The 44,085-nt window shown below is 65.9% G+C and carries 47 protein-coding genes and 3 pseudogenes; 30 read left to right on the plus strand and 20 right to left on the minus strand.

All coding sequences use genetic code 11. The features are described 5' to 3' along the window. Positions 1 to 434: 434 nt before the first annotated feature. Positions 435 to 668, plus strand: coding sequence for a hypothetical protein (locus tag ACFUEJ_RS21010; RefSeq protein ID WP_055477307.1), 234 nt, complete (start codon positions 435 to 437; stop codon positions 666 to 668). A gap of 667 nt (positions 669 to 1,335) precedes the next feature. Continuing rightward, positions 1,336 to 1,542 (plus strand): hypothetical protein, encoded by a 207-nt coding sequence (locus ACFUEJ_RS21015; RefSeq protein ID WP_055477311.1) that lies wholly within the window; start codon positions 1,336 to 1,338, stop codon positions 1,540 to 1,542. Between the two features lie 18 nt (positions 1,543 to 1,560). Here the strand turns inward: ACFUEJ_RS21015 and ACFUEJ_RS21020 are convergent, their stop codons facing one another. The 5 genes from ACFUEJ_RS21020 to ACFUEJ_RS21040 form a co-directional block, all read right to left on the minus strand. Further along, complete coding sequence (locus ACFUEJ_RS21020; protein ID WP_055477308.1) at positions 1,561 to 1,851, minus strand: type II toxin-antitoxin system RelE/ParE family toxin; 291 nt, start codon at positions 1,849 to 1,851, stop codon at positions 1,561 to 1,563. Continuing rightward, the gene (locus tag ACFUEJ_RS21025) at positions 1,848 to 2,123 is read right to left on the minus strand and encodes a type II toxin-antitoxin system Phd/YefM family antitoxin (RefSeq protein WP_055477309.1); all 276 of its coding nucleotides are present in this window, start codon (positions 2,121 to 2,123) and stop codon (positions 1,848 to 1,850) included. The genes ACFUEJ_RS21020 and ACFUEJ_RS21025 overlap by 4 nt, the downstream gene beginning before the upstream one ends. Before the next feature lie 119 nt (positions 2,124 to 2,242). Beyond that, entirely contained in the window at positions 2,243 to 2,863 is a 621-nt protein-coding gene (locus tag ACFUEJ_RS21030) for a TetR/AcrR family transcriptional regulator (protein WP_223258858.1), read from the minus strand. Then, the gene (locus tag ACFUEJ_RS21035; protein WP_065631669.1) at positions 2,860 to 3,387 is read right to left on the minus strand and encodes a GNAT family N-acetyltransferase; all 528 of its coding nucleotides are present in this window, start codon (positions 3,385 to 3,387) and stop codon (positions 2,860 to 2,862) included. The genes ACFUEJ_RS21030 and ACFUEJ_RS21035 overlap by 4 nt, the downstream gene beginning before the upstream one ends. A gap of 596 nt (positions 3,388 to 3,983) precedes the next feature. After that, on the minus strand, positions 3,984 to 4,328 hold the full coding sequence (locus ACFUEJ_RS21040) for a hypothetical protein (protein ID WP_388031624.1): 345 nt from the start codon (positions 4,326 to 4,328) through the stop codon (positions 3,984 to 3,986). Between the two features lie 282 nt (positions 4,329 to 4,610). Here ACFUEJ_RS21040 and ACFUEJ_RS21045 point away from each other — a divergent pair, with 282 nt between their 5' ends. Beyond that, the gene (locus tag ACFUEJ_RS21045; RefSeq protein WP_068970442.1) at positions 4,611 to 4,916 is read left to right on the plus strand and encodes a hypothetical protein; all 306 of its coding nucleotides are present in this window, start codon (positions 4,611 to 4,613) and stop codon (positions 4,914 to 4,916) included. 51 nt (positions 4,917 to 4,967) lie between these two features. Here the strand turns inward: ACFUEJ_RS21045 and ACFUEJ_RS21050 are convergent, their stop codons facing one another. From ACFUEJ_RS21050 to ACFUEJ_RS21060, 3 genes are all read right to left on the minus strand, one after another. Further along, a complete protein-coding gene (locus ACFUEJ_RS21050) occupies positions 4,968 to 5,348 on the minus strand; it encodes an SRPBCC family protein (protein WP_065631666.1) in 381 nt (126 codons plus the stop codon). Positions 5,349 to 5,496: 148 nt separating this feature from the next. After that, entirely contained in the window at positions 5,497 to 6,402 is a 906-nt protein-coding gene (locus tag ACFUEJ_RS21055; protein ID WP_065631665.1) for an RNA polymerase sigma-70 factor, read from the minus strand. 29 nt (positions 6,403 to 6,431) lie between these two features. Further along, entirely contained in the window at positions 6,432 to 7,646 is a 1,215-nt protein-coding gene (locus tag ACFUEJ_RS21060) for an NAD(P)/FAD-dependent oxidoreductase (protein WP_065631664.1), read from the minus strand. 94 nt (positions 7,647 to 7,740) lie between these two features. On the opposite strand from ACFUEJ_RS21060, the pseudogene ACFUEJ_RS21065 reads away from it, so the two are divergent. From ACFUEJ_RS21065 to ACFUEJ_RS21080, 4 genes and pseudogenes are all read left to right on the plus strand, one after another. Next, positions 7,741 to 7,920: pseudogene (locus ACFUEJ_RS21065) on the plus strand (hypothetical protein); the annotation flags it as partial. Between the two features lie 187 nt (positions 7,921 to 8,107). After that, on the plus strand, positions 8,108 to 8,548 hold the full coding sequence (locus ACFUEJ_RS21070) for an SRPBCC domain-containing protein (protein WP_068970444.1): 441 nt from the start codon (positions 8,108 to 8,110) through the stop codon (positions 8,546 to 8,548). Between the two features lie 189 nt (positions 8,549 to 8,737). After that, on the plus strand, positions 8,738 to 9,328 hold the full coding sequence (locus tag ACFUEJ_RS21075) for a dihydrofolate reductase family protein (RefSeq protein ID WP_065631663.1): 591 nt from the start codon (positions 8,738 to 8,740) through the stop codon (positions 9,326 to 9,328). Positions 9,329 to 10,314: 986 nt separating this feature from the next. Beyond that, entirely contained in the window at positions 10,315 to 10,617 is a 303-nt protein-coding gene (locus tag ACFUEJ_RS21080) for a hypothetical protein (RefSeq protein WP_068970445.1), read from the plus strand. 25 nt (positions 10,618 to 10,642) lie between these two features. On the opposite strand, the gene ACFUEJ_RS21085 is transcribed toward ACFUEJ_RS21080, so the two are convergent. Continuing rightward, a complete protein-coding gene (locus tag ACFUEJ_RS21085) occupies positions 10,643 to 11,047 on the minus strand; it encodes a DUF1801 domain-containing protein (protein WP_068970457.1) in 405 nt (134 codons plus the stop codon). 276 nt (positions 11,048 to 11,323) lie between these two features. Between ACFUEJ_RS21085 and ACFUEJ_RS21090 the strand changes: the two genes are divergently transcribed. Further along, positions 11,324 to 11,764, plus strand: a complete 441-nt coding sequence (locus tag ACFUEJ_RS21090; protein ID WP_065631660.1) for an SRPBCC domain-containing protein — start codon at positions 11,324 to 11,326, stop codon at positions 11,762 to 11,764. Positions 11,765 to 11,877: 113 nt separating this feature from the next. On the opposite strand, the gene ACFUEJ_RS21095 is transcribed toward ACFUEJ_RS21090, so the two are convergent. Continuing rightward, positions 11,878 to 12,765: a DUF5996 family protein gene (locus ACFUEJ_RS21095; protein WP_065631659.1), complete on the minus strand. Its 888-nt coding sequence runs from the start codon at positions 12,763 to 12,765 to the stop codon at positions 11,878 to 11,880. A 526-nt stretch (positions 12,766 to 13,291) separates the two neighbouring features. Here ACFUEJ_RS21095 and ACFUEJ_RS21100 point away from each other — a divergent pair. The 4 genes and pseudogenes from ACFUEJ_RS21100 (at position 13,292) to ACFUEJ_RS21115 (ending at position 15,995) form a co-directional block, all read left to right on the plus strand. Further along, positions 13,292 to 13,705 (plus strand): hypothetical protein, encoded by a 414-nt coding sequence (locus ACFUEJ_RS21100; RefSeq protein WP_388031631.1) that lies wholly within the window; start codon positions 13,292 to 13,294, stop codon positions 13,703 to 13,705. A gap of 278 nt (positions 13,706 to 13,983) precedes the next feature. Beyond that, positions 13,984 to 14,682, plus strand: a complete 699-nt coding sequence (locus ACFUEJ_RS21105; RefSeq protein WP_388031677.1) for a PE-PPE domain-containing protein — start codon at positions 13,984 to 13,986, stop codon at positions 14,680 to 14,682. A gap of 101 nt (positions 14,683 to 14,783) precedes the next feature. Continuing rightward, positions 14,784 to 15,315, plus strand: a pseudogene (locus ACFUEJ_RS21110) (hypothetical protein). Positions 15,316 to 15,383: 68 nt separating this feature from the next. Beyond that, positions 15,384 to 15,995 carry an AAA family ATPase gene (locus tag ACFUEJ_RS21115; RefSeq protein WP_388031634.1) on the plus strand — a complete coding sequence of 204 codons (612 nt, stop codon included), beginning with the start codon at positions 15,384 to 15,386 and terminating at the stop codon, positions 15,993 to 15,995. Between the two features lie 105 nt (positions 15,996 to 16,100). Here ACFUEJ_RS21115 and ACFUEJ_RS21120 read toward each other — a convergent pair whose 3' ends face one another. After that, complete coding sequence (locus tag ACFUEJ_RS21120) at positions 16,101 to 16,499, minus strand: GNAT family N-acetyltransferase (protein WP_388031636.1); 399 nt, start codon at positions 16,497 to 16,499, stop codon at positions 16,101 to 16,103. Between the two features lie 219 nt (positions 16,500 to 16,718). On the opposite strand from ACFUEJ_RS21120, the gene ACFUEJ_RS21125 reads away from it, so the two are divergent. Then, on the plus strand, positions 16,719 to 17,012 hold the full coding sequence (locus tag ACFUEJ_RS21125) for a hypothetical protein (protein WP_388031638.1): 294 nt from the start codon (positions 16,719 to 16,721) through the stop codon (positions 17,010 to 17,012). A gap of 15 nt (positions 17,013 to 17,027) precedes the next feature. Here ACFUEJ_RS21125 and ACFUEJ_RS21130 read toward each other — a convergent pair whose 3' ends face one another. Further along, on the minus strand, positions 17,028 to 17,543 hold the full coding sequence (locus tag ACFUEJ_RS21130; protein WP_226514240.1) for a MarR family winged helix-turn-helix transcriptional regulator: 516 nt from the start codon (positions 17,541 to 17,543) through the stop codon (positions 17,028 to 17,030). Between the two features lie 41 nt (positions 17,544 to 17,584). On the opposite strand from ACFUEJ_RS21130, the gene ACFUEJ_RS21135 reads away from it, so the two are divergent. Together ACFUEJ_RS21135 and ACFUEJ_RS21140 are read left to right on the plus strand one after the other, a co-directional pair. Further along, positions 17,585 to 19,798: an MMPL family transporter gene (locus ACFUEJ_RS21135; RefSeq protein WP_388031641.1), complete on the plus strand. Its 2,214-nt coding sequence runs from the start codon at positions 17,585 to 17,587 to the stop codon at positions 19,796 to 19,798. Between the two features lie 57 nt (positions 19,799 to 19,855). Continuing rightward, positions 19,856 to 21,556 carry a plasmid pRiA4b ORF-3 family protein gene (locus ACFUEJ_RS21140; protein ID WP_388031643.1) on the plus strand — a complete coding sequence of 567 codons (1,701 nt, stop codon included), beginning with the start codon at positions 19,856 to 19,858 and terminating at the stop codon, positions 21,554 to 21,556. A 12-nt stretch (positions 21,557 to 21,568) separates the two neighbouring features. On the opposite strand, the gene ACFUEJ_RS21145 is transcribed toward ACFUEJ_RS21140, so the two are convergent. Continuing rightward, complete coding sequence (locus ACFUEJ_RS21145) at positions 21,569 to 22,117, minus strand: ester cyclase (protein WP_388031646.1); 549 nt, start codon at positions 22,115 to 22,117, stop codon at positions 21,569 to 21,571. 130 nt (positions 22,118 to 22,247) lie between these two features. Further along, a complete protein-coding gene (locus ACFUEJ_RS21150; RefSeq protein WP_388031648.1) occupies positions 22,248 to 23,420 on the minus strand; it encodes an acetyl-CoA C-acyltransferase in 1,173 nt (390 codons plus the stop codon). 124 nt (positions 23,421 to 23,544) lie between these two features. Between ACFUEJ_RS21150 and ACFUEJ_RS21155 the strand changes: the two genes are divergently transcribed. The 3 genes and pseudogenes from ACFUEJ_RS21155 to ACFUEJ_RS21165 all read left to right on the plus strand — a co-directional run bounded on the left by ACFUEJ_RS21155 (position 23,545) and on the right by ACFUEJ_RS21165 (position 25,484). Continuing rightward, positions 23,545 to 24,018 (plus strand): winged helix-turn-helix transcriptional regulator, encoded by a 474-nt coding sequence (locus ACFUEJ_RS21155; RefSeq protein ID WP_388031651.1) that lies wholly within the window; start codon positions 23,545 to 23,547, stop codon positions 24,016 to 24,018. A 24-nt stretch (positions 24,019 to 24,042) separates the two neighbouring features. Continuing rightward, positions 24,043 to 24,549: pseudogene (locus tag ACFUEJ_RS21160) on the plus strand (putative immunity protein). 188 nt (positions 24,550 to 24,737) lie between these two features. Beyond that, positions 24,738 to 25,484, plus strand: coding sequence for an MBL fold metallo-hydrolase (locus tag ACFUEJ_RS21165; RefSeq protein ID WP_388031654.1), 747 nt, complete (start codon positions 24,738 to 24,740; stop codon positions 25,482 to 25,484). Positions 25,485 to 25,578: 94 nt separating this feature from the next. Here ACFUEJ_RS21165 and ACFUEJ_RS21170 read toward each other — a convergent pair whose 3' ends face one another. Continuing rightward, positions 25,579 to 26,955, minus strand: coding sequence for an NAD-dependent succinate-semialdehyde dehydrogenase (locus tag ACFUEJ_RS21170; RefSeq protein ID WP_065631645.1), 1,377 nt, complete (start codon positions 26,953 to 26,955; stop codon positions 25,579 to 25,581). Between the two features lie 249 nt (positions 26,956 to 27,204). On the opposite strand from ACFUEJ_RS21170, the gene ACFUEJ_RS21175 reads away from it, so the two are divergent. The 4 genes from ACFUEJ_RS21175 to ACFUEJ_RS21190 all read left to right on the plus strand — a co-directional run bounded on the left by ACFUEJ_RS21175 (position 27,205) and on the right by ACFUEJ_RS21190 (position 31,712). Further along, positions 27,205 to 28,200, plus strand: a complete 996-nt coding sequence (locus ACFUEJ_RS21175; RefSeq protein ID WP_388031657.1) for an alpha/beta hydrolase — start codon at positions 27,205 to 27,207, stop codon at positions 28,198 to 28,200. A gap of 524 nt (positions 28,201 to 28,724) precedes the next feature. Next, complete coding sequence (locus ACFUEJ_RS21180) at positions 28,725 to 29,024, plus strand: hypothetical protein (protein ID WP_078114046.1); 300 nt, start codon at positions 28,725 to 28,727, stop codon at positions 29,022 to 29,024. Between the two features lie 184 nt (positions 29,025 to 29,208). Then, complete coding sequence (gdhA, locus tag ACFUEJ_RS21185; RefSeq protein ID WP_065631644.1) at positions 29,209 to 30,564, plus strand: NADP-specific glutamate dehydrogenase; 1,356 nt, start codon at positions 29,209 to 29,211, stop codon at positions 30,562 to 30,564. 65 nt (positions 30,565 to 30,629) lie between these two features. Next, positions 30,630 to 31,712, plus strand: coding sequence for a MerR family transcriptional regulator (locus ACFUEJ_RS21190; protein WP_388031660.1), 1,083 nt, complete (start codon positions 30,630 to 30,632; stop codon positions 31,710 to 31,712). Positions 31,713 to 31,781: 69 nt separating this feature from the next. On the opposite strand, the gene ACFUEJ_RS21195 is transcribed toward ACFUEJ_RS21190, so the two are convergent. Then, positions 31,782 to 32,465, minus strand: a complete 684-nt coding sequence (locus ACFUEJ_RS21195; protein WP_269554832.1) for a DNA alkylation repair protein — start codon at positions 32,463 to 32,465, stop codon at positions 31,782 to 31,784. Positions 32,466 to 32,528: 63 nt separating this feature from the next. Next, entirely contained in the window at positions 32,529 to 32,828 is a 300-nt protein-coding gene (locus tag ACFUEJ_RS21200; RefSeq protein WP_247449334.1) for a putative quinol monooxygenase, read from the minus strand. Between the two features lie 160 nt (positions 32,829 to 32,988). Here ACFUEJ_RS21200 and ACFUEJ_RS21205 point away from each other — a divergent pair, with 160 nt between their 5' ends. Beyond that, complete coding sequence (locus ACFUEJ_RS21205; RefSeq protein ID WP_388031662.1) at positions 32,989 to 34,632, plus strand: alkaline phosphatase D family protein; 1,644 nt, start codon at positions 32,989 to 32,991, stop codon at positions 34,630 to 34,632. 23 nt (positions 34,633 to 34,655) lie between these two features. On the opposite strand, the gene ACFUEJ_RS21210 is transcribed toward ACFUEJ_RS21205, so the two are convergent. Both ACFUEJ_RS21210 and ACFUEJ_RS21215 read right to left on the minus strand, forming a co-directional pair. Then, a complete protein-coding gene (locus ACFUEJ_RS21210) occupies positions 34,656 to 35,093 on the minus strand; it encodes a VOC family protein (protein WP_058253494.1) in 438 nt (145 codons plus the stop codon). A gap of 51 nt (positions 35,094 to 35,144) precedes the next feature. Next, the gene (locus ACFUEJ_RS21215; protein WP_388031665.1) at positions 35,145 to 35,576 is read right to left on the minus strand and encodes a PPOX class F420-dependent oxidoreductase; all 432 of its coding nucleotides are present in this window, start codon (positions 35,574 to 35,576) and stop codon (positions 35,145 to 35,147) included. Between the two features lie 120 nt (positions 35,577 to 35,696). Between ACFUEJ_RS21215 and ACFUEJ_RS21220 the strand changes: the two genes are divergently transcribed. Together ACFUEJ_RS21220 and ACFUEJ_RS21225 are read left to right on the plus strand one after the other, a co-directional pair. Continuing rightward, positions 35,697 to 36,257 carry a GXWXG domain-containing protein gene (locus ACFUEJ_RS21220; protein WP_388031668.1) on the plus strand — a complete coding sequence of 187 codons (561 nt, stop codon included), beginning with the start codon at positions 35,697 to 35,699 and terminating at the stop codon, positions 36,255 to 36,257. Positions 36,258 to 36,345: 88 nt separating this feature from the next. After that, complete coding sequence (locus ACFUEJ_RS21225) at positions 36,346 to 36,759, plus strand: hypothetical protein (RefSeq protein ID WP_388031671.1); 414 nt, start codon at positions 36,346 to 36,348, stop codon at positions 36,757 to 36,759. 54 nt (positions 36,760 to 36,813) lie between these two features. Here the strand turns inward: ACFUEJ_RS21225 and ACFUEJ_RS21230 are convergent, their stop codons facing one another. Then, a complete protein-coding gene (locus ACFUEJ_RS21230) occupies positions 36,814 to 37,731 on the minus strand; it encodes a hypothetical protein (protein ID WP_388031681.1) in 918 nt (305 codons plus the stop codon). Between the two features lie 127 nt (positions 37,732 to 37,858). On the opposite strand from ACFUEJ_RS21230, the gene ACFUEJ_RS21235 reads away from it, so the two are divergent. The 5 genes from ACFUEJ_RS21235 (at position 37,859) to upp (ending at position 43,958) form a co-directional block, all read left to right on the plus strand. Then, on the plus strand, positions 37,859 to 38,317 hold the full coding sequence (locus ACFUEJ_RS21235; protein WP_388031683.1) for a Fur family transcriptional regulator: 459 nt from the start codon (positions 37,859 to 37,861) through the stop codon (positions 38,315 to 38,317). A gap of 82 nt (positions 38,318 to 38,399) precedes the next feature. Continuing rightward, positions 38,400 to 40,643, plus strand: a complete 2,244-nt coding sequence (katG, locus tag ACFUEJ_RS21240; protein WP_388031673.1) for a catalase/peroxidase HPI — start codon at positions 38,400 to 38,402, stop codon at positions 40,641 to 40,643. A gap of 168 nt (positions 40,644 to 40,811) precedes the next feature. After that, on the plus strand, positions 40,812 to 42,059 hold the full coding sequence (locus tag ACFUEJ_RS21245; RefSeq protein ID WP_226513417.1) for a GTP cyclohydrolase II: 1,248 nt from the start codon (positions 40,812 to 40,814) through the stop codon (positions 42,057 to 42,059). Continuing rightward, a complete protein-coding gene (locus tag ACFUEJ_RS21250) occupies positions 42,059 to 43,303 on the plus strand; it encodes a URC4/urg3 family protein (RefSeq protein ID WP_226513418.1) in 1,245 nt (414 codons plus the stop codon). Before ACFUEJ_RS21245 ends, ACFUEJ_RS21250 begins: the two co-directional genes overlap by 1 nt. Positions 43,304 to 43,328: 25 nt before the next feature. Continuing rightward, positions 43,329 to 43,958 (plus strand): uracil phosphoribosyltransferase, encoded by a 630-nt coding sequence (gene upp / locus ACFUEJ_RS21255; RefSeq protein WP_058253501.1) that lies wholly within the window; start codon positions 43,329 to 43,331, stop codon positions 43,956 to 43,958. Positions 43,959 to 44,085 lie beyond the last annotated feature (127 nt).

Consider the following 44,085-nt stretch of genomic DNA (forward strand, 5'->3'; position numbering starts at 1 on the left):
GATCCCCCCGACCGAGCTCGAAACGCTTCACTACGCTGGCCTCGGCCCCGAGGACCAGCCCACATTGGAGGCGGCACAGAACCTAGGGTGATTCAGTAGCACCGCCCATGCCAGCAACCACGGAACCCAGTACGTGGCGATGAGCGGCCTGTCCACCGGTGCATCCAGGGGCGCGGCGGTGGGTTCCGACAAGCCCAGCCAGCTCCGTGTCAGATGGGCGAGCGGGATCACGACGAACATCCCGACTACGAAGCCGATGATAGCGGCGGCGACGACCTGGGCCTTGCCTGCACGCGATACGGCGAAAGTGGCTACCATCGACCCACCTTACGGTGAGTCCCGGCTCAATCTATGGCACCGAGGGCCGGTTCGTAAGAGAACTTGTTTAGCGCGAAAATCTCATCCGCAACGGCGGGTTCGTCTCGCGGGAGTCGGTGTACCGGCTGGGCGACTACGGTCCCGATCGCCGCCTGAACAACTGGATCGCTCCGTTCAACTCGATCTACGAGGAGCTGGTCGAGGACCGCGGTCTGGAGTCGGAGACCCTTCCGGTCGCGGCGGTGTACGACCGAGCGGTGAGCGGGTACCAGCGGGCACGCGGGTACCGCGTGTTCCAGGGGATCGTGCGACTGGTCCGCGAGCGCGAGGACCGCCTCACGCAGGCATAACCACGTATGAGCGAAAGCCTCCCGCTGCCTGGGATGTCCGGGCAGCGGGAGGCTTCGTTCCTACTTACCGCTTGGTGAGGCTGTAGCCGAGGGTGTCGGCGAGCATCGTCAGGAGCTGGTGGGCGTTAGGCAGGTGGGCCTCGGCCATTCGTGCTGCAGCTCGTTCGCAGTCGGAGTCGTCGCCGCACAGGCATTCTTCGCTAAGAGGGTGCTCTGAACGACGCGTTGCTGTCGCTAAGCAAGACCAACCCTGGAGCTTTCGATGACGTGGCTTCCAGGTTGTGGAAGTCTTCAGGACTGGATATGGCCATTCGCAATGGCGGTTTCGGGCTCGGCGATGCCTTCGGTGGTGATCGCAGCTTGCTGCCCGACCCTTCCAACTGGCCGGACCGTCGCTCGGGACCCCCGGATAGCACCGATGGCGAGGCTGACAGCTCGCACAGCGGTGATGGATAGTGCGTGTTCCGCTTACGATCACTCCATCGTCACCACTACAAGTGGTCTTGAGGCGGCGATGATCATGCTGACCTGGCGTTGCAGCGCGATGATGAGGTCTTAGAGCTGGTCGACAGCCCAGGAATGCGGGTACTGACGACGAGCAGTGATTCAAACTGGTTTCCGTCAACCAATGTTGACGGATCGCGGAGACACGGGCACGCTGGTCTGCATGAGGACTGGACTGGACCGCGGCGACGACGACGAGACACCAATCGAGCAGCTTTCCCGAGTCGCAGATTGGCGACGGGAGATTGCCCGCGAGGAGGAAGTCGCGGTGCGGCGGGCACGCCTGGCAGGACTGTCGTGGGCAGAGATCGGCACGCTCCTTGGAACGACGAAGCAGGCAATGCACAGGAAGTACCGCCGGGTCGGTTGAGAATTCAACGCACCAGACTCAGGTGCGGTAGGCGTGGGCTCGGTGGTCGATTCTGACAATGACGATGGTGTGGTTGGGGTCGTCGATGCGGAGCAGGATGCGATAATCGCCGCGGCGGGCGCTGTGAAGGTCTGCGAGGTCGTCGCGCAGCGGCTTGCTAAGCCGGTGGGGGTTCTCGGCGAGCGGCCCGGAGATGAATTCGATGACGGCGTGGACGATCCGGGATGGGAGTCGTTGAAGGTCGCGTCGAGCTGGGGATGCGACCTCAACCCGGTACGGGGCGGACGAGTCTGTCGGAGCGTCGCTCATTTCGGCGGCATGCCGTGTTCGGCGCGCAGGTCGTCGATGGAGACGGTCTCACCGGCCGCGTACTCGGCGTCTGCGGTAGCGACGTCGTCGCGGACGCCGGCGCGTGAGAGCCAGTAGATCGTCTCGTGCAGCGATTCGAGGTCGTCGGCCGACATCAGCACCGCGGCGGGTTTGCCGTGCTTGGTGATCGTGATGATGTCGTGCGTGCTCTCGGCGCTGTCGACCAGCGCGGAGAGCTTGTCCTTAGCTTCACCGAGTGGCACTGTCGTCATGGCTACATGATAGCCGCAATACTAGCCTTCCACTAGCCTCGTTTTTAGCCGATAATAGATATTATGTCAAGTAGATGATTGCATACTCATCTGCTGTATTAACCCGCGCCGATCACCCACTACTGCGGGCCCTCGGGCACGACTCGTCCAGCCAGAGAGTCCAGAGCCATGTGGACAGCGGTTGTGGTTCGTCGGACGTCGCCGGTTGCCAGCAGGTCGAGGAGACCGCCACGGAGGACGGCGAGAACAGCCGTCCGTTCACTTTCGGCCTTCGACGTTTGCCGGACGCCTGTCGGTTGCGCCTCGGCGAGCATCGTCAGCCAGTCGTCGACAGTCCCCTGCGCGAACAGGCTCCACGGGCCGTCGGGGTCGGTGAGCGCTCGACCGTAAGCCTCGACCCACAATGCCAGTACCGGTCGTTGCGAAGGCGTGGACAGCCATTCCCACACCGCTCGTGCAACGGCGAAGATATCCCGTGCAGCAGGCTGTTTTGCGAGGACTACGCGCCCCGCCATCGATTCCATCTGGTCGGCGCGAGCGTGCTGCAGCAGTGCCTGGATGAGTCCATCCTTGCTGCCGAACAAGTACAGCAGCACACGCGGACTCGACCCGATCGCGGTCGCCAACGGTCGTAGCGACAGGGAGGCTGCCCCGTTGTCGACGATGTAGGCGTATGCGGCGTCGAGGAGCTGGACTCGACGGGCAGAGCCTGTCGCCAGCTCAGGCCGTGGCGCGCTCACAGAGTTTGTGACCAGGTCTGTTCGACCAGATCTTTTCCGAACAGGCGGCTCGACCACTCGGTGTCCAGCGCGAATCCGGCGTCAATGTAGACGCGACGAGCTGAAGTCAGGGAGTCGACCGTCCAGAGTTCCATCCGCTCATAGCCCGCTCGCCTCGCGAAATCGACGCTGGTCCCGACCAGACGTCGACCCAGCGAGTGCCCTCGCGCCTTCGGATCGACCACGAGCACTCGCAGCTTGGCGGTGCGCTCATCCTGTCCACGAGTGCAGAACACCGAGCCGACCCGCGCGCCGTCGAGTTCGGCGACCCAGCCGGCCTCGGTGTCTTCGTCGTGGTTGCGGGCAAAGGCGGCAACGATGTCGGCGACCAGCGTCTCGATCGTTATGTCCCAACCGAACTCGCGCGCGTACACCTCGCCGTTGGTCTGTACGACCCACCCGAGGTCGCCTGGCTTGCCGAACGGACGGAGCACGACACCACCGGACGGCGGGGTCGACCACGCCGCTGCTGTTCCCTGGGTCATCGCGACCTCCGAGTAATCTCACTGAAACGAGTGTTTCAGTACGGTAACACACGCTGCGCGAATTGAGCCGTGCGACGGCGTTCACCCTCTCTACGTCGGCGGCGACCACGCCGTCGTCACCCGGACGTACAGAGCCCTGGCTGTGGTGACGCGCAGTTCCGACGACTGCTACCTCGCGATCTGGGCCGGCCATTCAGCGTGTCGTGTCTCCCCCACCGGGTGGGCCTCGGATGTACACCCCGAGCTGCGACTACCACCTCTACACCAACAGCTCTCACCACGAGAACGTCTGTCGTGCAGAGTGATACGTGGCCGGTTGGCCGGAAACTGCCGTCAAGCTCTGAAGACGTGAAGGCTGACCGATCACATCCGGTGGTTTCCGTGTTCTACTGGTCACAGGTGACCTCATGCCCGACGGCGTCGACCGTCGGTTTGCCGAGTGCATGGGGATCGAAGTGAGTCTGTACCACGAGGACCGTCTCCTCGAATCCCGCTTGCACCGTGCTGTACCTCTCGCCCAGGTCGACCTGCTACGCCGGAGCGTCCCGTTTGCCCGTGACGTATTCGACCAATTCATCTATTCCGTCACCCAGTACTCAATCGTGGAGGGAACGTGGGACACGTTCGTCGGAGAGAGCCTCCGGTACCTCGCTTTCACCAGTGACGAGCCGGCGAACTCTGTCCCGCCGCTGATCCCCCCGGAGATCGCCGCCACGGTCGCCGACATCATGTCCAGATTTCGCCGCCGAGCACCCGGCGAACCGGTCATCGACGGGCATTCGATGACAACCGTTCATCAGCAGCAGCTCGGTGAAGAGTTGATGTTCGCCCTCGGCGGCGACCACGACGACGGAGTTCATGCTGCGGGCACGCGCGCCTACAGCAAGATGATGTCGGCCCGAATCGGTGACGGTTTTGTCCACCCAGTCGTCGGGAGTCATTTCTGGAGCGACGTATACGCTGCGGAGTCCCGCCACCCAACGATGGGTCCACACGTGACCGTGCTTCCCACGATCGCCGCCGCCGTCGAACGATGGCACGCCTCCCCCGCCGACCGCCCGCGATGCGAACGCATCATCTGCGACCGTGCCCACTCCCGCGGGTGGAAAGACCTACCACCCAGCGATGGCCGGTGGGTGGCCGTGACACCCAGTGGACTGCTCTCATGATGGCGTCGGTCCGGGGCACTGATATTGGGCGACGGTCGCTCGTACAGTGAGGCGATGACGGACTCGCGGCTTCTGCGCTCACTGTCGACACTGATCGGAATCCTCCTGGTCAGTGTTGCGGTCGCGGTACCGACAGCGGTCGCTCTGGCGTGGCCGCTGATCTATCTGTCCGAGTCCGTGCTGCACCTGGGCTGTTCCTCGACCACGATCGATGGGCAGCAGGTGTGGGTCTGCCCCGACGGGATAGGGTACGTGATTCCGGGGGTAGCCCTGGTCGTGCTCTTGACCATCGTCGGCGTCGTTGTCGGTATCTTCGTTCAGCGCGATGCCCTGAGGCCGCCGGCAGCGGCAATCGACTGACGCGGCGGGGCCGGTGTCATCACATCTCTGACGCAGCAGCGCCTTTCGAGGTCAGCTTCCGAGACCAGACGCGATCCGTTCGATCCGCGGCAACGCGATGGCCAGTACCGGCAGATACGGTACCGCCCAGACCGGCGCACCGAAGCTGAGAATGCAGCCACCCGCCACCGGGATCACCTCGTGCCGCGTCGCGTTCACACCCGCCACCTTCCACGCCCACAATCGTCCGTCGACGAACTCGGTGATCTCGAACGGCACGGGTACCCCCGCGACAGTCGTGATCGTTCCGCGTGTCCCAGAGGCCAACTCGACGTCACCGTCTACCTGCGCCCCGAAAACCGTGGGTCCCCATGACGGCCAGGCGTTCACATCGGTGATCGTCGCCCACACTGCGTCAGGAGCCAGATTCATCCGCAACTCTGTCGTCGGCATGCCATGCCGAAAACCAGTGCGAACTCGCAGCACCGACCTGAGCGATGCGGGAGTCGACAAGTTGTGCAACATCGGACCATCGTCGCAGAACAAGGCCCGGCGCGGCCCTCATCGCCTTGTTCCCGCATAGAAACGTGCCGGGTGAACGTCACCGTGCGATCGTTCGCGGTTCCTCGACCCCGGCGAGCTTGTCGGGATTGCGCATCGCGTAGATCTGGTCGATCACGCCGTCGACAATGTGGAACGTGAACACGCCCTGCAGTTTTCCGTCGAAGTACACGAGCATGCCGGGCTCGTGATTGAGCACCGCCACCTCCGCGCGATAGTCGTCGATCGTCGTCCCGAGTCGCGCGAATCCGGTGAGCAGGCGCGCCACCGGCAGCGAACCCTGAATGGGCCGTTTCACCGCCGTGGCCTTGCCGTCACTGTCGGCGGTGAACACGACGTCGGGCGACAGCAGCGCCATGAGCGATTCGACCTCACCTGACTGCGCGGCGGCGAGAAACTCCTCGACAACCGCTCCGGCGCGTTGGGCGTCGACCGGCTCGAACCGGGGCCGCCGCGACTCGACATGCGACCGGGCGCGGTGCGCGATCTGGCGCACCGCGGCCGACGACTTCGAGACCATCGATCCGATCTCGGCGTAGGAGAACCCGAACACCTCGCGCAACACGAACACTGCACGCTCGTCCGGACTCAGCGATTCCAGCACCACCAACATCGCCGTGGACACCGACTCGGCGAGTACGACGTCGTCGGCGAGGTCGCGGTCGTCGAGCAGGATCGGCTCGGGGAGCCACGGGCCGACGTACTCCTCACGACGCCGCGAGCGCGACCGCAGGGTGTTGAGTGCCTGGCGTGTGACGATCTTCGCGAGGTAGGCCTTCGGGTCGGCGACTTCGACGTCGTCGACCTCCGCCCACCTCAGGTAGCTCTCCTGCAGGACATCATCCGCGTCGGCGGCGGAACCGACGATCTCATAGGCGACGGTGAACAGCAACGGCCGCAGTTCTGCGAATCGTGCTGCGCGACGGTCGAGTTGACCGCCTGTCATAGCTACTCCGTTCGTCGACGGGCCGTTCGTCATCGTCCGACCGGTTCACGCTCGGCGGTCGCGCTCTTCGCTGCACCGAACCAGCTGAACTTACCGGGCCGCGCGGCCTCACGCCGGATGTTGGCCACGGTTTCTCGGCACACCAACTCCTTCGTCCAGGCTGCGAGACGACCGGTCACCACCGCCGGCGTCGGCGAATCGTCGCGGCGCGTGAACTGCAGGGTGGCCGCATGTCGGCCGATGCTGGCACACTGCGCGACGAAGCCCTGGTCGACAGGGCTCGGCTGCTCACCGGCGATCTTCGCGAGGACCGCGTCGGCGGCCTGGGCGCCCAGTGGTTCAGCGGCCTGACAGCTCATCCGCAGCGTCATGCCATCAACAGCCACCGCGTCACCGGCGCCGATGATCCGGTCGTCGTCGATGCTGGCCAGGGCGGCGTCGGCGCGCAGGCGGCCGATCTCGTCGGTCTCCAGGCCGCTGGCGGCCGCGAGTTCCGGCGCCTCGAAGCCGGTCGCGAGAACCGTTGCCGCGCTGGGTAGCACGATTCGTTGACCGTCGATGTCGACGGTGACGGTCCGCTCCCCGAGCTCGACCACACGTCCCTGGTCCATGACATCGACACCCAGTCGATTCAGCTGCGTCTCCGTGGCGCGTCGAGCCCGGGCGCTCACCGAAGCCGCGAACTCACCGCCGCCCACCAACCGGACGCTGTGTCCGCTCTCGGCGAGTTCTGCCGCAACCTCGATCCCGGTGAGTCCCCCGCCGATGACGGTGACCGTCTCGTGCGCCGCCAGATCCTCGACGCGTTCGCGCATGCGTTGTGCACTCTCCCAATCGGCGATGAACAGCGCATGGTCCGCGGCCCCTGGGATCTCGGGGGTGCGGTGGCGGGTGCCGATCGCGTAGATGAGGTAGTCGTAATCGAGGTGCGCGCCCGACGCCAGATGGACTCGCCGTGCGTCGGCGTCGATGCGCGTGGCGGTGTCGGCGAGAACGCGGATGTCGTCGGCCAGCACATCGTCGAATGCGATCTGCGGATCACCGGTCCCCGAAACGAACTGGTGGAGCCGTATGCGCTGTACGAAGAACGGCTGTGGGTTCACGACCGTGACGTCGACCGCACGATCACGCCGGAGCCGGTTGGCCGCCATCGCGCCGGCGTAGCCCGCACCCAGTACGACAACGTGCGTCCGCTCCCCGTCAGCCTTGTCGTCGCCGATCTGGTTGATGTCGGTGGTGTTCATGGTCCCGCCTTCCGTGGTGGTGTTCGATAGTGCTCGCCCTCGAGACACCGGCGGCGACGAGAATGTGACACCCGGGCCGAATCCGCTGGTCAGCGGCCACCCTCGGCGCCGACCTGCGCCCGACACGGTAGTGGCTCTCATCGGGGTGATCACCGGTCTCGTCGCAGCTGCCCTGGGATCGGCGGCGGTCCTGCGGCAACCGCCGTGGCCTCGGATGATCGTCCGGCCGGACCATCTTTCCGATCCGCCAATGCGGTCGACCACACCGCGCTGAGAACAAAGGCGTCTAGGCGGCAAACGCTCCATCCTGATGCGGATCGCCGACTGGACCCATCCAGCGCTTCCGTCGTCCGAGCGCCGATGGGTTCCCGCCGCGCCGGGAGTCTGCCCGGGTGGGACGAGACCGTCCGCACCGAGCCACCGATGCCTGCAGACATCGACGACGACAAGGCAGGATCACCATGATCGACACAACCGGAGCAACCCTCACCCACACCGTCGACGCCTCCCCCGACGCCGTCTTCGACGCGTGGACGACGCCGCAACTCTTCGCCGCCTTCTTCGGCGGTGCCACGAATGAGGTCCCCGTCGACTCGGTCACGCTGGACGCCCGACCCGGAGGCACCTGGACCGCAACCATGATCGCCGACGCGGAAATGCCCGAGTTCCATTGGCGCGGGGAGTACATCGAAGTGCAGCGACCGAGCAAACTCGTGCTGACGATGACCGACGAGCCGGGCGACGCACGTGAACTTCTCACCGTGGACCTCATCGCAGTCGACGCCGGCACCGAGCTCCGCTTCAGCCAAACCGGCGGAAACCTCACCGATGAGCAGTACGAGTACGCGACGGCCGGCTGGCACGCGGCGTTCGAAGCGCTGAATGCTGTGCTGTCCGGGTAGTCCCGAGGCGCTGTCGCATACGCGGAACGGAAAGCGCAACCGTCCCGACCGGAGCTATCCGGGCGAGGAGTTCACAAATACCGCCTATCGGGGCCACGAGCCCCCCATCGTCGCCAGGACGTGCAGAGCCCTGGCTGCGGGACGCGCAGCTCCGATGACTTTTCGGGCCCAGAGAAAGAAGCAAGGATCGTGAGCAGACTGATCATCAGCATGTGGACCACTCTCGACGGTTATGTCGCTGGCCTCGATGACTCCATGGACTGGCTACTCGCCGATTCCGACCTCATGAACTACGAACTCGCCCTCGTCGAGCACGCCGGCGCGCTCCTGCTCGGCCGGATCACGCACGCCGACTTCGCCTCCTACTGGCCGGCTGTCGCCGCCGGAACGATCGACGCCGACGACGGCAATCGGCGTTACGCCCGTCGCCTCGACCAGCTCGACAAGTTCGTCGCCTCCCGTTCCGGTGACATCGCCGCATGGCCGGTGACCCAGCACGTCACAGAAGTGACCGCCAGCGAGATCCAGCGCATCAAGGATCGCGCCAACGGCGATGTGGTCGTCTACGGCAGCCTCAGCTTGATCGCGACACTCAATGCGATGAACGCGGTCGATGAGTTCCACCTCATCGTCAACCCGATCTTGCTCTGCAAAGGCAAACCCGTCCTCGACGCACACCAGCCTTCAACCCGACTGGAACTGATGGAATGCCGACCCTTCTCCTCTGGCGCAGTCTTGCTCAGATACGCCGCCCTGACGACACCCGCGACTCATGAATGAAATCGAATCACCTCCCCGCAGGCACGGTGCTAATGGACACGAACGTAGGGTGGCACGGGAGGTGCAATCGACTGACCGGCGACGCGGCTGGTGACATCACATCGCGTTTTCCGAGGCCAGCTCTCCGAGACCGGTCGCAATTCGTTCAGTCAGCCGTTTCCTATCCGCTCTCGTGTGCGCGACGCCGCGAGAACCCGCCACGCCCGCGGACTGATCACGTACATCGCGCGGGATCGTCTACTGAAGTGCGACGGATTCGTGATGCACCAGCGCCGGGCGATTGCCGCGACCGGTTGATGAGCGGTCTCGGCGCGAGGTCATCATGCGCGCCCTCGAGTCGACTCGTGATGATCCACTGCTCGAGACTCGTGCCGGCATCGGCGAGGAGCTGGAACAGTTTTCGGACGGTGATGCCGTGCGCCCGCGCGATCGACACCGGCGACAAGTCCGGATCGCTGAGGTGCATGCGAACGTGTCCGCGGGTCCTGGGAAGCAACACAGCAGCTGACCGACGCCGGCCTGTCGGCCGAGACGATCGCCGCGGCCCACAACGTGTCGACCCGGGAGCTGTACGCCGACTGGCCCAGTTCCGAAAGGCGGCTGATGGATCACGTCATCCGACGCCGCCTCGACCGTGCCCGTGACGCCATGATCGCCCGCGCTCATGGGTTCAGCGACTCAACGCATTTCACCAAGCGGTTCCGAGCCGCTTCGGGGTGACCCCGTGACAGTCGCGGCGCGACAATCTGAACTCGTGACGACAAGCCGCCCGGTTGCACGGCGCCGCGACCTCGTGACCACCCACCGAACGCTAAGGAAACTGATGCCGCGCTGGCATCGCCTGCGGTCTCGCGTCGACCACCGCGGCCGCGGATGACCCCGGGCCGGATTACTTTCCCGGCCACTGATCACCACTCAGAGTCACGCCCCCCCGTTTGCGGGAAAATGCCATGCGAGTACTGCTGTGAGTCTTTAACGTCCCACGAATGATTGCGCAACAGAACGATGACTGGCGCCCGGCGCCGGCTGACTGCCCGGTCGATCTGGTCGTCGACGGAGAACTGTTTCAAGTGACAGTCCGTGCCGACGGTGGGTATTCAAGCAAGTGGACGTCGGGCCCGAACCCTGGGTACGGCTTCGGCTCCAGCGGGCCGCGAGTTGCGTGGCAGAGCGACGACGGGCTCCCGCCCGCCCCGCTGCCACTCCCCCTGCCGACGATTCGCGACCACCGCGAGTCGATCAGGGAGTTCCTCTCGAACATCAACCCGGAGACCGGATATCTCGATTGAGCGGGATACCGGACCCGCGGTGATCTCAACCTCCGTGGGACGAGCGTGTCTGCGCCAACGATCGTTCGAGAAGCGTTGTCAGCACTGCGAGATCGACATCTCGGAGCCGAGTGACGTGGAGGCACGACTTGGCGACGCGACACTTTCCCAGCCGGTCGATGAGATCTGGCCACTGCGTGGCGAAGTCGCTGACCAGGTAGATGGTGTGATTCTTCGGGCCGGGCGCGAAAGCGAGTTCCGGCGCCCGACCGCCATGCCCGCTGGCGTAGCGGTACTCGTACTCGCCGAAGCCGATCATGCGGCCGGCCCAGAGGACGGGCCGGTGTCCGGAGATCTCACCGAGCAAGGCGACCAGTTCATCGGCCTCGTCCCGACGTGGACCGACTGCTCGGTCGAGCACTTCCTCGATCGGCGCCTCGGACGGCCTCATCGCGGGCGCCTTGCCGCCGGCTCGCGGTTCTTCGTTCACAATCGATACCCACCGGTTCTCTTCGCCTGGAATGGCACGTCGCCGAGAAACTAGCAGACCTGATTGGTAGATCGGCACCGATCAGGACTCGCCCGACTGCTTCTGCCCAACCGCACCCTCCCCGCCGTGAGCCCGATGAGTTCTGCGAGCAACGAGGGTCTGCCCTCCTGCGGACCGAGCCGTCCGCGGCGAAACATCGATGTCGGCCGACGTCGACGACCAGAAGGCAGTCACACCATGACGGACGCAACCGGGGCAACCCTCACCTACACACTGAACGCTTCTCCCGCCGCCGTGTTCGACGCGTGGACGACGCCGGCTCTGTTCGCCGAGTTCTTCGGCGGCAGCGCGAACCAGGTCCCCGTCGAATCGGTATCGCTCGACGCCCGACCCGGGGGCACCTGGGCAGCAACAATGATCGTTGGGGGCGATTTCCCCGAAGTCCATTGGCGCGGTGAGTACGTCGAGGTCAGCCGACCGAACAGACTCGTACTGACGATGACCGACGAGCCGGGTGATGAACGTGAACTCCTCACCGCTGACTTCATGGCAGTCGACAACGGCACCGAGATCCGTTTCAGCCAAACCGGTGGCAACCTCACCGACGAGCAGTACGAGTACGCGGCCGCCGGCTGGCGCGCGGCGTTCGAAGCGCTGGACGCTCTGCTCGCCGGATAGGCTCGGGGGTTAGGTGGCGAGCGGCGCCGCTGAGCGAGATTGCAACCGGCCAGGACGAACGATGAACAGACCTCGACGTCTGGACGTCGGAAACGTCCGCCGCCGGCTCGCGTCTAGTCCCAGCCCGCCGTCTCCGCCGCCGCTCGATGAGTCTGCTCGAGGAACTTCAGGACCACGGCGTCCGGGTCCGGCGATTGGCGTACAAGCTGATACGGCAGGATGTACTCGCCCAGTGCGGCATCCCACCGCGCCGGAGCCTCGACCGCCGGGTGCGTGTCGTAGCCCTCGGGATGTGGGTAGGCGTAGGCGTAGAAGGCCCCCTCCTCGGCGCCACCCGGCCAGTAGCCCGCGCTCGACACCTCGTCGCTGTAGGCCTCGTGCATCACCCAGTCGGGGCAATTCGGCACCCCACCCGGATGCTGGGGTGCACTGCGTCCCGAGAACCGTGTGACGGCCAGATCGAAAGCGCCCCAAAAGAAGTGGACCGGTGACGACTTGCCGCGGAAGCGGCCGCGGAACTCCGACAGCACGCGGTGCGCACTGACGAGAGACCGCCAGAACCGAGACACGGCGTCGGCGTCGTACGACGAGTGGGCGGTGTCCTCGGCGAACGGGGTCGCATCAGGCAGTTCGACGGGGGTACCGACGATGGCGATGTCGAAGCCGAGGTCGGCGAGGTGAGCGGTGTACTCCGCGTAGAAATCGGCGACCGTCCGCGGTTCCAGCTTCATCTGACGGGTGCTGCCATCGGTGACGAGGAAGAGCAGCTGGTGGTCCAGAAAGTCGAAGCGGATCTCGAGGCCGCGGTCTCCGACGGCCATCAGGGACGTGGTCAGGCCACGCGCGTCCACATACAGCGGTACGCCCCACCAGTGGTTGACCTCGGGTCCGAGAGCGAGACGCGTCTTGCCGACGATCTGGGTCCACAACTGGACGGTGTCCCTTGTGTCGACCCACGACTCCACCGGTAGTGCGGGCCAAGCCTCGTATTTGGTTTCCATGTCGCCAATGATCCCGGACGCGTCAACTCGAACGTGCCGATGAGCCGTCGGCCCTGTGAAGTTTCGACGGAGACACCGACGAACACCTGCGTAACCTGTCGCGGAGACGGCAGTCGGACACGACCTCGACGTCGCTATCAAGGAGGAGCATTGCCGCGCATCACGCTCGGAACGGTCTTGATGTTCGTCGCGATCGGAACCACCATCGTCACCGCGTTACTCGGGGCGCCGGATTGGCTGATCGTCGTCGTAGCCGCCTTGCTCTTCGTGCTCGCCCTGGTGCTCCCGATCGCAATACGGGACTTCGGGGCGAACAGGCACGTGCAAGGCCGAGGGGCCGAGAGGCCAGCGGGGGCTCCGTCCCGGCCGCCGCACAGTCGTCATACGGGAAGCTCCGACTCGTCCTCGAGTTGGTTCGGTTTCGATGGCGGATGGTCAGGCGACGGCGGCTCCGATTCCTCTGGCGGAAGCTCGGGTGGCGGCGACTAGTGGGTCGACCACCCGGTCCATTGCGAGACGTCGACGAATGGCTGGTCCACTCCCCCCGCACCTCCTCACGGTGACCTGGCTCTACGGTCCCGACGCCGACGAGTGGCCTGGAACCAGTGAAGTGCGGGTGCGCCTCTCCCCCGGCCAGGCAGGGGACACCGAGTTGGAGCTCATCCATGCGGCATTCGTCGGAGAACCCTTGTTCCCGACGTACGGACCCGGTGCCGGCGGGGTCGGTTGGGATCTATTGCTCCTCGGTCTGACCCGGCTGCTCGTCGATGGCGAAACCGCTGACCACGAAGCAATCGAGAAGTCTCCAGACGGACGTGAGTTCATCCGCCGTAGCGCGGCGGCCTGGGGAGAGGCACACCTCGCGGCCGGAGGTGAACCCGCGCAGGTCGCCGCCGCGGCTGCGGCCACCGCGAAGTTCTACGCACCCGATTCGGTGTGATCCCAGGGTCGCTTCGCGACACAGATCGACAAACAACACTGAAATTGTATCGGCGGACCGCCGTCCCTTTTCCTCGGATCCACCCAATGAGATTTGCGATGTGATAGACATTCGTCAGACCTCTGAGGCGGCTAAGAATGAAGCAATATCTGCGAATAGTCCTGGTGCTCATTGTGGCAATCGGAATCGGGCAATGGACACCGAATGTCGCAGGTGCAGCGCCGGGCCCGGGTGGGGCGACAGTGCTGACACTGGACCCGGCCTTCCGCTCGCTTCCGATGAACTGGCTGCGCGGTGAGCTGTTCGCACCACCCAATCGAGTGGTGAACGTGCCGTACAACAACTTCCCCGGCGCGACGAACACCCACCGCGGACGCGACAAGTTGAACGAGATGCTGCACGAGATCCCCGGGCGGAAGATCGTCGTCGGACACAGTCAAGGCGCGCAAGTTCAGGATGATTGGCTGCGCACCTACGGTCCCACCAGCGACATCGACCCTGCCACAGTGACGTTCGTCCTGACCGGTGATCTCGAATCGAAATACAACGGTTGCGCCAACCAGGGAGGATGCCGCGCGGACTACGGCGGCAACAACTTTCCCGATGACACCCGATACACCGTCAAGATAGTTGCGCGACAATACGATTACTGGGCCGATGCACCCAACCGCGACCTCATGAACGACGCCGCCCGACGAAACCACAGTGCGTCGAATTCGGTCGGCGGACGTGGTGAAGGCCGCCCGGTACACAACGACTACAGCATGATCGGGCTCGACGATCCGGCCAACAAGACGTTCGTCGAAGGCAACGCCACCTACATTCTCGGCGCCCCGGCAACCTATTACCTGCCCATGGTCACCCAGATGTGGACGACTGCCGCCCGCAAGGCCGAAGAGGACGCACGACTTCGTCCGGAGGTCGAGAAAGCCTACGACCGGCCGATGGGTTCGCCGCCGGCCCCCTCTGACACCTGAGCCGGTTCATCTGACCCGAATCGGACAGAACCGAAGTTCGAGCGCGCGCCGGCACCTAACATCAGGACTGCAACGTGACGGCATGACGAGCGAGGACCGGCATGAAAAAGACCCTGAATTCCCTGTCCGAAAGCGAATATGTACTCGTCCGCGAGACCAAGAAATCACAGATGGCCGGCCTCGACGAGGACGGACTGATCGATCTGCACTCGCGAATCCGGCGCGCACGGAACAAGCACGTCACCCTCTACCGCCGTGCGGGTGCTGAGAAAGTCAAGACCAAAGGCGGCCGTGGGAGCGCGAAAGCAGCAAATGCCCGGAACGCCGCTGAAAGCCGAGGTCTTCGAGGACGCCTTGAGCCGCGTGAGCCGTCGACTGGCCAGGGTTTCTCGAGACGCCGCTCTCGAATTGAAGGCCGAGCGACTGGCCCGGGCGCGTACCGACAGCCCGACATCCGAAAAGGACACCGGCAAGGGCAGAGGCAAGGACAAGGGCAAGGGCAAAGTGGCGTCGTCGGGACGAATCCGGACCGACGACACCCGCGAATCACCCGGTCGAAAGAAGTACGAGGCCTCGACCATCGCCGCCGGTGCGCGACGTCAGACCAAGAAAGACCGGAGGCACGAATCCTGACCGGCGGACCGACATCGCCCCTGACCGCTTCACCGGAAGCGCTGCCCACCTGTCGGTAACGTCACGTCATGTTGATCTGGATCAACGGCGCCTTCGGCGTCGGTAAGACACAGACCGCTCACGAGCTTCACCGCCGGCTGACTGCGTCGCACGTGGCCGATCCCGAACTCCTCGGATTCGCGATGCACAAGATGCTGCCGCCCGCCCGGCGCGACGATTTTCAGGACCTACCGCAGTGGCGCACGGGCGTCACCCAAACCCTCTTGGATGCCGAACAATCAAGCGACTGTCCGGTGATAGTTCCCATGACGCTCGTCGACGCTGAGTACTTCGACGAGATCGTCGGTGGACTCATAGAGCATGGCGTCGATGTCAGGCACTACACCCTGACCGCTTCCGTAGAAGTGATCCATCGACGTCTCAGAGCCCGCCTTGCTCACCGTCTCGGCCCCATCCTCGGCGCCGATGAGACCTGGGCGATGAAACAGACTGGAAGGTGCGTCGCCCGGCTTGGCGAGGACCGATTCGCAAGCCATGTGCCAGCAGACGAACGCAGTGTCGACCAGGTGGTCGAGCACATCGCCGACGATGCCGGACTCGAACTCTCCCGTCCCCGTTTGTCTTCGGCGCGTTATCAGCTGCGTAGGGCAGCAGTCGCAGTTCGACACATCCGAACGTGAGCCGACACTCGTACGCGAGACTTCTAGAGACCTCGAATGGCAGTGGTGACGGTGAACAAGTTCTGCACCCGCGATTTGCCCGGCACCGCGGCGTGAAACTACGTCTCACGGGACCGCGGCGCGCCGAAAGTGCAGCAACGGAAACGGCCGGCCGTCGGAATCCACCGGTGAGCGGCCCACCTGCTCGAACCCTCTGCGCCGATAGAACTCCACGGCGTCCGGGTTCTGTTCGTTGACGTCGAGTTCGTCGACGCCGCCGTGCGTGACCGCGTGATCGAGAAGCACCGTGCCGATGCCCCGCCCGTGGGCGGCCGGATCGACGAACAGCATCTCGAGCCGATTCCCTGCGGTTCCGCTGAAGCCGACGACCACTCCGTCAGCCTCCGCGACGACCAACTCGACCGCCGGAAAGAAGTCACGTGCGAGCCGATCCGCGAAGCCGTCGATGTCAGCGGGAGTCAGGAAATGGTGCGTAGCCTCGACCGCCGAACGCCACACGGCCACAAGGTGGTCCGTGTCGGCTTCGTCGGCCTGCCGAAGTCTCACCTCAGCCACGGGTCGCCGAACGAGTGCTGGCCCAGCAGGTCGGTGTATGCACGATCGGCACAGTAGTGCGCGCCGACGTCGAAGGGCAACGGTGTTGTGATCTGCCGCAAACCCCGGCATCGACGTTCGCGGCGGATATCGTGATCACGACACAATCCGCAGGGCGAGGGGTAGCACGTGCTCGAGATCCATGGTCTGTCGAATGAAACGGTCGTGCTCGATGGCGAGTGGTTCGAGAAACTCCGCGGCGGCACGTCCAAGACCCGGTTACCGGCGGCATCGTTCGTCTCCGCGGAGGTCACCGAGACCGACCGACGGAAGAAGCTGTTCGGCGGTGAACGCGAACAGCTCCTCCAGGTGACCCTCACCTTCTCGCGCCCGCCGTTCGTCGGGCTGATGACGTCGGCGGATAACCGGGCGAAGGTCGACGCGCTCGTCGCCGGACTCGAAGCAGCCCGCGACGCGGGTTGAGCAACCGACGCGACGCTATGACGGCCCCGAGCTCCGATCCTGTTGCACGCGAATCAGTTCGAGCAACAATCGACGGAGTTCCGGTTCTGACGCGCCGATGGACGCGATCAGCGCCGGGTCGGTTCGCTCCCGTTCGAGCAATGCGCGGTAGACCTCGGCACCGGCCGGAGTCGCGCTCACATGCTTTCGCCGCTCGTCGTCGGGATCGACCTGACGCCGCACGTAACCCATCCGTTCCAGTCGCTCGATGGTGCGGCTCGCAGTTTGATCGGTCACCCGGGCCTTCTTGGCGACCTCGCGCTGGGTGGCCGGTCCCGTGCTCACCACATGGAGGACGACGAGTCCGGCGCTCGAGATGTCGTACTCCCGCAGTACCGCCTCCCAGGCGTGCTCGACGAGCCGTGCCGCCACCGACAGCAGCCGACCGGTCGGCCACCCGTCCATCCCGTCGTTCCCGTCGTTCACCTTTTCCTGCCGATTCTCTACGTCACACCGCGCAGACTTGCAATTGTTCAGCCTGCTGAACATCATGGTGCTCACGCACTCCACCCGCAACCGACGAACGGAAGCCCGTGAACCCACCCACCTCTGCTCGACGAGTCAGTCGCTTGCGATGGATTCTGCCAGCCCTCTTGGTTATCGGATGGCTGGCCCTGGGTTCTGTCGGCGGACCGTTCGCCGGAAAACTCGGTGACGTACAGGCGAACGACAACACGTCGTTCCTGCCCGCGTCCGCCGAAGCCACCGAGGTCTCCCGCCTGGAAGCCGACTTCGTGGACTCCTCCGAGATCCCGGCCGTCGTGGTGGCCGAACGTACGAGCGGCATCACCGAGGCCGACCTCGCGTTCGTGTCCGAGGCGGTGGGCAAGGTCGCCGGCTCGGACGGGATCTCCGAGCGAACGTCTCCGCCGATCCGCTCGCAGGATGGTCAGGCGATCCAGATGATCGTGCCCGTCGACTCCTCCGGGGAGATCTCGGAAAGCATCGAGGCTCTGCGTGCAGAACTCGCGAACGGCCCGCCCGAGGGACTGTCGGTGTATGTGACCGGACCCGCGGGCATCGCGGGCGACCTCACTGAGGCGTTCGGCGGGATCGACGGCTTGTTGCTACTGGTTGCCGGCGCGGTCGTCATCCTGATCCTCATCGTGGTGTACCGCAGTCCGATCCTCCCGTTCGTCGTGATCGTGTCCGCCGTGTTCGCGCTGGGGCTCGCCAGCCTGCTGGTCTACGTGCTCGCGTCGAACGACGTGCTCACCCTCAACGGCCAGAGCCAGGGCATCCTCTTCATCCTCGTGTTCGGTGCGGCGACGGACTACGCCCTGCTCCTGGTGTCCCGCTATCGAGAAGAACTGCGACTCACCGCCGACAAGTACGACGCCATGCGGGCCGCGTGGCGCGCGACCCTCGAACCGGTCGCCGCCTCCGCCGGCACGGTCATCGCCGGTGTGCTGTGCCTCCTGCTGTCGGATCTGAACTCCAACCGCGGTCTCGGCCCCGTTGCCGCGATCGGCATCGCGGCATCGTTCCTGGCGTCGATGACGTTCCTCCCTGCGGCGCTGACCCTGCTCGGACGCAGTGCTTTCTGGCCGAAGCGACCGGTCGTCGACCCGGCGTCGGCGCAACGTGAGGACAGCAGCAATCATCGCTTCTGGGGCGCCCTGGCGAACCGGATCGGACGGCACCCCCGCCGCTTCTGGGTGGCCACGACGTTGCTCCTCGTGCTCTTCGCGCTGTTCCTCCCCCAGTTCAAGGCCGACGGGGTCGCGCAGTCCGACACCTTCCTCGTAGCAGTGGAGTCGCAGGAGGGCCAAGACGTCCTCACCGCCCACTTCGACGCCGGGGACGGTTCACCCGCGGTCATCATCGCCGACGCCGCATCGCTGCAGCAGGTGCAGAACACGGCGACGAAGGTCGACGGCGTCGCCGAGGTCGTCCCGGTCACCGATCCGGGCGGCGCCCCCAAGACCGTCGACGGACGAGTCGCTCTGCAGGCGACCCTGACCGATCCGGCCGATTCCCTGGCCGCCGAGGAGACCATCGAGCGTCTTCGCGACGCGGTGGGGAACGTCAACGGCGCCGACGCGCTCGTGGGTGGTCCGACGGCGGTCGACCTCGACACCAAGACGACGGCCATCCACGACCGGAACCTGATCATCCCGATCGTCAGCATCGTCGTGCTGCTCATCCTGTGCGCGCTGCTCCGGGCGATCGTCGCCCCGATTCTCCTGATGGCCACCGTCATCCTGAGTTTCGCGGCCACTCTGGGAATTTCGTCGATCGTGTTCAACCACATCCTCGGATTCCCCGGCGCAGACCCGGTCGTGCCGCTGTTCGCGTTCGTCTTCTTGGTCGCGCTGGGCATCGACTACAACATCTTCCTGATGACCCGCGTCCGCGAGGAAGCACTGCAGATCGGTACGCGCCGAGGTGTTCTCCGTGGGCTCACGGTCACCGGCGGAGTCATCACCTCGGCCGGCGTGGTCCTCGCGGCGACGTTCTCCGCCCTGGCGGTCATCCCGCTGATCTTCCTGGCGCAGATTGCGTTCATCGTCGCCTTCGGCGTCCTCCTCGACGCGTTGATCGTCCGGACCCTGCTCGTCCCGGCGCTCGTCTACGACATCGGCCGTCCCGTGTGGTGGCCCAGCGCGCTGGCGAACAAGGAAGATGTCCCGGAGGACGACGAGTTGGTGGAGGCAGGACCAAGGCAGGACTCGGAAAGTCCGGACTCTTCATACCGAACAGCCGAACGGTCCCGGCCCTCAGAACCGGGACCGTTCGAGCGCTAGCAGGACCATCACTCGACCTGGCCGATGACGGCGGTGCGCGCGATACGATCGACGCCGATGAGCCGGAAAAACAAGCAATCCCGCGGCGCCAAGCGGGCCGAGAAGGCGAAGAAGCGGGCTGCCCGCCGAAGTAGCAATGTGATCCCGATCCGCGGTCGCGACACCTCGGAGATCGACGTGCTCATGCGCGAGTTCGAACGATGGCTGCCCAGCGCGGAGTTCGAAGACGATCCGGACAAGCAGGCAGCCATCGTCGACGCCGTCAGAGCGCTGGACTTGGCCGTCGGCTACGCGTTGCCAGACCATCGGCCCACCGAGTGGTCGCTCGAGGAGGTCGATGCGGCAATCGACTTCGCCGAGTACATGGAAGAGGAAGAGGACGACGCCTTACCGGCAAGCATTGCGGTCTTCGCACTGCGCTTGTTCATCGATTTCCTCGTCACCACTTCCAGGTGGACTGCAGCCATCAGCGCCGATGTCGTAATGGGGGCTTGCCAGCAATACCTCCTCGACTCCATGGGCGGGCTGAAGGTCGATGTAGACGACATCGACAGCTCCACCGAGCGCGATGCATTGGAATCGGTTCGGGTTTTGCAGCGGCTCGATGTGTTGATGGACTGGATCGGCCACAAACGGCCGGTGACGCCAAGTGGATGGCTCAAGCCGGCACTGCTTCCGGACCTATTGCATGCGCTGGAGATCGAGCCACCAGCAGCAGCACTCAAGGCAATGAAACATCATCGCGTTCTTGCTGAGATCTGGGAGCTCGCCCGGGATGCCCAGTTGATCGCAATCACTCCATCCCATGTCTACCCGGGCCCGGCGGCCGCGTCCTGGCGTGGATCAGAGTCGTTGACGACGCGACGCAGCACGCTGGCTGCGGCCGTCGGCAGAGCGTTGACCTCTGATTCGAGTGCAATGGCACAGTTTGTGGACGGAATCGTCGCGCGCGTCGTATACCACGGTCTGACGATCATGCCGTTTGCCGCCGATCGCTTCGCCGCCCTGCGCGATGACGGGCTGATCTCACCGGAGATGCCCAGGGCCCATTCTCGCATCGAGCACATCATCGAGGACGGGTGGCTCGTCCTCAACGAGGACGGTGACTACGTCGTCCCCGAGGGGTTGCGACCCGCTGTGTGGGACGGATTTCCGGAACGTCACATTCCGGAAAGCGGGGAGGCGACGACCATGATCACTGTGCGCGCCGAACTCGCCGGCGTCCGACCCAGAGTCTGGCGACGGATTCGAATACTCGCGTTGGTTCCATTGAACGAACTCCACGAAGTGCTGCAAGCTGCATTCGCCTGGAACGATGCGCATCTCTACGCGTTCACGACTCCATGCTTCGGCCACGAGCACCGGTATCTATCAGACGAGGCGATGGGCACCGCACGGGCCGGCAGGTACACGGAGTCCGTCTTCGACTCGACTCTGGGTGAGCTGGTCGACGAGCCCGGCGACGTGGTGTCCTATGAGTACGACTTCGGGGACGGCTGGGAAGTGAGCATTGTCGTCGAGGCATTCACCCCGATGAATGACGGCGAACCGCCGGTGTCGATCGTCGCCGGCGGCGGAACCGCCCCGTTCGAGGATGTCGGCGGAGTTCCCGGATGGGCGGATTTCATCGAGGCCGTCAACGATGAGACGCACCCGCGCCATCTGGAATTACGCGAGTGGGCGGGCCTGACACCTGGTTCGGCCTTCGACCCGACGTCGTTCGACATCGATGTGGTCAGGCGCCGATTAGGCGTGTGATCCACAGCGGGCTTAAGCCGACGCGGCGGACCGGTTGGTTCGGCGTCGGACAGCAGCACCGATGACCGTGATCGGGTGATTGAGCAGCGTGGCGATCCGGCCGACGAGGGTGTTCGGATCCCGCGCGACCCCGAGCTGCATGAACATTTCCAGACGGTCGAAGTAGGCGCGCTCCGCAACCAGATCTGAGCCCGCGAAGGTGAACACCGCGACGATGGGCAGGTCGAGAGACCGACCCGTCGGGGCAAGTCCGCGGTATGGGCCCAGATGTGTTCCGCGAACTCGCGTCTCACAGATGACTCGATCGTCGTGATGGCACAGCGTCTCGGGATCGACATCGAAATGCATGTCCAGCAATGCGGTGAACAGTTCGTGATATGAGGCCGATACCGCGTCGTGGCCATCGGCGATCTCACCAGGCAACTCGGTACGTGCCGCGCCGTCTTTGAACGTCGCCAGCGTGGCAGCGACGTCGTGCCGATTCTCGGCCTCGAGATGCGCCAGAACGGTGGCCTCCCGCGTCGCGACGAGCGCTGCTGCATTCGGGTCGGTTGGGTTCATGAGGTCCCCGCAGTCATCGGCCCCGCCCCGAACAGCGGGTATGCGCAATCACGGTACCGGGCGGACGCAACGTGTGCGACCGAGATACGCCGAATGGACGACGAGCACGCCCGCCCGGACCGCCGACGGCTCAGCTGAGTCGCTCGTAGATCGTCGCGTTGGCCAATCCGCCTGCCTCACACATCGTTTGCAGGAGGTAACGACCGCCGCGCTGTTCCAGCGCGTTGAGTCCCGTGGTCGCGAGGCGGGCACCGCTGGCACCAAGCGGGTGGCCGAGCGCGATCGCACCGCCGTTGACGTTGACTCGATCCACGTCCACCCCGAACTCCCGCGACCACGCCAGGACCACCGGCGCGAACGCCTCGTTCACCTCGAACAGGTCGATGTCCTCGACACGCAAACCACTGCGTGACAGTGCCTTCCGCGTTGCCGGGATGATGCCGGTGAGCATCAGGAGTGGGTCGTCGCCGGCGACCGCGATGGTGTGCACCCGTGCGCGCGGACGCAAACCGAGTTCGACGGCCTTCTCCTCGCTCATCAGCAGCACCGCCGACGACCCGTCGCTGATCTGACTCGCACTCGCCGCGGTGATCCGCCAGTCGATCTCGGGGAACCGACGCGCGATCGCCTCGTCGTAGTAGGCCGGTCGCAGCCGGGCGAGGTCGTCGAGGTTGCCCCCGAGACGAATTCCCTCGTCTGACGTCAGCCCCGCGATGGGCGCGAGTTCGTCGTCGAAGAGTCCGTTCTTGGTGGCGGTGGCGGCGAGATCGTGTGACCGCAAGGAGAATTCGTCGATCTCGCGTCGCGAGATGTCCCAGCGGGCGGCGATCAGTTCCGCCGAGATCCCCTGACCCACGAGGCCCTGCGGGTATCGATCGCCGAACGCCCGTCCGTTGAGATCGGCGGTACCGGCAACGGCCGAGCCCATCGGGATACGGGACATCGATTCGACACCCGCGGCGACCGCGATGTCGTACGTGCCCGCGATGATGCCCTGCGCGGCGAACGCGATGGCCTGTTGCCCGCTTCCGCATTGGCGGTCGACGGAGACCCCCGGCACGGATTCGGGGTAGCCGGCGGCCAGGAGCGCGCGCCGCGCGATGTTGAAACTCTGCTCCCCCACCTGACTGACGACACCGGTGATCACGTCGTCGACGAGTTCGGGATCGACACCCGAACGGTCCACGACTGCTCGGAGGCTGTGCGCGAGGAGGTCGACGGGATGAACGTCATGGAGGGCGCCGGTGGGCTTGCCCTTGCCGATGGGTGTGCGAACAGCGTCGACGATGACCGCAGATCTCATGACTGATCCTCCGTCAGTGTGCGGATCGGAACGCAACCCGATCCGGATGATGGCTGACTTTTGTCTGCCAAAGTCAGGTCTACGCTCTGGCTATGGTCTTGTCAAGTCAGGGTAGGCTGGGGGCATGATGCACCTGAAGGGCCCGCTGGCCGAACGCGACAGCTGGGAGGCGAGCAACTGCTCGATCGCGAAGGCGATCGACCTGGTGGGCACCCGGTCGGCGATCCTCATCCTGCGGGAGGCCTTCTACGGCGCCACCAGGTTCGATCAGTTCAGCCGGCGGGTCGGGATCAGCGACGCGGTCGCGTCGGCCCGCCTGCGCGAACTCACCGAGGCCGGGATCTTCACCAAGGTCCCCTACCGCGACGCCGGACAGCGCGAACGGTTCGAGTATCAGCTCACCGACATGGGCCGCGATCTGTTTCCCGTGGTGATGTCGTTGATGCAGTGGGGCAACGACCATCTGCAGCCCGACGGCCCGCCGCTCACCGTCACCGACCGAGCGCAGGCGCCCGTACGCGTGGGCGTCGTCGCCGAACCCACCGGGGTTCTCACGCCCGAGGACGTCGAGGTGCGAATCGCCCGGCGCCGCCGCTGAGTCCGCGCCGGCAGAGAGGTCGCGATGATCCGCCCCACAGTGTTCGACCCCCGCTTGGTCACCATCCGTCGTGGCGGGACGCTCACCGACGCCGATCACCACTTGCTGGCGCTCTGGGCGGCACGGTGTGCGGAGCACGTTCTGCCCTTGTTCGAGTCGGCACGGCCGGATGACCCTCGCCCCAGGGAGGCCATCGCGGCGGTCCGCGCGTAGACCCGGGGCGAGCTGGCGATGATGGAGTCGCGCGCCGCCGGCGGACACGCCATGGGTGCCGCCCGCGATCTACGTGGCGCACCGCGGTTCGCCGCCTACGCCGCCGGGCAAGCGGCGGTGACCGCCCACCTCGCATCGCACGACCTGGGTGCCGCGGCGTACGCGATCAAGGCGGTCCGGTCCGCACACGGGGTCGACGCGGGTAGACGCGAATGCGCTTGGCAGCGAGAACATCTCCCCGTTCGGGTACGCGAGTTGGTGCTCGACGACCAACGTGCCCGCAATGACCTGTGCTGCCAGGTCTTCATCGACGATTGACATCAGGTCGGCGATCGGTGATTCGCGTTCACCGGGGTGTTCCTGATACGGTCGCAGTCACGCTCCTGCGGTGCTGTAACCCGCATGTCGAGCCAGAGGCCGGGGTGATTACAGAAACCCCCGGTCTTGTCCAAACTTCGACCGTCGCCCCCGGTTTGCTGCCGCGACCACTGGGTACGCGTCTCGTCATGACCTTCCATCGTGACGTCGTCCCCGGCATCCACTGGCTCGAGTACGCCTACACGAATCAGTACCTGATCGAGGACCAGGACCGGCTGATCCTCGTCGACTGTGGACTCCCCCGCTCGTACGAACCACTCCTCAAGGCCATCCGGGAACTCGGCCGTGACACCGATGCCGTGTCTGACCTGATCATCACGCATGGTCATTTCGATCACGTTGGCACCGCGCGCCGCCTGGCGCGCGAGTGGCGGATCCCGGTCCACGTCCATCGCGACGATGCGTGGCTGGCGTCCCATCCCTACCGCTACGCGCATCAGAACGCGACCAGATTCGGAGTGCCCCTTCGTCATCCGCGTTCGCTACGCCTGCTCGGACGCATGGCGGCGGCCGCTGCGTTCACGGTGCGCGGCGTCGATCACCTGGATGTGACGCCTTTCGGCGATGATGCCCTGCTCCCCGGTGGCGCGCAGGTGGTGCCGACTCCCGGTCACACCTACGGCCATGTGTCGCTGCACTTTCCGTTACGCGACGCGGTCATCGCCGGCGACGCGCTCGTCACCCTCGATCCGTACACCGCGGCGACCGGCCCGCGCATGATCGCCGGCTCCGCAACCGCCGACCTCGATCGCAATCGGGCGTCGCTCGACGCGCTGGCAGCGACGGACGCGAAGTCTCTGCTTCCCGGGCACGGAGTGCCGTGGCATCACGGGGTGGCCGTCGCGGTCGACCGGGCGCGTCAGACCAACGGCTGACACGTCGGACGGCCGGCCGTCGGATCACGAGCCGGACAGCGGGACGGGCCGACGCTTTCCGCATCGGCCCGTCCGGCCATCGCCGATCGTCCGGCTACTCGGACGCGGTGCGACGCAGCTTGGTGTTGACGAACTCGCCCATGCCCCAACGCCCGAGTTCGCGACCATAGCCGGACCGTTTCACCCCGCCGAACGGAAGGCCGGGCAGCGTGGTGCCGTGTTCGTTGACATACGCCATGCCGACTTCCAGCTGATCGGCGACCTCCTCGGCCTTGCCGATGTCACCGCTCCACACCGAGCCGCTCAATCCGAACTCGACATCGTTGGCGAGCGCCACGGCGTCCTCCGGGGAGGACACCTTGTAGACCATCGCGACCGGCCCGAAGATCTCCTCGGAGTAGGCGTCCATGTCCGGGGTGATGTCCGTCAGCACAGTGGGTTCGAAGAAGGCTCCGTCGCGCTCCAGCGGCTTCCCACCCGTCCGCAGGGTGGCGCCCTGTTTCACCGCGGTCTCGACCTGTTCGGCCACGGTGTCGCGCGCCGACAGGGACGACAGCGGACCCATCTGAGTGGAATCGTCGGACGGATCACCGACCACCGTCGACTCGAACTGCTTGACCACACCATCGACGAAGTCGTCGTACAACTCGTCGAGAACGATGAACCGTTTCGGCGAGTTGCACGCCTGGCCCGCGTTCGACAGCCGTGCGCCCGCCGCGATCTTCGTCGTGCGTTCCATGTCGGCGGAGTCGAGCAGGATGAACGGGTCCGAACCGCCGAGCTCGAGCACGGACTTCTTCAGGTTCTCCGCGGCAACCTTTGCCACGGCTGCACCCGCTTTCTCACTGCCGGTGAGCGATACACCGCGTATCGCGTTGTGCGCGAGCAGGTCTGCGATCTGATCACTGCTCGCGTACACGTTGATGTACGCGTCGGCAGGGACACCCGCGTCGTGCAGGATCTCAGCCATCAGCGCCGACGACGCCGCGCAGATCGACGCATGCTTGAGAATGACGGTGTTGCCGGCCAACAGGTTCGGCGCGACGAAACGTGCGACCTGGTAGTAGGGGTAGTTCCACGGCATCACGCCCACCAGTGGTCCGATCGGCGCGACCTGCACGATCGACGCGTCCGCGCCCTGCGGGTCGAGGGCCTCGGTCTCGAGCAGATCCGGTCCGTGCTCGGCGTACCAGCGATAGATGTCCGCGGCCAGCTGGACCTCTCCCGCCGCCTCCTTGGCGGGTTTGCCCATCTCGGTCGTGATGACGGCCGCGAGCTCATCGGCTCGCCTCTCGTACTCGTCAGCGGTCCGGGAGAGAATTGCGGCCCGTTCGGATGCCTCGGTCGCTCGCCACTCCTGGTATGCCGCGAGTGACCGTTCGGCCACGCCGGCCACCTCGTCGTCCTTCAGTCCGGGAAATTCCCGTTCGGTCGTACCGGTGGTCGGATTCGCGGTGACATATGTGCCCATCAGAGCACCTACCTTCCTCTGTCGTGTGAATCCCGACTGTCCACAGCCCGGGATCATTCGGGTACCCGGGTCCCTGTACGCAAAACCTCGGTCGTCGGCGCGCTTCGGTCACACGGCGGCCCCAGACCTGCTCTAATGGGTCCGCGGTCCGTGTCCGGACCCGTGATCGACCGACACGCGGCGAATGCCGGACGTCGACCTGGGGGTGGGTCGCCGGTCGTGACGGCAGTGTCCTAGGGGGAACGAAGAGTGTCACGCTGGCAGCGAGCCGCAGGGCTCGGTTGTGCATTTCTGATCGCGGTCGTCGCGAGCGTCTCGACGGGGCAGCCGGCGGAGGCGACGCCACCGAGGCTCGGCGACTCGGCGCGGATCCTTGCGGTGACCTCGGAGACGGCGACACGCACGACGATGACCGTGTATTCCGCCACCATGAAGCGGCCCGTTCGGGTGAGCGTGCTCGCCCCCCGCGAGCGGACCGGCCCACGGCCGACCGTGTACCTCCTCGACGGGATCGACGGTGGGGTCTACACCAGCTACACGCAGAGCGGGTGGACCTTCCAGACCGACATCGCGCGCTTCGTCGCCGACAAGAAGGTCAACGTGGTTCTGCCCATTGGGGGTACGGGTTCGTACTACACCGACTGGCGCCGAATCGATCCCGTCCTGGGGCGGAACATGTGGGAGACCTTCCTGACCGAGGAACTCCCTCCGCTGGTCGACGGACGCTTCCGGGGCAACGGACGGAACGTGATCGGCGGGCTGTCGATGGGGGCGCTGGGCGCGATGTCCATCGCGGTCCGCAACCCAGATCTCTACCGGGGCGTGGTCGCCTTCAGCGGGTGCCTCGATCAAGGGTCGCCGGAGTTCCGGCAGGCGACCGCCACATCGGTCACGACGAGAGGCGGGAACCCGGAGAACATGTGGGGCCCGCTCGATCACGACAACTGGGATGCCCACAATCCCGCCGGTCACGTGTCCGCGCTACGCGGTAAGCACGTGTATGTAGCGGTCGGCAACGGTCTGCCCGACCCGGCCCTAGGGCTGGCCGGGCTGGCCTCACCCGTCGGAGGCGTGCTCGAGGGCATCGTCGCCCGATGCACCGAGAGCTTCAAGCGTCGCGCAGACCGAGCCGGGGTCGACATCACCTACGACTTCCGTGCCGGTCTCCACTCGTGGGGTTACTGGAACCAGGATCTGCACCGAGCCTGGCCCACGATCGTCCGGGCACTGAAAAGCGCGGGCTGACGCGAGCGTCGGCGTCAACGCGCGCTTTTCCTCTTCCGAATCAACGAGACATCCTCGAGTGCCCGTTTTCGCTCACGACGTTCCTTGAGTTCTTGCCGCCGTTTTTTCGAGCTCGAATTCTTTTCCGCCATTTCTCCTCGAATCGGTCGTGGTCTACAACGGGTCGCTCCCGCTCTCCTTCGTGACCATAGCCCAGAAATGGCAGAAGTCCAGCCCGTCCGATCTGATGCCGACTTGCCGACTTCATACGTTGTCACACAGTACGTTTCATTTACTGTGGGCCTGCAAAATGCGCCGGACTGGCTTTTATTTTTTTCTGGGCTAGAGTCCATGGCACCGGTCGCAGATGGCCGGTAGCAGCGAAAGGAAGGGTAGCCGTGAAAGCGGTTGTGATGGAGTGCCGAATACGCGTGTGTGGCTCCCCCGGTCGGGTCAGAGAATTCGTCGAGCAAGCGTCGACTCGCGCGCACGACGCCTTTTCTCACCCCGCCAGGTGTTCGGTTGTCGTCGAGGAGTCGGAGTCGTTGCTCCTCCGACGGCAATGGCACCGCGAGAACGACGTGGACGTGTTCGGGGTACCGGAGGGGCGGGATGTGTGCTGCGGTTTCGCGGACTCGTCCGGACGACTGACCGTCGCGAGACTCGAGAGCCTGTCACGCGACATCCTGGCCCACCTCGAACTGGATCCGTGGGTGTCCGACGACACCGAGTCGGTGCCTTGGATCCTGACGCTCACCACTGGTGCCGATCCGACGTCCAGGCATGAGATCGTGACCCGACATCCGTCGCTCCAGGTGCGACGACCTGTTCTGGCCCGCGCGTGATCCGCGCATAGCGGTGCCCGACCGGACTGCTCCGCAGGTGAGCGGGGCCGACCACCTCACTGCGGACACACCGCGGTCGTCGTCCGACGGACCGGTCTGCGGTCGAATTCCTGTCACTCGATAGGGTGCGGGTGGCGGCGTGCTCACCTGGGCACGTCGCCGTCCCACACCTACGGAGAAGGAAGTGGTCGCCATCGTGCTCGACGAGAAGATCAGCGATCTGTACGCGCAGGTTGTTGCGCGGAACCCTGGGGAGGCCGAGTTCCACCAGGCCGTCCGGGAGGTCTTCGACAGTCTGGGTCCGGTCTTGGCGAAACATCCCCACTACGCGGACGCCGGGATCATCAAGAGACTGACGGAGCCCGAGCGCCAGATCATCTTCCGAGTGCCGTGGGTCGACGACCAGGGACAGGTGCAGATCAACCGCGGGTTCCGGGTCGAGTTCAATTCCGCACTCGGCCCCTACAAGGGCGGCCTTCGATTCCACCCCAGCGTCTACCTGGGCGTGGTCAAGTTCCTCGGGTTCGAGCAGATCTTCAAGAACGCACTGACCGGGCTCCCGATCGGCGGCGGCAAAGGCGGCGCCGACTTCGATCCCAAGGGACGCTCCGACGCGGAGATCATGCGGTTCTGCCAGTCGTTCATGACCGAGCTCTACCGCCACATCGGCGAGTACACCGATGTACCCGCGGGTGACACCGGCGTCGGCGGTCGCGAGATCGGTTATCTCTTCGGCCAGTACAAGCGCATCACCAACCGTTACGAGTCCGGCGTGCTCACCGGCAAGGGACTCGCCTGGGGTGGGTCGCAGGTCCGCACCGAGGCGACCGGGTACGGCGTGGTGTTCTTCGTCCGCGAGATGCTCGCCGCGGCCGGTGATGATCTCGACGGCAAGACCGTGGTGGTCTCGGGCTCGGGCAATGTGGCGATCTACGCCATCGAGAAGGTGCAACAACTCGGCGGTCGCGTGATCGCGTGCTCGGACTCCGGGGGCTACGTCGTCGATGATGCCGGTATCGACCTCGAACTGCTCAAGGAGATCAAAAACGTTCGGCGCGGCCGTATCTCGGATTACGCCGACGCCCGCCGCGGGTCCGCCCGTCACGTCGACACCGGATCGATGTGGAGTGTGCCCACCGACATCGCCATCCCCTGCGCGACGCAGAACGAACTGAACGGGGTCGACGCCACTCAACTGGCGAAGAACGGATGTCGCATCGTCGCCGAGGGCGCGAACATGCCCAGCACCCCCGAGGCGGTGCGCATCTTCGCAGACGCCGGCGTCGGCTTCGCCCCGGGTAAGGCCGCGAACGCGGGCGGCGTCGCCACCAGCGCACTCGAGATGCAGCAGAACGCTTCTCGGGATTCGTGGACGTTCGCGCACACCGAGGACCGATTGTCGGAGATCATGACGGCCATCCATGACCACTGCCTGCACACGGCAGACGAATACGGGGCACCGGGCAACTACGCGACCGGCGCCAACATCGCGGCGTTCACTCGCGTGGCCGACGCCATGCTCGCACTCGGTCTCATCTGACCCGAACGGACGCCGACACGGTTCCACTTGACCTTCAGGTAGGTCGAAGCCGGATGATCTGCGATATGCCGTCCGTTCCCGAAGTCAGCGAACTCGTCCCGATCGGCGCGTTCGCGCAACGCACCGGCTTGACCGCGTCCGCGCTGCGGTTCTACGACGACTCGGGGTTGCTCACCCCGGCCGCCGTCGACGCGTCGACCGGATATCGCCAGTACAGCGCGTCGCAGGAGCGGCACGCGATCGCACTCCGGCGACTCCGCGAGAACGGGATGTCGCTCGCCGACATCCGCACGGTCCTCGCCGCAGAGCCGGGTACCGCCGGCGGACTGATCGACGAACACGTGCGAACCGTCGCTGCCGAAGCCGATCGGGTTCGGCGCGAGGCCAGGACGATCAAGATGACGATCGCCGCGGAGTCGACAACCCTGCTCGCCACCGTGCGTGGACCGATCCTGGCCGCCGCGCTCGGCCAGGTGCTCACCGCAGCCGCCCGTGACGTGGCCCATCCCGTCCTGGACGCTGTCGAACTCCGGCTGGAAGAGGGGGCCGTCACCCTGACCTCGACAGACCGCTACCGGCTCTCTTCCCGGTCGCTACCGACCGTCGAACCGTGCGGCACCCGGTGGTCGGGAACGCTGTGTGCGGCCGACCTCCGTGATGGTCTGTCCGACCTGGCACGGGGCGGCGTCGTCGACATCGACGCCGCGGCCGGCGCAGTTCGATTCCGGCTCGACGGTCGGGACGACATGTGGTGCCGCCTACTCGACGGGCCGTTTCCCGCGCACCAGGCGATGATCGAAGCCCTGCCCACGGTGACCATGCGTGCGAGTGTCGCGAAATCCGCTGTGTTGCAATCGTTGGAGCGCTGTGCAACCGACCGGGTGCACCTGGACTTCACGTCGGCGGCACTCACACTGAGCGACGCCTCGTCGGCACAACTCGCCGTCGTGCCAGCCGAGACCTGCGGCCCCCCGATCGCACTGTGGTTCGAGGTCTCGACGCTCTACCCAGCGGTCCATGTGTCGATCGGGGGCGAGATGATGATCGACGTCCGCAATCGGGACCTCCCGATGACGATTCGGTCCGCAGACGGCGGCGACCTCACCACGGTCGTCATGCCGGTTTCCCACAGCCACCACAATGACTGAGCAGCAAAGGATCTCCGGGAGTGTCAGGATCCGACGCCTGAGCGACGGGGCAACGAGCAGCCGCTCAGGTCACGGCGATCTGCGCCGTACCATCTCGGCGATCCAGACCGGCGCATACGGCGAAGTGCAGCCCGGGGAGGTCGGGTAATCCTCCAGCACTCGCAACCGCTCACCGATGTCGATTGCACGAGAACGGAAGTCGGGATTCTCGATGCCGATGGTCGCCAGGCATGTGTTCATCGCCCACTGCAGGCGTGGCGGCGCGTTCCCCATGTCGGACTCGATGGTGTCGAGCAACCCGGCCATGTCGAGGTCACCGGGCTTCTTGACCACTCGATCAGCGGTCAGGGCCCATCCCGCCGCGGCGACACCGGGCTCGGCGTCGGCCATCCACGACCTCCGCAACTCCTCGGCATGCGGACTCTTTTTGACGACGTAGTTGACGAGCCAATCGTGGACCTTCGGCCGGTCGGCCTCGCGGATCATCGTGTCGAGCTGCGCGGCGTCGAACGCCCGCGGGCGACAGATCAACAGTGCAAGCAGGCGCGGCGCGGTGTCGCCCGTCGCCCACAGCTCCGCGGACAGTTCGGGCTGCGTTCGCAGTCGTTTCGCGATCGCCCTGAGCTTCGTGAGATTGACCCCGTAGTCGTCGCCGTGTTTCTCGTTGACCGCTCGGATCCGCGGGTCGTCGAGACTGCGGAGCTCGCCGAGGACGTCGGCGAGAGTCTGTTGGATGTCGGACATTCCGGTCATGATCCCCTCTGGAAGTGCGCACACAGCCTACGACGCTCGATGTGGCCGCGGGTTGTGTGCTCATCAATCCGGAGGGCCCGCCAATATCCGCACGTCGGCGACGTCGTACTCGGCAACGGACGCCGACCGGATCGCCCGTGACTGGTCCTCGCCGACCCCGTCGCCACGGAACGCCTCGACCGCCGACTGCGAGTCCCAGCGCTCGAAGATGTTGATCCGGCCGGGGTCCATCGAGTCCGCGGAGATCGCGAAATCGAGACACCCCGGTGCCCGACGGGCGGCACCGACCACCTCGTCGCACCCGGCGATGTACGCCGCGCGCTGGTCCGGGTCCACTCGCAGACTGCCGGCAACGATCACCATTGGTTGCTCCTCCATCGATACTCCGGTGCACCGGTGTCCCGGCGCGAGACGTCACCGCTGTGGTGAGGGCGCCAGGAGTGCAGACCGGCACGACCCGGCGAACTCATCGCTCACGATCGACGTGGCCGCGCGACGCCGCGCCACGGCCTACTCTGATCGAATGGCTTTGGTTCTGGGTCCGATCCTCCGGCACGTCGACGAAACCTCCGCGCTGGTCTGGGTGCAGACCGACGAACCCGGCGAGGTCGAAGTCCTCGGCTGTGCGACCCGGACGTTCGAGGTGTCCGGTCATCACTACGCGCTGGTCGAGGTGAGCGGCCTGGTGCCCGACACGGTCTCGGAGTATCAGGTCCGCGTCAACGGCGCCCTCGAGTGGCCCCTCCCGGACACCGAGTTCCCGCCCAGCGTCATCCGGACCCGGGGACCCGACACCGCGGACCGGCACCGGTTCGTCTTCGGGTCCTGCCGGTATCCGCGGGCCGAGGACCCCAAGCTCGACGAGAAGCTCGGACTCGACGCGTTGGACTGCTACGCGGTCCGGATGCGCCACCTCCCGGTGGAGGAGTGGCCGGACACCCTCATCCTGCTCGGCGATCAGGTGTACGCGGACGAGCTGACCCCGCAGGTGAAGGAGTCGCTGGAGTCGAGCCGGGCCTCGACCGCCGGACCGTCCGACGAGGTCGTCGACTTCGAGGAGTACGAGGGACTGTATCGGCACACCTGGGGAGACCCCGAGATCCGATGGATCCTCTCGACCGTGCCGACGGCCATGATCTTCGACGATCACGACATCCGTGATGACTGGAACACCTCGGACACCTGGCGTCGGCAGATGAGTGAGAAGCCGTGGTGGCAGGACCGGATCCGCGCCGGCCTCGCGTCGTACTGGGTGTATCAGCACCTCGGCAACCTCTCCCCCGCCGAACTCGCCGAGTCCGAGGACTACCGCCGCGTCCGCAAGATCGACGGTGACTGCTGGCCCCACCTGGTCGAGGTCGCGGATCGTGCCGACCGGGAAACCGACGGAACCAAGGGTGTCCGGTTCAGTTTCCGGTGGAACCTGGGCAACACCAGGCTGGTCATGATCGACTCCCGCAACGGTCGCATCCTGTCCGACGGAACACGAAAGATGGTGAGTGACAACGAATTCGATTGGGTAGAGAGCCAGGTCGTCGACGACATCGAGCGACTCGACCACCTGGTCCTCGGCTCATCACTGCCGTGGTTGCTCCCGCCGGTCATCGGTGATGCGGAGACTGTGAACGAGATCGGCGCCCGGCGGCCGGGCCGTCGTGGACAGCTGGCCGAGAAGATCCGGCAGGGTGCCGACCTCGAGCACTGGCCGGCCTTCTTCGATTCCTTCGTCCGGCTCAGCGAGATGATCCGGCAGGTTGCGGCACGCGACCCCGGGCCGGCGACGGTCAGCGTGCTGTCCGGCGACGTCCACCACAGCTATGCCGCACGTGCGGCCTTCCCGGACACGACGAGCGCCGACGTCCACCAGCTCGTGTGTTCGCCGGTGCACAACGCGATCCCGCCGTACATCAAGGTGGTGTTCCGGTTGGGGTGGTCGAATCGGCTCGCCTCGGTCGTCCGGCGCTGGGCGCGTCGTGGGGGCTCGCCCGAACTGCCCGTCGCCTGGCGGAACACCCTGGGCCCGCTGTTCGGCAACACCATCGCGACGCTCTCGGTTCGGGGTCGCTTCGCCGAGGTCACTTTCGAGCAGCCCGACCTGGACGGGACCCTGGGTAGAGCCGGAAATATCTGTCTGACATCGGAATTCGTGGCAACAGAGCGCACATAGCGCGCATTGTTGCTACGAAACCCCTAGTCCAGACAGAACTCGTTGCCCTCGGGGTCGCGCATCACGATGTGGCCCTCGCCGAGCGGAGGTGCGGGGTCGTGTCGTTCGCCCCGGGTCGCACCGAGTCCGACGAGCCGGTCGGCTTCGGCCTCGAGGGCGCGCATCCGGTCGTCGCCACTCAGGCCAGGGGCAGCACGGACGTCGAGGTGCACCCGGTTCTTCGCCGTCTTGCCCTCGGGTACGCGTTGGAAGAACAACCGTGGCCTGCGCTCCTCCGGGTCGATAACGGCCGAGGCGTCGTTCCGACGCTCCGGAGGCACACCGAATGCGTCGAGCGCCGCCTCCCAGCTGTCGAATCCGGTAGGCGGGTCCTGGAGCCGGTAGCCGAGCACCTCGGCCCAGAATGCGGACAGCGCAGCCGGGTCACCACAGTCGAAGGTCAGTTGAAAGTCGGTTGTCATGCGTCCACTGTGCGACACGACGAGGACAACCCGGGTCCTCGATCGTGAAAATCAGCGCAGACGTTCGCCGTACACCCGGTCCACGGACATGACCATCAGGACGCGGCGATCGGCGACCATGACCCTGCGGTATTCGTCCCAGTCCGGGTGCTCGCCTGCCGCCTTGCGGTAGTAGTCGACGAGCGCCTCGACCTCGGGCCCGTCCGGTTCGGTGCCCGGGCCGATCAACGTCACAGTGCCCTCGGCGGTCGCCCACGTGTAGCGATCGGGCCCGGTGATCTCCAACGCGGCGCGCGGATCGCGTCGGAGGTTGGCGGTCTTGGCCCGGCCGTCGGTCATCGAGACGTAGATGGTCCCGGCGTCGCGGTCGTAAAAGGGGGTCACCGGGGACAGCTGTGGTAATCCCGAGGACTTGATTGTGGCGAGGACGCCGACTCCGCCTTCGGCGAGAAGATCACGAGGGTCATACGCGGGTTGGTCCATGCCTGCGGCAACCCGGCGTGCGTGCAGGCTATTCCGGACGGCCGCACACCCCGGGGCATGGCTCCGCGATCCGTTGCGACATTCTTCAGATCTTGTGTCTTTACACGTACGATCGTCGACATGCATGTGCGCGAGATCCTGACCACCACGCCGACGACGACCGCCGAGGCCCTCGACCTGTTCGACTCCGCCCCCGCGATCGAACCGGACTTCATGATCGGCACCTGGCGCGGCGCCGAGCTGCCCACCGACCACCCGTTGGACGGCTTCCTCGCGGCCAGCGGCTGGTGGGGCAAGCAATTCGTCGACGCCGAGACCGTCCACCCCCTGCTCTTCCCGACCCGCGACGGTTCGGCACTGTGGGCCATGAACCCGGCGATCGCTTTCGGCGGTTTGGGGATCGCCGAGAAGGCATCCGGGGTCAAGTCGTTGTCGTTGGGGACGCCGATCGCCGCGACCCGCCTTCTCAGTCAGACCCGACGAGCACGGGCCCGGCTGCGCACCACCCGGTACCGCGGCACGGACACCGCGACCATGTCGTACGACCAGCTGCCGATCAACGACGTCTTCCACCGGATCTCCGATGATGCCGTCCTGGGTGCCATGGACCTGAAGGGGTCGCCGAAGCCGTACTTCTTCGTGCTCCGCCGCGACGACTCACTCCGCCTCGTCGGCCACTGATCCTCGTCGGCCCACCGATCCTCGGCGCCGCGAGGACGGCGCCGACGAACCACGAGCCGGCGAGCCGGCGGAGGCGTTCAATGGGTAGATGGACACCTCACCCACCTCCCACCTCCGCCGGGGTGCCGTCGCGGTCGCCGCGGTCGCCCTCGCGGGCGCCGTGACACTGGCCGCACCCGGGACCGCCCAGGCTGCACCGCCGATGCCGTCCGGGTATTACCGCGGCGACGTCACCAGCGCCCCGATCGCCGACACGGTGTGGTTCGGCAAGAACTTCACGGGTTCGCGGGTCGTCAACAACACCGCGATCGGGTGGGCCTTCCCCGGCGCGGTGTACCCCGGGCGTTCCGTGCAGGACGGTGCACCGGTCATCGTCGTCGACTACTCGGGAACCGCCGTGGGATTCGTGCGTGACGAGCTCCGAGCCGACGGCCGGGGCGGCTATTGGGGCCGCGCGCTGAACGGCACCACCGAGCTGCTGCGTTTTCACTTGACACGCTGACCGTGGGCGACGGGCAACCATGGTGGAGACTTCGGGTTCGACCCCTTCGTCGGCTCACAGCTCGGCGAGCGCCGAGCGGATCTCATTGGTGGCCGCGACGGCTTCACGGAGCGCGATCCGCGCCTCGGCCCGGCCCTGTTCCGCAGTCGAGAGTCGTTGCCGCGCGAACCGCAGCGATTCTTCGCAACAAGCCAGCTCGGCCCGCAACTCCTGAGCCCGCCGGACGATCTCGTCGACCTCCGACGAAGCCCCGTCCACAGTTCGGGAGGCGGCGTCGAGGTCGGATCGGGCCGTTCGCTCCCCTGTCTCGGCCTCGGCCAGTCGGGCTTCGAGGTCTCGTCGACGACGCTCCGCTTCGTCAGACGCTGTGTGGTCCGAGTCGTCGGCGTCATCCCTGTCGGCACCCTCTTCGTCGGCACCGTCTGCGTCCGCGCCGCTTGCCTCGGACTCGTCCGCGACTGGTTCCTGCAACGGCTCCGGGACGACGAACACGCCGGCGGGCCCGAAGCCGCTGTATTCGGCGGATGCGGTGAGGTTTCCCCGCAACACCTGCTCGAGCACTTCCGGGTCGGCCACCGCGGCTCGCAATGTCTGCGTGACCTCGCGAATGGTACTGTCTCCCAGCGTCACTCGCAGATCTGCGGCCGTGGCGGCGACCGCGGTCACCGACTCGTTGATCAGATCCTGACGGCGTCGCGACAACGTCTTCATCTTGTCTACAGCCGAGCGGCGCTGGGCCGCAGTCAAATCCGACGCCAACCCAGCGATGAGGGCGCTGTCGTCGGGGTGCGCGCGAACCCACTGATTGACGGCCCACGCAGCTTGCGTGGGCCGCCGCAACTTCGCGATCCGCCCCGCCAGGTCACGGTCGCCGTCCGCTTTGATCTCTCGAGCGAGTTCGTTCCGGCGTGTCACGAACGCCGCCGGCGCCAGACCGTACAGCTCGTCGACGATCTCGTCGTACGGGGTCATAGGGCTGCCCGAGCGGTGGTCGGCGTCGCTGTCCGCATGAGCAGATACTACGACGGCGCCCGTGACGGCCACCTCACTTCGCCTTCTTAACTTGAATCATTCCAGATACGACTGCACGATGGTCACCATGCTCACCGACGAGGACTGCGCCCGGCACCTGCGCGCCGCCGGACTGCGGGTGACCCGCCCGCGCGTCGCGGTCATGCAAGCCGTCCGAGCACATCCTCATACGGACACCGACGAGGTCCTCCGAACCGCTCGCGAACGGTTGCCGGAGGTCTCGCAGCAAACGGTGTACGACGTTCTGGGCGTACTGACTTCGGCCGGTCTGGTGCGACGCATCCAGCCGTCCGGCCACGTGTCTCGATATGAGTCACGCGTCGGGGACAACCATCACCACGTGATATGCCGTACATGCGGATCCATCGGGGACGTCGACTGCGCAGTCGGCGAGGCCCCGTGCCTGACCCCGTCCGACGACCGGGGTTTCGTCATCGACGAAGCCGAGGTCATCTATTGGGGTCATTGCCCCGACTGCATCCCCGAACCCAACCGACCCGCTCCGGGCGCCGGCCCCGACCGATAGACCCCCGACCACGACGCCTCCCTCCCCTGCGATCACCGACCCGGCGATCGCAGTTCTCACCGTGCCCGAAAGGAAACCCCGCATGGCGCAGCAAGACCACGAGCCCGTCCGCGACGCGAAGGAACATCCCCCCATTGCCGAGGCGAACACCGAGCCCGCCGCGGGCGGTTGCCCGGTCGCGCACGGTCGGCTCACGCCGCCCACCCAGGGCGGCGGCAACCGCGACTGGTGGCCGAACCAGCTGAATCTCAAGGTGCTTCAGCACAATCCGGACGTCGCGAATCCGATGGACGCCGACTTCGACTACGACTCGGCCCTCGCGGATCTCGACGTCGAGGCGTTACGCGCCGACCTGACCGCCCTGATGACCGATTCGCAGGACTGGTGGCCCGCCGACTTCGGCCATTACGGAGGCCTGTTCGTCCGCATGTCCTGGCATGCCGCGGGTACCTACCGGGTGCAGGACGGACGCGGTGGTGCCGGAGCCGGGATGCAGCGATTCGCCCCGCTCAACAGCTGGCCGGACAACGCCAACCTGGACAAGGCGCGCCGCCTACTGTGGCCGATCAAGAAGAAGTACGGCACGGCATTGTCCTGGGCCGACCTCCTGGTCTTCGCCGGGAACGTCGCCCTGGAGTCGATGGGGTTCACCACCGCCGGCTTCGCCTTCGGGCGCGTGGACGAGTGGGAGCCCGACGAGGTGTACTGGGGCCCCGAACTCGAGTGGCTGGCCGATCAGCGGTACTCGGGCGACCGCGAACTCGAGACACCGCTTGCGGCAGTGCAAATGGGGCTCATCTATGTGAATCCGGAAGGACCGAACGGCAATCCGGACATCCTCGCGTCCGCGGTCGACATCCGCGAGACGTTCGCGCGGATGGCGATGAACGACGTCGAGACCGCGGCTCTGATCGTCGGGGGCCACACCTTCGGCAAGACCCACGGCGCCGGTGACGCCGGCCTGGTGGGTCCCGAACCCGAGGCCGCCGCCGTCGAGGACGCCGGTCTCGGCTGGACCAGCTCGCACGGCTCCGGCAAGGGCGCGGACACGATCACCAGCGGCCTCGAGGTGATCTGGAATCCGACCCCGACCCGCTGGGACAACGCTTTCCTCGAGACTCTCTACGGCTACGAGTGGGAGCTCTACAAGAGTCCGGCCGGAGCCAACCAGTGGCGTCCGAAGGACGGCGCCGGGACCGGTACCGTCCCCACGGCATTCGGCGACGAGAAGACCCACCCGTCGATGCTGACCACCGACCTCGCGATGCGCTACGACCCCGGTTTCGAGAAGATCACCCGGCGGTGGCTCGATCACCCCGAGGAACTGGCGCACGAGTTCGCCAAGGCCTGGTTCAAGCTCCTGCACCGCGACATGGGACCCGCCGTCCGGTATCGGGGTCCGCTTGTTCCGACCGAGACGTACCTGTGGCAGGACAATGTCCCGGCGCACGAGGGCCCACTTGTCACCGATGCCGACGTGGCAGCCTTGAAGGCGACGCTCCTCGACTCGGGACTGACTGTGGCGCAACTCGTGAAGACCGCGTGGGCGGCGGCGTCGAGCTTCCGTGGCAGCGACAAGCGCGGCGGCGCCAACGGCGGCCGGATCCGCCTGCAGCCGCAGGCATCCTGGGAGGTCAACGAGCCCGACGAGTTGGCCACCGTGATCCGCACCCTCGAAGGCATCCAGGGTGCGTTCACCGGCGAGGCCGGCGCGAAGGTCTCCTTCGCCGACCTCGTGGTCCTCGGCGGCACGGCAGCAGTCGAGAAGGCGGCGCGGGATGCCGGAGTCGAGATCACGGTACCGTTCACCCCTGGACGTACCGACGCCACCCAGGACGAGACGGACGCCGATTCGATGGCACATCTCGAGCCCACCGCCGACGGGTTCCGCAACTACGTCGGCAAGACCAGTGGCCTTCCGGCCGAGTTCACCCTCGTCGACAAGGCATCGCTGCTGACCCTCAGCGCCCCCGAGATGACGGTGCTGGTGGGTGGCCTCCGGGTGCTGGGCAACAACTACGGCGGCTCGGCGGCCGGCGTCCTGACCGACCGTCCCGGCGTCCTCACGAACGACTTCTTCGTGAATCTGCTGGACATGTCGACAGCCTGGTCGGCGTCGGAAGACGAGAACCTGTACGTCGGGCGCGATCGCGCCACCGGCGAGCAGACCTGGACCGGCACTCGCGCCGATCTGGCGTTCACGTCGAACTCACAGTTGCGCGCCCTGGCCGAGGTCTACGCAGCCGACGACGCAGCGGAGAAGTTCGTGAACGACTTCGTCGCGGCCTGGGACAAGGTGATGAACCTGGACCGGTTCGAACTCTGAGCAAATCGGTTCATCGTCGAACCGATCAGATGCGGCGGCGGCACCCTTCGTGGGGTGCCGCCGCCGTGGCGTTTCGCATCACCCGGCGCACAGGGACTTCCGGAACTATGCTGGCGCTTTCCCTCCGTGGCGGGTGACCGCCTCGAGACGAAGGTGAGGACGACGACGATGTCCGGCGAACACAGGTCCGTGGGCCATATCCGACTGACCTCACACAGCGGCGGGGTCGACGCTCCGCCCATCCACTGGGGGGCGGCCACCGCGGCGGAACGCGGTCCCGTCATCGGGACGACGGGCACACGTGCGCATCGCAATGTCATCGGTACCCACAGCGGCTCCTACAGCGTCTATCGCGCACTGGCCGTCGCCGCCGGCGCCCTTGCACGAGAGCACCGAGCCGATCTCACCAACACCTCGCCCACCGACCACATCGGACCGTATCCACAGTGGGGCGATCCGCGCGCGATCGTCTCGCTGGATCCTTGGGGTGCGACAGTCGCCGAGAGTTTCCCCGACGAGATCGCTCGCGGTTACGACATCCGGCCGACCATCGCGGTGACCAAGGCGCACGTCATCCTTCCCGAGATCGCCGAGGCGATCGAGAAGGGCCGTCTGGTCCCCGACGGTGAGGTTCTGCTGCCCAGTGGCGCGGCTCTGGTCACCAAGGCGGCCGTGGAACCGGTGTGGCATCTTCCCGGCGTCGCCGAGCGGTTCGGCTGCTCCGAGGCCGAGCTGCGCCGGGTGTTGTTCGAGGAGACCGGCGGCATGTATCCCGAACTCGTCACGCGGTCGGATCTCGAGGTGTTCCTCCCGCCGATCGGCGGGCAGACGGTCTACATCTTCGGCAACGCCCGCGACCTCGCCGACCCCTCGGTGGAACTCACCGCACGGGTGCACGACGAGTGCAACGGCTCCGACGTGTTCGGCTCCGACATCTGTACGTGCCGCCCATATCTGACGCATGCAATCGAGGAGTGCGTCCGCGGCACCCAGCGCGGCGGCGTCGGCTTGGTCGCCTACTCCCGCAAAGAGGGACGCGCCCTCGGCGAGGTCACCAAGTTCCTGGTGTACAACGCCCGTAAACGCCAACTCGGCGGTGACACCGCGGACCAGTACTTCGCCCGCACCGAATGCGTTGCGGGCGTGCAGGACATGCGGTTCCAGGAGCTCATGCCCGACGTCCTGCACTGGTTCGGGATCACCAGGATCCATCACCTGGTGTCGATGTCGAACATGAAGTACGACGCCATCACCGGCTCGGGTATCGAGGTCGGCGAACGGGTCAACATCCCCGACGAACTGATCCCCGCCGACGCCCGCGTCGAGATCGACGCGAAAATGGCTGCCGGTTACTTCACGCCCGGACCCGTGCCCGATGCCGAACAGCTGCGTCAGGTCAAGGGCCGGGGGTTGTGATGACCGGAGCACCAGAGGTGGAACTCTCCGCCTCACAGGCCGCCCGGCTGCTGCGCTCCACCGCCACCGTCCGGAGCCGGTCGCGACAACTCCTCGAACGAGCGCGGGCCGGCGAATCGTCGTGGTTCATCGTCCACGACGATGCGCGGGACGCGGCAGCTGACATCGTCGTGGAAACGACTCGGTTGCGATATCCCGACGGAGACATCCCTTTTCACAGCAGGTGGCGACATTTCGAGGCAGGCGGTATCGACCGCCTCGGCGCTCTCGACGCCGCCTTGCCCCCGGCCGGCTCGGCGGAGCGAACCCGCGCGCTCATCGACGTCGTGCTGGTCAGCGTCCTCCTCGATGCCGGCGCGGGACCCGAGTGGTCGTTTCGGGAACGGTCGAGCGACCTGGTTCTCACCCGTTCCGAGGGGCTCGGCGTCGCGAGCTGGGTGGCGTTCTGCGAGGGGGTGTTCTCGAGCGACCCGGCCGATCCCCTGCGGGTCGACGCCACCGGTCTGGGCCGCGTCACGGCGGACACTCTCGGCGCGGCCTTCCAGGTGGGTCCCGACAACCCGCTCACGGGCCTGCCCGGGCGGGTCGATCTCCTGCGCCGCCTGGGCGAGGTGTTGTCGAGCCGCCCCGAGATCTTCGGTCCGGACGCCCGGCCGGGCGGCTTGTTCGATCACCTCACCCGCGGTGGTCGTGCGGAGGTGCCCGCGGTCGACATCCTGAGCGGGGTCCTTGAGTATCTTGGCCCTATCTGGCCGTCGGACAACACGATCGACACTAACCCACTGGGCGACTGCTGGCATCACGACGCCGTCGTCGGCCCGGGCCTCACGGCCGGCTGGGTGCCGTTCCACAAACTGTCCCAGTGGCTGACCTATTCGCTTCTCGAACCGTTTCGCTGGGCCGGTGTCCAGGTGACCGGACTCGACGAGCTGACCGGCCTCCCCGAATACCGCAACGGTGGCCTTCTCCTCGACTCGGGTGTGCTCGCGCTGCGTGACGAGACCTGGGCGGACCGGGAGTGGGAGGTCGGCGACGAGCTCGTCGTCGAATGGCGGGCGCTCACCGTCGCCCTTCTCGACGAGATCGCCGACCTCGTACGCGATCGCCTCGACGCCGATGCGGCCTCGATGCCCTTGGCCTGCGTGCTCGAGGGTGGCACGTGGGCGGCCGGCCGCGTGCTCGCGAGCCGACTTCGCGATGGGTTGCCGCCGTTGACGATACGCAGTACCGGCACCGTTTTCTGAGCCGACCACCGACCGAGAGGAACTCATGGGCAGCGTCGCCGTCATCGACCATCCGCTGGTCCAACACAAACTGACCCTGATGCGTCGCAAGGAGACGTCGACCAACGACTTCCGCCGTCTGCTCGACGAGATCTCGATCCTGATGGCGTACGACGTCCTGCGTGACATCCCGATGCACGAGATCACCATCGACACACCGCTCGAGACCACCACCGCCCGGGTCATCGACGGCAAGAAGCTGGTGTTCGCCGCGGTCCTGCGGGCCGGCGCCGGTATCGCCGACGGCATGCTGACCGTGGTTCCCGGCGCGCGCGTCGGACACATCGGCCTCTACCGCGACCCGAAGACCATGGTCGTCGTCGAGTACTACTTCAAGATGCCGTCGGAGCTGTCCGAGCGTGATGTCGTGATCGTAGATCCGCTTCTGGCGACCGGGCATTCGGCGGTCGCCGCGATCGACCGGATCAAGGAGTACGGTCCGAAGTCCATCAAGTTCGTCTGCCTGCTCGCCTGCCCGGAGGGCATCGAGGTCCTGCATCGCTCACACCCCGACGTGCCGATTTTCACCGCGGCGGTCGACCGCGAACTCGACGACAACGGCTTCATCCGCCCCGGACTCGGTGACGCCGGCGATCGCATCTTCGGGACCGCGTGATCTCGAGGAGCAGGAAGGAACCCTGCTCCCTTAGCCTGGATCCGTGGATGGGTGCGGGGTGTCGATGACAAGAAAATGCCCTCTGAGCTGGAATGATTGGTGGTGTTGAGACAACAAAACATTCCAG

Source organism: Gordonia sp. NPDC057258, assembly GCF_042668985.1.
Classification (GTDB): domain Bacteria; phylum Actinomycetota; class Actinomycetes; order Mycobacteriales; family Mycobacteriaceae; genus Gordonia; species Gordonia hongkongensis.

Excerpts from the sequence above, each read along its gene's own strand:
- ACFUEJ_RS21040 (WP_388031624.1), bottom strand. The coding sequence starts at position 4,328 with ATGACTCCCGACGACTGGGTGGACAAAACCGTCACCGATTCGGGCCGA.
- ACFUEJ_RS21250 (WP_226513418.1), top strand. The coding sequence starts at position 42,059 with ATGACCGGAGCACCAGAGGTGGAACTCTCCGCCTCACAGGCCGCCCGG.
- ACFUEJ_RS21025 (WP_055477309.1), bottom strand. The coding sequence starts at position 2,123 with ATGACGACAGTGCCACTCGGTGAAGCTAAGGACAAGCTCTCCGCGCTG.
- ACFUEJ_RS21150 (WP_388031648.1), bottom strand. The coding sequence starts at position 23,420 with ATGAGATCTGCGGTCATCGTCGACGCTGTTCGCACACCCATCGGCAAG.
- ACFUEJ_RS21170 (WP_065631645.1), bottom strand. The coding sequence starts at position 26,955 with ATGGGCACATATGTCACCGCGAATCCGACCACCGGTACGACCGAACGG.
- ACFUEJ_RS21130 (WP_226514240.1), bottom strand. The coding sequence starts at position 17,543 with ATGATGTTCAGCAGGCTGAACAATTGCAAGTCTGCGCGGTGTGACGTA.
- ACFUEJ_RS21055 (WP_065631665.1), bottom strand. The coding sequence starts at position 6,402 with ATGACAGGCGGTCAACTCGACCGTCGCGCAGCACGATTCGCAGAACTG.
- ACFUEJ_RS21215 (WP_388031665.1), bottom strand. The coding sequence starts at position 35,576 with ATGGACCAACCCGCGTATGACCCTCGTGATCTTCTCGCCGAAGGCGGA.
- ACFUEJ_RS21190 (WP_388031660.1), top strand. The coding sequence starts at position 30,630 with ATGCCGTCCGTTCCCGAAGTCAGCGAACTCGTCCCGATCGGCGCGTTC.
- ACFUEJ_RS21210 (WP_058253494.1), bottom strand. The coding sequence starts at position 35,093 with ATGACAACCGACTTTCAACTGACCTTCGACTGTGGTGACCCGGCTGCG.
- ACFUEJ_RS21165 (WP_388031654.1), top strand. The coding sequence starts at position 24,738 with ATGACCTTCCATCGTGACGTCGTCCCCGGCATCCACTGGCTCGAGTAC.
- ACFUEJ_RS21035 (WP_065631669.1), bottom strand. The coding sequence starts at position 3,387 with ATGACCCAGGGAACAGCAGCGGCGTGGTCGACCCCGCCGTCCGGTGGT.
- ACFUEJ_RS21195 (WP_269554832.1), bottom strand. The coding sequence starts at position 32,465 with ATGACCGGAATGTCCGACATCCAACAGACTCTCGCCGACGTCCTCGGC.
- ACFUEJ_RS21095 (WP_065631659.1), bottom strand. The coding sequence starts at position 12,765 with ATGGAAACCAAATACGAGGCTTGGCCCGCACTACCGGTGGAGTCGTGG.
- ACFUEJ_RS21115 (WP_388031634.1), top strand. The coding sequence starts at position 15,384 with ATGTTGATCTGGATCAACGGCGCCTTCGGCGTCGGTAAGACACAGACC.
- ACFUEJ_RS21225 (WP_388031671.1), top strand. The coding sequence starts at position 36,346 with ATGGACACCTCACCCACCTCCCACCTCCGCCGGGGTGCCGTCGCGGTC.
- ACFUEJ_RS21015 (WP_055477311.1), top strand. The coding sequence starts at position 1,336 with ATGAGGACTGGACTGGACCGCGGCGACGACGACGAGACACCAATCGAG.
- ACFUEJ_RS21100 (WP_388031631.1), top strand. The coding sequence starts at position 13,292 with ATGGCTGGTCCACTCCCCCCGCACCTCCTCACGGTGACCTGGCTCTAC.
- ACFUEJ_RS21235 (WP_388031683.1), top strand. The coding sequence starts at position 37,859 with ATGCTCACCGACGAGGACTGCGCCCGGCACCTGCGCGCCGCCGGACTG.
- ACFUEJ_RS21230 (WP_388031681.1), bottom strand. The coding sequence starts at position 37,731 with ATGACCCCGTACGACGAGATCGTCGACGAGCTGTACGGTCTGGCGCCG.
- ACFUEJ_RS21020 (WP_055477308.1), bottom strand. The coding sequence starts at position 1,851 with ATGAGCGACGCTCCGACAGACTCGTCCGCCCCGTACCGGGTTGAGGTC.
- ACFUEJ_RS21045 (WP_068970442.1), top strand. The coding sequence starts at position 4,611 with ATGACGGACTCGCGGCTTCTGCGCTCACTGTCGACACTGATCGGAATC.
- ACFUEJ_RS21205 (WP_388031662.1), top strand. The coding sequence starts at position 32,989 with ATGGCTTTGGTTCTGGGTCCGATCCTCCGGCACGTCGACGAAACCTCC.
- ACFUEJ_RS21140 (WP_388031643.1), top strand. The coding sequence starts at position 19,856 with ATGAGCCGGAAAAACAAGCAATCCCGCGGCGCCAAGCGGGCCGAGAAG.
- ACFUEJ_RS21080 (WP_068970445.1), top strand. The coding sequence starts at position 10,315 with ATGATTGCGCAACAGAACGATGACTGGCGCCCGGCGCCGGCTGACTGC.
- upp (WP_058253501.1), top strand. The coding sequence starts at position 43,329 with ATGGGCAGCGTCGCCGTCATCGACCATCCGCTGGTCCAACACAAACTG.
- ACFUEJ_RS21060 (WP_065631664.1), bottom strand. The coding sequence starts at position 7,646 with ATGAACACCACCGACATCAACCAGATCGGCGACGACAAGGCTGACGGG.
- katG (WP_388031673.1), top strand. The coding sequence starts at position 38,400 with ATGGCGCAGCAAGACCACGAGCCCGTCCGCGACGCGAAGGAACATCCC.
- ACFUEJ_RS21050 (WP_065631666.1), bottom strand. The coding sequence starts at position 5,348 with ATGCCGACGACAGAGTTGCGGATGAATCTGGCTCCTGACGCAGTGTGG.
- ACFUEJ_RS21090 (WP_065631660.1), top strand. The coding sequence starts at position 11,324 with ATGACGGACGCAACCGGGGCAACCCTCACCTACACACTGAACGCTTCT.
- ACFUEJ_RS21145 (WP_388031646.1), bottom strand. The coding sequence starts at position 22,117 with ATGAACCCAACCGACCCGAATGCAGCAGCGCTCGTCGCGACGCGGGAG.
- ACFUEJ_RS21155 (WP_388031651.1), top strand. The coding sequence starts at position 23,545 with ATGATGCACCTGAAGGGCCCGCTGGCCGAACGCGACAGCTGGGAGGCG.
- ACFUEJ_RS21105 (WP_388031677.1), top strand. The coding sequence starts at position 13,984 with ATGAACTGGCTGCGCGGTGAGCTGTTCGCACCACCCAATCGAGTGGTG.
- ACFUEJ_RS21200 (WP_247449334.1), bottom strand. The coding sequence starts at position 32,828 with ATGGTGATCGTTGCCGGCAGTCTGCGAGTGGACCCGGACCAGCGCGCG.
- ACFUEJ_RS21220 (WP_388031668.1), top strand. The coding sequence starts at position 35,697 with ATGCATGTGCGCGAGATCCTGACCACCACGCCGACGACGACCGCCGAG.
- ACFUEJ_RS21070 (WP_068970444.1), top strand. The coding sequence starts at position 8,108 with ATGATCGACACAACCGGAGCAACCCTCACCCACACCGTCGACGCCTCC.
- ACFUEJ_RS21085 (WP_068970457.1), bottom strand. The coding sequence starts at position 11,047 with ATGAGGCCGTCCGAGGCGCCGATCGAGGAAGTGCTCGACCGAGCAGTC.
- ACFUEJ_RS21245 (WP_226513417.1), top strand. The coding sequence starts at position 40,812 with ATGTCCGGCGAACACAGGTCCGTGGGCCATATCCGACTGACCTCACAC.